Raw genomic sequence first — 57,671 nt, 5'->3', positions numbered from 1 at the left:
TGTATAACCATTTATTAAGTCAGCCCGTTAAATATGAAGTGGATCAGCATCAGACTTTACATCTTAGCCTACCTGATGAAGTAAGTGATTTTGCGATATTACCGGCATTGAGCCAGCCTATTGCTGAGGTCATAGTAAAAGAGCTGAAGTTTAATAATGCGAATGTTCTGCAAGGTGCGACTATCATTTTAACTTGTCAGCCACTTTTTAAGGTGTCTGTTCAAGAGCAAGTCAATACGATTGTAGATAATGATCACAATCTCATTAGCCAGCTAAAACGTGGCGTAGGCCAAGGCTTTCGTTTGTATACTCGCTCAGGTGTCGCACCGAAAAAATCCGCGACCATGTTAAGGCAGGGAACCACATTAGTCTTTTCATTTGCTGAAGCTCTACAAATTAAGGTAAAAGGGCAGCTTGGTGATGCCATTAAACTTGAAGATGATTTTAGACTTAATCAAGAACCTAAAGCATTAATGCATGCAAGGGCGATATTAGCCCGCAGCTTTAACTATGAAGACGCGCCGGCAACCATTGCGATAAATATGAGTGAGATCGAACAAGTGCGAGCTGAAATAACCGCTTATTTGTCATCAGAGCATAATAAGGTTAACGCAGTGATTGCCGCTCAGCTGATAAAGTTAGATAATCTACTCAGTCATAAACACCGCTGGTTACTCAGAACTTATAGTCAATCGCAGCAGCGCACTAATTTTGCTACTGCAGCCAATGAGTTATCAAAAAATGTTGAAGATCTTCAGCGTAAACTTGAATGCTTTAGCTTGCTTGCTCCGGCGGATGTTAGCCAAATGGTTGATAAATTAACTGAAGAACATGAGTAGTTATTTGCTACAGCGGATCAATCGACACTATTTGTAAGTAACTGCATTGTAAGTAACTGCATTATAAGTAACCGAGACTATTTTTGAGTTTTCGGTGCTATTTATATTAGTTGTAGTCTTAACTAATCTCTAAATATAACTTAAATCACAAGCTAGAATTCAACTTAATCACCTTTTTCATTTCTATAGAGTTATGTCATGCAATATATTTGTCCAATCTGCCAAACAGAGTTATCACTGCACCAAAAATCATGGCATTGTCAAAATCGTCATCAATTTGATTGCGCTAAAGAGGGCTATGTGAACCTGCTTCCAGTGCAGAAGAAAAACTCCAAAGACCCCGGTGATAATAAAGACATGATGCTAGCGCGCCGAGAATTTCTGAACCAAGGCTATTATGAAAAGCTCAGTGAGAAAGTGAATCAGCTCGCGGTTAAGTATGCTGCTAATGCACAATGCGTGCTTGATATCGGTTGTGGTGAGGGGTATTACAGTAACAGGCTTCATAGCGCTTTAAATGAAAATAGCGCCTTAAATGCAAGCAATAATTCGCTTGATACCGCCCCAAAAGCCAATGTTGAACAAACATGTCACTTACAAGGGTTAGATATCTCAAAGTCTGCGATACGTTACGCCTCTAAACGTTATCCACAAATGGACTTTTGTGTTGCTAGCGCTTATGAGATGCCGTTTTCAGCGTCAGCGTTTGATTTGGCTATTCGTATTTATGCACCGTCAAAAGTAGAAGAGTTGCAACGGGTACTTAAAAAAGGGGCTATTTTAATTACCGTAGCACCTGGGCCAATGCACCATTTTGCAATGAAAAAAATTATTTACAGTGAGCCCAAACCCCATGATGAAGCCAAAGCGCAGATTGAGGGCTTTAGCTGCTTACATCAGGAGCGATTACAGTATCGGCTTGAGTTATCTAAAGTCGTTGATATTGAAAACTTTTTGAATATGACTCCCTATGCATGGAAATTAACAGCTGAGCAAAAGGCTGAAATTTCAAATCAAGGGCTTAGCTGCGAGTTAGACTTTAGTATCGAAATTCACATCCGTAATTGATTTGTCATATAGAACTGGTATTTTACTATTTGAATCTGATATTTAGTTGTGAATTTTGTTAGTCCGAGCACTGAATATTGTTGTTGTAGCATCTATATCAAATTATATAGCGATTTAGTTGACATACCCGCAAAAAGGTTCATAATCTATCGGGCTTGAAGGTTGGGCTTAGTTTATGTGTTTCAATACGACCAGTTTCGTCCTGTGAACATAAGTAAAACCGGCATTTTCAGCTCTACTGCCGTTAAGGCTTTAATTTATATATACAGGATTTATATCATGTCTCAAGTTACTGGTGTTGTTAAGTGGTTCAACTCTGATAAAGGTTTCGGATTTATCGAGCAAGAGTCTGGTCCAGACGTATTCGTTCACTTCCGTGCTATCAACTCAGACGGTTTCAAAACTCTTGACGAAGGTCAAAAAGTACAGTTCACTGTTACTCAAGGACAAAAAGGTCCTCAAGCTGAGAACGTTACTGTAGTTTAATTATTTCTAGCTTCGGCTAGTATAATTAATAAAGCTGTAGTCTTTGACTACAGTTTTTTTTTGCTTTTTTTAACTATCCTTTGTTTAAATACCTTTATTTCAATAACTTAGGTTGATAAGTTGTTTTAACCCTTGTTGTTGCAGTATGCTCTGCTAGTTTAGATGTTGATTTGGTGACTCTCTCTTTAGTTGCATTCCATCAGCTTAGAAGCATCAATCCACTCCATTTTTTGCCTCGCTTTTATCTGCATCTGAAATACTTTTACTATTTATTTACTGTGATTGCTATTTCGTTACTGCCGATTTCTTAGTGTTTTCCCAGTCTGTTTCTCACTCTATTTTCGTTATTTGAACCTTGGATTTTGGGCGTTATAGCCACCTATGGAAATCTACAATTTGCTGATTTGTCCTAGTCAGCCAGTTTCAGCTGTATGTTTTCTTATGTTGATTTGATTTAGCTAATTGCAAAATGTATACGCTTCTATCAGGTTTACTAAGCAGATAAAGTCATCGTTCAATGTTGTTTTTACAGTTAAAAAATCGACATTTTTATTTTGGGAGCAAGTGCAGATTAAGAGCGATTTGAAATTATTGAGGGTGCTAGGTGTGACGGGGGTCACGTTTTTGTTAATTGCTTTTAAAAATTAAAACCCAGCAATAATTGCTGGGTTTGTTAGATTTAATCAACTTAATGCTGCTTAATTTGAAAACAGTGTTTCTTCTAAGCTTCGTCCTTTCATCATTGCTTTATATTGCCATCCTTGCTCGGTAAATAATGTTAGTAATGACAACTCTAAGCTAAAGCTTACATCTATACGGTGCTCAATAATTATTTGCTCATCGTTGTTAATTTTCACATTGAGGATATTAGGCAGTAAACGCACCTTATCACTTAGTGCACTAATGTCTGCTTGCTGCATCGTCAAGGTTAAAAAGGCGGTTTCAGCATCAGCTTTCATTGACACCGATTGTTGTAGCTGACCGTTCTCTAAATAGACAACTTGATCGCACAGTTTTTCAAGCTCTTCTAAATTATGGGAGCTAATAACAAAAGTCGTTTCTACTGATAAGTCTTTTACTATTTGACGGATTTTTTTTGCGTTAACAGGATCAAGCCCTGCAGTGGGTTCATCAAGTAACACCAGTTTAGGCGAACCTATCAGCGCTTGAGCGATCGAAACTCGTTTACTCATTCCATGACTGAGGCTTTTAGGTAACATTTGCGCTGAGCTAGTTAAGTCAACTAATTCAAGCACTCTAAGTGCTTCTTGCTTAGCTTTCTTACCTGACATACCTTGTAATTTACCAAAAAAAGTAAGTTGCGACACTATACTAAAGTTGGGGTCTAACGCAGCGTCTTGTGGTAAAGCTGAGACAATATTTTGTAATTTAGCACTGCCTGGCTTTTCCCCAAAAATGCTTATTTCACCATTACTGGGATGAATAAAACCACAAAGTAAGCTAAAAAGGGTAGTTTTGCCGGCGCCATTAGGGCCTACAAGCGCGATAGGCGCACCAGCATCAAGTGACAGATTGATATTAGATAGCGCCACTTTATTGCCATATTGCTTAGAAATATTAGTACAGGTAATTAACTTCATAGTGCACTCCTTTGCATGTAAATTCGGCCAAGTGCAAGGATAACTATGGCTTGAATGATTGGGATCGGGGCGTAAATAAGCGAGCCAAGACCCTGAGTATTAATCATTAAAGATAACTGTGAACCCGGCAATACCCAGCTAATGAACGAAACTGCAGGTAGCTGACTATTAATAATGGCTATGACGATACCGCTGAGTGCCCAAAGGATTACCGCATAAATGCTGGCCATTCTGGCAGAGTTGGCGTACCAAGATAACACTGCCATCACTGCGGTATAGGGTAAAAGGACGATAGTGATACTCAAGAATACCGCAAAGCCGCTAATTACTGCATCGCCAAGTAAACTGGCATCACGACTTATTACCATCACAAGAGTGGCGATAATGGTCAGTAGTAATAGGCTTGATTGAATAAGCATTTGCCCTAAAAAACGGCCAAAGAAAATACTGTCTCTACTGACTCTGAGGCTTAAAAATCGGAATGATCCTCTTTGTTTATCAGAACTAAATTGATCTGCAGTAATGAAAATACTGAAAAAAGGAAACAGATATAAAGCAATACACCAAAACACTGCAAATTCAGCCACAGACCAATTAAATAATTGATCTAAGGTGCCAGGGCCGTATAGACCTTGGACCAAGTCTTTGGTTGCGGGTTCTAGTAGGTAGCTAGAGGCACTATTAACTGGGTATAAAAGGATAATCGCCCAGATCAAGGAAAAGGCGATTAATGCTGCAATGCCTTTGGTATTGGTAAAACGTTTACTGACCTCATAGGAGGCAATGAGCCATAATTGGCGTATTGCTGAAGGTCTTTGAGTTGAATCCATTTAGTATCAATCCTTGCAAATACAATAATATTTTAGTCATCATACTTTATCGCTACTATTTATCAGATTAATTTTTGTTAAATTACCGGCAAGCTGTGCTCAACAGTGTTGTTTGCTGAGCACGCAGTATAAAAAGTGGCTTGAGTGTAGATGCTTATTTATTAACAGTGTTAGTTTAATAATTGCTCGAGTTCTTGAAGGCGCTGAGTTAACTCACTGACTTGGGTTTCAAGTTGCTCCACTCTAGCGGCTAAGGCTTGTTTATCTGCTGCTGATGATGATGGCGTTCTTGCAACACTGGCATCGAATGATGTTGTGCCTTGTTCAAGGTATTGCTTATCAGAAAATAATTGTGCGTAACGATTATCACGACGGCCAGCTTCGCGGGGCAATTGGACGATTAACGGCTCTTCACGGCTGGCTAGCGCTTGTAATGTGGATTCGACTTGCTGAGGCGTTTCAAAAGCATGTAGTCGATTACAGCGGGTTTTGAGCTCACCGGGCGTTTGTGGCCCACGTAGCAGCATCACAATTATCACTGCAAGTTGATCACTACTAAGCTGTAAGTCACTGAACTCGGTATTACAAAAACGATGCTTGTATTTTACCACTCGACTGCCAAAACCTGACTGCTCACTGATAAGTCGCTTCTTGGCTAAATCATCAATAATGGTTTGTACTTCAGTCTCGCTTAATGCCATGACGGGTTCACGACTACTTTTTTGGTTACAGGCAAGGGTAATTGAATTGATTGAAAGCGGGTATTGCTCAGGGGTAGTAATTTCTTTTTCTAATAAACAGCCAATAATGCGGGCTTCCAGATTGCTAAGTTCCATAAATTACTCCAAATAAAAAAGCATGGTTTGTTATAACAGAACCATGCTTTTTATCAAATAATTTGGCTATTTAGGCTGCTATTTAAGTAATCTAATGCCGTCAGCTTCAATGCTAATTTGTTTCGCTTTGAATAAACCGCCAATGCTGCGTTTGAAGGCTTTTTTGCTCATGGCGAGTTGCTCGTAAATAATCGCAGAATCAGTTTTGTCATTTAATGGTAAAAAACCACCTGCGCGGTGCAGTTTATTAATAATGGTTTCAGCATTTTTATCAAAGCTTTGTTGGCTGCCTTTTTGTAAAATTAAATCCACTTTGCCATCTTCACGAACTAGCTTGATATAGCCTTTGATTGATTGACCAAAGCTTAGGCGTTGGAATACTTCATTTTGATAAAGCACGCCCCAATGGGCATTATTAATAATGGCTTTGAAACCTAAATCAGTGGTGCCACCAATGATTAAGTCAACTTCTTCACCCACTTGATATTCAGCAGGTGTCTTGTCTAAAAACTTATCGACTTTTGCTGATGCCATAATGCGTTCATCGGCTCTATTGGCATGAACATAAACTAGGTATGACTTACCTTCTTCAATGTGTCGATGCTGCTCACCAAAAGGCAGTAATAAATCTTTATCTAAGCCCCAATCTAAAAATGCGCCAAAAGGACCAGTAGCAATGGCCTCTAAATAAGCAAATTCACCCACTTGTGCATAAGGTGTTTGGGTGGTCGCAATAACAATATCTTCAGAATCGAGATAAAGAAAAACATCTACCATATCGCCGACTTGACAGCCTTTAGGGGCAAATTTATTGGGTAACAGCACTTGCCCAAGTTCTTCAGCATTTAGGTAAACGCCAAAATTAACTTGTTTAACGACCTCTAGGGAGTATTTCTTTCCGATCTGTATCATTCGCGACTCTGGTTAACTTAGGTTATGAAAAAACAGTTTGATTATATACGCAATCAGCTTGCTTGTAACTTGGGTTTCTAAACAAACTCATTGAAGTTAATTTTAGGTGATGACGATCATCTATACTGTCAGATAACATGCTATTGCTATTGGTTAGTAAGTTTTTGTTATTTAACAAAAAAAACATCATCAATTTGCAGTGGCTAAATATTAAGATATTTTTATATTAAAATGGATTTTTCTTGCTTGCATTTAACCGGTTAGCAGGGTTTAATTGCGCCGCTTTTTTATTTGCACTTTTCAAGTTTCTGTTGTGTCATAACCGTGAGACTGTTTGCTATGTTTATGGCTAGCGCACAGCAGGTATTGAGGCTTGATTGTTTGCTATTAACTGAGTCGTTCATGACCACATCGTTTTGGTCGCTTTGTATGACTCTTTTTGCTCACTTATTTCTACGTGGTGTTATTACAAAAATAACCACGTTGGACTTTTATAACATGATAAACAAATCAGATATTTATTACGAAACATTGCACGCTGGCTATGGTCAGTATTTTGAGGTTGAGCAGGTTTTGTTTGAACAAAAAACACAGCAGTGGCATTTAAGTATTTTTGAAAATAAAACATTTGGCCGTGTTATGGCGTTAAATGGTGCGATTCAAACCACTGAAAAAGATGAATTTGTTTATCATGAAATGATGACTCATGTACCTATTATTGCCCATGGTAAAGCCAAACGAGTACTCATTATTGGTGGCGGCGATGGCGGTATGCTAAGGCAAGTGCTTAAACATAGCGCGATTGAGCAGGTTACTATGGTTGAGATCGATGCTAATGTGGTTGAGATGTGTAAAACCTATTTCCCGCAGCATTCTCAAGGTGCGTTTGAAGACCCAAGAGTAAACTTGGTCATTGATGATGGCATGCATTTTATTGCCCAGTGCCAAGACAAGTTTGATGTGATTATCTCTGATTGCACTGATCCGGTGGGGCCTGGTGAAGTACTGTTTAGTTCACCATTTTATGAAAATTGTAAACGCTGCTTAACTGAGCAGGGGATTTTTGTGGCCCAAAACGGTGTGGCTTTTTTACAGCCTGAAGAAATACAAGATACGGTTCGTAGAATGAGCCCTTATGTAAAAGACTGCTGGTTTTACACTGCAGCAGTACCGACTTATATTGGTGGCACCATGGCATTTGCGTGGGCTACCGATAATGTGTGTGCCAGACAGCAAGATTTAGCAACATTAACCCAACGGTTCGAGACGGCAAACATTAATACTCGTTATTATACGCCTGCTCTTCATATGGCAAGTTTTGCATTGCCAGCTTTTGTAGAAAATGCAGTCAAAAGTGCGCAAGTAACCACTGCATAATTTGCTTGATATAGACGGAATAAAAAATATGAAAGATTGGTCTATCGAAAATGCACGTGCAAGCTATAACGTGACTCATTGGAGCCAGCAGTATTTTGGTATTGCAGATGATGGCGAAGTGACTGTTACTCCAGATCCATCCAAACAAAACTGTACCATTGGCTTAAATGAACTCGCCAAAGATATGGTTAAAGCTGGGGTGTCGTTACCTGTATTAGTGCGTTTTCCGCAAATTTTGCATCGCCGAGTTGAAAATTTATGTGATGCGTTTAATGCCGCTATACAAAAATACGAGTATCAGAATGACTATTTATTAGTTTATCCGATCAAAGTGAATCAACAGCAAACCGTAGTTGAAGAAATTCTTGCCAGTCAAAAGTCTAAAGAAGTGCCACAACTTGGCCTTGAAGCAGGTAGTAAACCTGAATTAATGGCGGTACTGGCGATGGCGCAAAAAGCCAGCTCAGTTATTGTTTGTAACGGCTATAAAGATAAAGAGTATGTTCGCTTAGCCTTAATTGGTGAAAAGCTAGGTCATAAAGTTTATATCGTCATTGAGAAGTATTCAGAGCTTAAACTAATTCTCGAAGAGTCAGCAAAACTTGGAGTGACACCACGTTTAGGTTTACGTACCCGTTTAGCTTTCCAAGGTAAAGGCAAGTGGCAAGCCAGTGGCGGCGAAAAATCCAAATTTGGTTTATCTGCAGCTCAAGTACTAAAAGTGCTCAATGAGTTAAAGCGCGTCGATAAGATGGAATCATTGCAACTTATCCATTTCCACTTAGGTTCGCAAATTGCCAATATTCGCGATATTCGCCAAGGTGTGAGTGAAGCCGCACGTTTTTATTGTGAATTACGTGAAATGGGCGCCTTGATTGATACTTTCGATGTCGGTGGTGGTTTAGCCGTAGATTATGATGGTACCCGAAGCCAAAGTAATAACTCGATGAATTACGGCTTAGCTGAGTACGCTAACAATATCGTTAATGTGTTAACCGATATTTGTAATGAATACGACCAACCTATGCCACGAATTATTTCAGAATCAGGTCGCCATTTAACCGCGCATCATGCCGTGTTAATTACTGATGTGATTGGCACCGAGTCATACTATCCTGAAGAGATCCATCCGCCTGAAGAGAGTGCGCCGCAATTACTGCACAACATGTGGATGTCATGGACGGATATGAGTGAGCGCCCAGATAGCCGCGCCATTATCGAAATTTATCATGATACGCAAAGTGATATTGCTGAAGCGCATTCATTATTCTCAATGGGTCAATTGACCTTAATGCAGCGCGCTTGGGCTGAGCAAACCAATTTACGTGTTTGTCATGCACTTAAAAGCTTATTAAGTAATAATAACCGTTTCCATCGCCCTATTATTGATGAGTTGAATGAAAAATTAGCAGATAAGTTCTTTGTTAACTTTTCATTATTTCAATCAATTCCAGATGCTTGGGGGATTGATCAGGTGTTCCCAATATTGCCGTTAAGCGGTTTAGATAAGCCACCTGAAAGACGCGCGGTCATGCTTGATATTACCTGTGATTCAGACGGTATTGTTGATCAATATGTTGATGGCCAAGGCATTGAAACGACGTTACCTGTGCCTGCATGGTCAGCTGAAAGTCCATATTTGATTGGCTTTTTCATGGTCGGTGCTTATCAAGAAATTTTAGGTGATATGCATAACTTATTTGGTGATACCAATTCTGCGGTTGTGCGTGTAGAAGACAATGGCTTACCTAATATTGAGTCTGTGTTGGCTGGCGATACCGTTGCTGATGTGCTGCGTTATGTCAATCTTGATGCAGTTGCATTTATGCGTACCTATGAAGAGCTTGTGAATCAGCATATTGCTGAAGATGAAAGAACATCAATTTTGGAAGAGTTACAGTTAGGTCTAAAAGGTTATACCTATTTAGAAGATTTCTCGTAAAAGTGTTTTTGCGGCGCGGATAATGCGCGCCGCTGTTTTAGGTTTAATTTATGTTTTTTGAAGGTTCAGAAAAGAAAATTGAAGTCATCATTGCTGACTCCAATGTTAGATTACGGCATTTGGGCCAGCCTTTTTGGGCTGGTATCGTTGCTTGTGCCAATGCTGAAATTTTATCTTCAGTGAGTAATGATTATTGCGACGCCTACTTGCTTAGCGAGTCGAGCTTATTTGTTTGGGATGATCGCTTTGTGATGCTAACGTGCGGCACGACAACCCTTGCTGATGCGGTTATGTCATTTATCGACCACGTTGGGGAGCAAGCAATTGCTTTTGCCAGTTACCAGCGTAAAAACGAGTATTTGTCGCATTTACAATCAAGTTCATTTAAAGAAGATTTGACTAAAATTCGTCAAACAGTAACCGGAAATGCCTATCGCATTGGTCACTTAGACTCGCATCATCATTATTTGTTCAGTACTAAAAAGCCATTTATTGCGCCAACAACTGACGTCACTAATGAACTATTGATGTATCACATTAATGGCGCTGCAGCGAATTATTTACGTGGCGTAGATCAGTCTGCACAGGGTATTCGTGACTTGCTTGAATTGTCGGTGCTATTTCCTGATTTTATTATTGATGACTTTTTATTTGAGCCTTTTGGTTATTCCATCAATGGCATCAAAGATGAGTCCTATTTCACCATTCATATCACCCCGCAAGAAAAAAGCTCCTATGTGAGCTTTGAAACGAATCTCAATCTTGCAGATTATCCTGTTGATGTTTATGGCAAGTTATTGGGCATTCTCAACCCTGGTAGCTGGGATGTGATTGGCTTTAACTCCCCGAGAAATACTCAGGGGTTCCCTGAACATCTATGTTTAGGAAGTTGCTCATTAGCTACTGAGCAAGGCTATACCATTGATTTCAGTCATTATCAGCAGCTTTGTCATGAAGTGTTGATCCCAGAATATTTGTAGTTATTGGCTTAAGCCATTACGGAGATTTTTATGAGCACTTTTGCTGAAAAAGCAGATTACTCTTTGTATTCAAATGCATTTGGCTACTTACGTCAGCCATTAGATTTTAAACCCACTGAAACCGATGCCGATGTGGTGGTTATTGGTTTGCCTTTCGATATGGCCACCACGGGTCGCTCTGGTGGCCGCATGGGCCCTGAAGCCATTCGCCGTGCATCAGTCAACCTTGCGTGGGAAGAAACTCGTTGGCCATGGGATTTCAGCTTAAGCGAAACCATCAATATTGTTGATGCTGGCGACTTAGTGTTTGATTGTGGCGATCAAGAAGATTTCACCAGCCGTTTAGAAGCGTTTGCCACCCGTATTCTTGATGCAGATAAAGCACTACTCAGTTTTGGTGGCGATCACTTTGTGACTTTACCACTGCTGCGTGCTCATCATAAAAAGTACGGCAAAATGGCTTTGCTGCATTTTGATGCACATACCGATACATATAGCCAAGGCAGTAAATACGACCATGGCACTATGTTTTATCATGCGCCTAATGAAGGTTTAATTGCGCCTGAAAATTCAATTCAGATTGGTATTCGTACTGAATTTAATGCCGCCGATCATCTATTTAAAGTGATTGATGCTGCACAGGCCAATGATTTAACTGCTGAACAAATTGTCGAACAAATTAAAGCGAGAGTGGGCGATATGCCGCTTTATGTGACCTTTGATATTGATTGTTTAGATCCTGCTTACGCGCCAGGTACTGGTACGCCAGTTTGTGGTGGCTTAACCAGTGATAAAGCGATGAAGATCATCCGCGGCTTACGTGGCATGAACATAGTTGGTATGGACGTAGTTGAAGTAGCACCAGCCTATGATTCTGCTGATATTACCGCTTTAGCTGGGGCAACCTTAGGGCTGGAAATGCTCCACGTTTGGGCTGCAGGCAAAGGTTTAGTAAAAAAATAGTCGCAAATTAGTCTTAAATTAACGACTAAACACTTAAAATGCTCCTTTATAAAACCAACGTTCATCGTTGGTTTTTTTTATCGGAAATGAATTGTTTTTCAATGCTGATAATATTTGTCAATATTGTCATGATCATATATCAGTGTTCGTGAGTATAATGGCAACATATACAAAGACAGTTGCATCTAACGAGGTTTAGCAAAGATATGAATGATTTAACAGATATCCGCCGTGAATATACTCAAGGTGGTTTAAGGCGCAATGATCTCCCTGCTAATCCAATGACGTTATTTGAAACTTGGATTGAGCAAGCCAAAGACGCGCAATTAACCGATCCAACCGCTATGTGCGTAGCCACTGTTGATGAGCATGGGCAACCTTTCCAACGAATTGTGCTATTAAAAAAGTTTGATGATGATGGCTTTGTTTTCTTCACCAATCTAGAAAGCCGTAAAGCCACTCAATTGGCTCACAATGCCAAAATCAGTTTGTTGTTCCCATGGCATCCATTAGAGCGCCAAGTCGCCGTCACTGGCGTGGCAGAGCCGTTATCCATGCTTGAAGTGACTAAGTACTTTATGAGCCGCCCTAAAGACAGTCAAATAGCTGCATGGGTGTCAAAACAGTCCAGTAAAATTAGCGCAAGACAAGCCCTTGAAGGTAAATTTAATGAGATGAAGAATAAATTTGCCAAAGGTGAAGTGCCGTTGCCAAAGTTTTGGGGCGGTTACCGCGTAAAAGCTGACAGTATTGAGTTTTGGCAAGGTGGCGAGCGCCGCTTGCATGACCGTTTTATTTATCAAAAACAAGATAGCGATTGGCTTATCGATAGACTTGCGCCTTGATAAACGGCTTAAATTGCGTGAAAGTTTGATGTGTACTGATAAAAATTGACGAGAAAATGAATGAGTAAAACAATTTGGGTTGATGCCGACGCCTGTCCTAATCCGGTTAAAGAAATGCTATTTCGCGCCGCCGACCGCAAAAAAGTGCCATTAATATTAGTGGCCAATCAACTGATCCGCGTGCCAGCATCGGCTAATATTTCTGTGGTCAGAGTCAGCTCAGGTTTTGATGAAGCTGATAATTACATTGTTAAGCAATTAAATAGTGGTGATTTAGTTATTACCGGTGATATTCCGTTAGCGGCAGATGCCATTGAAAAAGGCGCCGTGGTGTTTAATCCCCGCGGTGATATCTATACCGTTGATAACATAAAACAACGTTTGACCATGAGAGATTTTATGGAAGAGCTAAGAAGCAGCGGCGTGCATACTGCAGGGCCCAATAGTTTTTCACAAGCCGATAAACACGCTTTTGGGCAAGCATTAGATAAATGGTTGAGTCGCTTGTAAAAATTTCTTGAGTCGTTGTATAGAGCAAGGTTTCACCCTTACCGGAATCATGGTGATAATAATAGCGTTCCAGCCAGTTAAGAAAATTTAATCTATAATTTAACTGTTTTTATTCACAAAAAGGATTAATGATGAAAAAATGGATCGCAGTATTACCATTAGTATTACTCAGCACCTCAGTGTTGGCCGCAGATTGGCAAGTGAAACAAGCGCATTCAAAAGTGAGCTTCATTTCAATTAAACAAGCCGATGTTGCTGAAGTACATGATTTTAAACAAGTCAGTGGTAATTTGACCTCAGCAGGGGCCTTTAACTTAACGATTGATTTGGTCAGTGTTGATACCGGTATTGAAATACGTGATGAACGCATGCAGGCCATGTTATTTGAAGTGGCTAAATATCCGCAACTACAGTTAAGTTCGATGGTTAATCCACAACTCGTGGCTGATTTGAGTGTTGGCTCAACGTTAGTGACCCAAATTGATGGCACAATTGAGTTACATGGTAAAACCAAGAAACAATCATTTGATGTGTTGATCGCTAAATTATCAGACACAAAAATGGTAGTGACCAGTATGTCTCCTGTCATTGTGCAAGCGGCAGATTTTGGTTTAACTGACGGGGTGAATAAGTTGCGCGAAATCGCTGGCCTTGGCAGTATAAGCTTAGCGGTACCCGTGTCGTTTGTATTAACGTTATCGCAATAAAACGAATTGTGGCTTTTGTGTGAATCACATACAAAAGCCACCTCATTAAGGTAAGTAATGGTCACAGATAAAGACGGTTATATTCATCTAATTCAATATTTAACTGAACATTTAGGCCTATTTGAAAAGTCTGAAGCCAGCAGCATTAACAATCAAACGGTTTTAGAATTATTTGAAGATCAGTTATCAGCCCAAATCATCATGGTATGTGGTCAAAACCCCAAGCTTTCATTTGAACAAAGAAATGACATCATTCGAGAAATTGATGCCATTGTTTATGATCTTGAAGAAATTCTCGCCAGTGTCGCTAAGCATAATGCTACGGCGGAGCAGAGTATTTTTATCACTGAGTTCTCAGGGCTTATTAAGAACTTATTCGATAAAGAAATCGAGCAACTTCTCAGATAAACCTATTTTTAACGTCATTATTTTAATTATTTATATTCATTATTAGGAACCTGCATGTTTAAATCTCTTGTTGGTGCAATGCTATTCATTTGTATGTCTTTTTCATCAGTGGCGGCTGAAAAACAAGTGTTGGGGCAAACTGAAATGATGTCAGTGAGCCAAGGCGGCATTGTATTTGAGGCTCGTATGGATACTGGAGCGGTAAACTCTTCATTGCATGCACTTAATATAAAGGTGTTAGGCGGCAGTGCAAAGAAAATGAAGGATAATGTTGGTAAAACCGTTTCGTTTACCACAGAAAACGAAAAGGGTCAGCAGCAGCAAGTTAGTGCCAAAATTGTTGGTACTTCGACCGTCAGTAACTCCCAAGGCACTGAAACCCGCTACGCGGTTAAGTTACCTATAACATTCGGTGACAGCACCCGTACGGTAAAGGTTAATCTTCGTAATCGTGCCTCCATGGATTATAAATTACTCATAGGTCGCAATTGGTTAAAAGGTAAATATGTGGTTGATGTTTCAGAGCAAAAACTAATTGGCCCTACTGCAGACATTAGCATTGTAGAGTCAGGGTTAATATTTGATACCCGCATTGATACCGGTGCCGTTGAGAATTCATTACACGCTACTAACCTGCATATTATTGGTGAAGACAAAAGCAACATGGAGAACAATGTCGGTAAAGATGTCACTTTTACCACCATGAACGAGAAGGGTGAAAAAGCACAGGTCACAGCTCGAATTCATAGCACTTCCTTAATCCGTAATGCACAAGGCAGTGAAATCCGTTATATGGTGACCTTGACGCTAGGTGAACCTGGCCAAGAGTTCAAAGTTGATGTTAATTTACGTGATCGCAGTAAAATGACCTATAAATTGCTTATTGGACGTAATTGGCTGCAAGGCCACTATATTGTCGATGTGGACATGTAAGCCTGTTTACAGATTCAATACCGTTCAGTTGAGCGGTTTTTTTTTGTCGATATTATTTAAACGATTAGCGTTAAGTTGTTATTTTTACATCAGCATTTAGTGTAACGCTTGTATCTATCATAAACTTCAAACTTAACCCTTGCCCCCCCAAAAAAAAGGCCAGCATGTCTGAATTTATTGCACCGCCGTGTTCAGAACACATCACTATTTTGTATCAAGATGAGCATTTATTACTGATAAATAAGCCTAGCGGTTTACTGAGTTTATCGGGTAAGAACCCGCTTAATAAAGACTCTGTTCATTACCGTTTAGTGCAGGACTTTCCCACTGCGACATTAGTCCATCGACTCGATTTTGGTACCTCAGGGATCATGCTGGTGGCGTTAAATAAAACCATTAATGGCTTACTGACCAAACAATTTCAAAATAAAACTGTGAGTAAAACCTACAGTGCGATTTTGTTCGGCCATGTTTTTGGGCTGCAGCAACATGATAAAGAAATTGGCTATATTGATGCGCCAATTGCTAAAGATGTTGATAATTTTCCGTTTATGAAGATTTGCCATGAAAAGGGCAAACCATCACAGAGTCAATTTGAAGTGATAGAGCGGTTAGAGATAGAGTCAGTTCATTTACAAGAAGCGATACCAATAACTAAAGTGAAATTTGTGCCTATTACCGGTAGAACACATCAGTTACGGCTGCACAGTCACTATGTTAAGCATCCTATTTTGGGCTGTGATTTATATAAAAATGCCACTTCAGAGGCGCTTGCAGAAGAAGTCTTTGGCCCACGACTATTATTACATGCCCAAAGGCTGCGTTTTCAGCACCCAGTAACTCATGAAATGATTGATATGGTGTGTGAAGCACCGTTTTAGCATTCCAGTAAAATTCAGATATGAAAAAGCCAGCAGTTAAGCTGGCTTTGTTTACAAATTAAAACTGCTGAACAGGCTTTAAAGCACACCGCGTTTCATTTGATCACGCTCAATTGATTCAAATAGCGCTTTAAAGTTACCTTCACCAAAGCCTAGGTTGTTCTTACGCTGAATAATTTCAATGAAGATTGGCCCAAACAGGTTTTTAGTGAAAATTTGTAATAGGTAACCATCGTCATCACCATCAACTAAAATTTGGTGATGCTTGATGCGATCTCTATCTTCAGTGACTTGTGGTAGCTTGTCAAAAATAGTGTCGTAATACTCAGGAATAATATCCAGCGTTTTAATTGCGGTACCTTCCATTGCATCTAAAGAGCCAACAATATCACGGCTTCTAAAGGCTAAATGCTGAACCCCTGGGCCATTATATTCACCTAAATATTCATCAATTTGGTTCTTGTCATTGCCTTTACCTTCATTAATCGGAATACAGAAGCTGCCATCAGGTGAACGCAGGGCGTAAGATACAAGCGCAGTTTGTGAACCACTAATATCAAAATAACGCACTTCAGTGAAACCAAAAATATCTTTATAAAAGTTGGCCCATTTTTCCATGGTGCCTTTATAAACATTGTTGGTCAGGTGATCGACTTCCATAAAGCCTTTTTCTTCTACAATAATAGGTTCAGCTAAATCTTCAAAATCATTAGCATAAATATTATTGTCAGTGCCAAATACATCGATGAAGTAAATTAAGCTATCACCAATACCGTAAATAGCAGGGTAAGGCATATCTTTAGCCGTATCATCAGCCGGTTTTGCGCCGCGCGCTACAGCTTCAGTGTAAGCAAATTGTGCATCTTCAACACGCCAGCCCATAGAACAAATAGCGGGGCCATGAGACTTAGCAAATTCAGCTGAGAAGCCTTGCTTAGATTTGTTCAATAAGAAGTTGATATCGTTTTGTTGGTAGTAAACGATATCGCTATGTTTAGCTTGTTTAAGCATTGAAAAACCAAAGTCGACAAACACTTGATGCATAAAATCAGTATCAGGACTGGCAAATTCAGTAAATTCAATACCTAGTAGTCCAAGTGGGTTTGTTTCGCTAGCCATGGTGTTTTCCTTAATAATTATCTTTATTTTTCATCACTCTGTGGTGATGTGTAATAGGGATGCTGTTGGTGATTAATCTTCAATCCAAGAGCGGTTGTAATCATCACTCATGCAGTTTTTGACATGGGTGGTTAAATTAAGTGGCGCAAAGGTATCAACCATTACGGCATATTCGTAAGTTTCGGTTTTGCCGATAGAGGCTTCGGTGCGCCCAGGTTGTGGCCCATGTGGCACGCCTTTTTGATGCAAGGTCATGTAACCAGCTTCAATACCTGTGCGGCTCATAAAGTCACCGTCAACGTAATACAGCACTTCGTCGCTATCGATGTTGTTGTGGTAATAAGGCGCTGGAATTGATTCTGGGTGGAAGTCATAAGGACGCGGTACAAAGTTACATATCACAAAATTGTTAGCCGTAAACACGATATGGTCAGAAGGCGGTAAATGAATTTTTCCTACTTTAGGTGCATATTCGGTGATATTAAATGCCCAAGGATAGACGCAGCCATCCCAGCCCACTAAATCAAATGGATGCCACTCTAAGGTGGTGAGTTGATACTTATCGCCAAACTTGCTGACTAAAGGAAACTCACCTTTTTCAACGGTAGCATCAGTAAGTTCAGGGGTGCGAATATCACGTTCACAATATGGCGCTGACTCCAGCATTTGCCCATAGTCATTTCTAAAATGTTTGGGTACTTCAACCATTGAGTTTGATTCAATAACGAATAAGCGTACATTACTGTAATCATTAAACTTGAGCTGGTAAGTCGTGCCTCTCGGAATGATTAAGTAATCCCATTGCTTAATTTGAAGTTGACCATATTCACTTAACAGCGTTCCTTCACCTTGGTGGACAAAGACCACTTCATCAGCATAGGCATTACGGTAAAACTCAGCCGTATCTTCAGTGACTTTGGCTGTGTACATGGCCACATCACTGTTATAAAAAATCTTGTTACGGGCACTGAAAAAGTTGCCGCTGCAATCAGCTTGGCGCGAATCGAGTTTGTAGTTTTGGATTAACGAGTCTTGCCACTCGTCGCCGTGCTCAAGAGCATAGGGAGCCACCGCTAATGCCTTAGTCGGCATATTATGGTGATATTTATTGGAGTAAATATTGGCAAAGCCGTGAGTAGAAAACAGTTCTTCACGGTAAAGCTCGCCAGAGTCTTTTTTAAAAGCGATATGGCGTTTAGAAGGTATTTGTCCTTGTTGAACATAAACCGGCATCGTAACTCCTCAACTCTTATTCGTTTGGTTGTCGTTATTCAGCTTCATTAATCTGCTTTGTTAATGTTTTTCTAGCGCAGCGTTAATAAAATATTTGTGATCTAGTTAACAATTTAGTTGCTAGGATGGACAAAAAAAAGAATAATAAACCACTTAACTTAATCTAATTTTTAGATGGTTAATAAAAGTTTACATAAGTGTCACGACTGCAGAACACTTAAAGGCAGAATAGGGACATGGAGGCTTAAATGAAAATCGATGTAGAAGCATTTAATGTGCTACAAGTACTTGTTGAAGAAGGAAGTTTTGCTAAAGCCTCTGAGCGGCTACACAAAGCGCAATCAGCAGTAAGTTATCAAGTAAAAAAACTCGAGCAACACCTAGGGGTGACTTTATTTAATCGGTCTCAATATCGGGCTGAATTAACCCCAGAAGGCAAAGTGATTTTGGCTGAAGGCCAACGGTTACTGCAACATTTAGCCAATATTGAACATTTAGCCAGTCGTTTTAGCGAAGGTTGGGAGCCAAAGCTTGAATTGGTGATTGACGGCGCGCTGCCAATGGAGCCTATCATGACAGCGTTAAAGCGCATGTCTGAGCATAATATTCCTACCAAGATACAACTTAACATGGAATTTTTAGGCGGCGTTCAACATCGTTTTGAGCGAGATAAAGCCGATTTAATGCTGGTTAAGGATTACCTTGCAGGGCCTTATTTTTCTGCCCAACAACTGCCACCAGTGACCAGTTTATTGGTTTGCTCATCGCAGCATCCTCTTGCTGAGTTATCCGGTGTTACCCTGACTGATCTGCAGCAACATGTAGAATTAACCATTGAAGACTCATCGCCGCAAAAACTACACCGAGACGAGTTACAGTTTGGCGGCGACAAAGTGTTTTACTTATCAGGCTTTATTATGAAGAAAAATGCCTTACTAAAAGGGCTAGGTTTTGGCTGGATGCCGGAGTTTCTTATTAATGATGAGCTTACGGGCAAGAATTTAGCCATAGTAGATTTTGTTGGTGGCCATAGATTTAGATTTACCCCGCAGTTAGTATCTACCCTAGAAAGGCCACTTGGGCGGGCGGGTCGATTATTTACTGAGTTAATTTCAGAAGAATTTGCAACTTTTAATCAATCAACTAATGATCAAAAAATTAGTCATTCGGCCATTGGTTAGTTATGGATTGCATAAGTATTATCGTTTTACTGTTAAGGATTTAAATGAAGTATTGGTTAATGAAATCGGAACCTGATGAGTTCAGCATTGACGATTTAGCAGCATGTTTACCACAGTCAGAACCCTGGCAAGGGATACGTAATTATCAGGCGCGAAACTTTTTACGGGATGAGGTAAAAACAGGGGATTTAGTGCTGTTTTACCATTCCAGCTGTAAAGTTCCCGCTGTTGTGGGGATTGCTGAAGTGACGTCAGATGCTTATAACGATTTAAGTGCTTTTGATAGTCAAAGTGCTTATTTTGACCCTAAGTCAGATAAACAAAAACCGAGATGGGTTGCAGTAGATATTCGTTTTAATCAAAAGTTAACCCGCATTATTACCTTGGCGCAGTTAAAAGCAGATCCAAAACTTGCTGACATGGTATTAGTAAGTAAAGGCGCTAGGTTGAGTGTTCAACCAGTGACAGAAGAAGAGTTCAACTATATCGTTGCCTTATAAATGCTTTATAAATGCTTTATAAATGCCTTAAACATAAAAAAGGAGTGCTAATAAATTAGCGCTCCTTTTTTAACATTCAATAGTAACAGCAATTAAAATTGGTTTAGATTAATAGCTTTCTTTTGCCACTATGGTTTGTCCAATCGGCGTGAGGCTCAATAAAGCCAGCTTCACATGTTGTATAGCAAACGGAATACCAATGATAGTGATAAAACAAGCTAGAGCATGGGTGAGGTGACCGATGGCCAACCAAATACCGAAAAATAAAAACCAGATTACATTACCTATCATCCCTAATGGACCGGTACCAAAGTCTTCTGTGCCTGATAGGTGTTTACGATTTACATTTTCTTGGCCGAATGGCCAAAATGCCATTTCACCAATGACGAAACAGGCTCGGCCAAAGGGGATACCGATAATACTAATAAAACATAAGAGCCCAGCTAGCCACCAAGCTAAGCCCATTATAAAGCCGCCCATGATGAACCAAGCGATATTAAAAACTAATCTTAATACTGACATCTAAAATCCCTTACTTGTTGTAATAACTTACTATTTTTAATCGTGCTTTGTACAGTTTGTTAGTCGAACTATGCACTATTGAAGCGAAATCTGTGCCACATTATATATATTTTTTATCTTGCTGAATTTAAACTATAATTCTATAAGGTATACTGTCTCTTAAACTCTCAGCATAAATAGGTTAGTTAAAAACAACATTTTTTAGTTAAAATAATAACTCTACTCATTGATGTTGAGATAAACATGTTTGCCACCACACCAGTACAAACCATTCGATTTGCAGAGCAGGCAATATTTGTAAAACGCGATGATTTACTCCACCCGGATTTCAGTGGTAACAAAGCGCGAAAATTTCAATATTTTCTCGAGCAAGATTTCCCTCTAGTAAAAAAACTGGTTGGCTATGGCTCAGCGCAAGCAAATTCGCTGCACTCTTTAGCTGCCTTAACCAAAATGCGCGGCTGGCAACTTGATTATTATGTTGACCATATAGCTGGCTATCTTAAGCAAAACCCCCAAGGAAACTATAAAGCGGCCTTAGACAACGGCGCCAACATCATTGAAAAGCCAGCGGGTATTGAGCTGAACCTAGAGACTTATGTACAACAAGATATTCAAGCGCCGTATGAATCGAACAAACAGCTTGTCGTTAAGAGTACGGTGTTTGTTCCCGAAGGCGGGCGTTGTGAATATGCTCAGCTAGGGCTTGATCAACTAGGGCGAGAGATTATTGAATGGCTTAAACAAAATAATATGAAAAAGTTAGAGCTATTTCTTCCTTCAGGTACAGGTACCACGGCACTTTACTTACAACGTTTTTTTGTAACAGCCAGCAGCTCAGACCTCTCGCTGCCCAGTGTAACGGTATTAACCTGCAGCTGTGTTGGCGGTGATGAATATCTCACTAAGCAGTTTTATCAATTAACCGATAATACTGACTATCATCCAAGGATCATCTCTAATGGTAAAAAGTATCATTTTGGTAAGTTGAACCGTCAGTGTTATGACATGTGGCAACACGTCAATAAGCAAGGTATTGAATTTGAATTGTTGTATGACCCAGTTGGTTTCATCATGCTGGAGCATTATCTAAATACTGCAAACCTAAGCGGCGATGACTTAAACAAAGGTGCTGCTGTTCCTGTGATGTATTTACATCAAGGGGGCTTGCTGGGTAATCCAAGCATGTTAGCGCGCTACAAAAGGAAATATCAACAGCAAGGATGATAGCGGGTTTATATCTAGGCTAGATAAGCATTCATTAGAGACAATATTGAAAATTGATTTGAATTATGACGTTGGAGAGTTGCTTAGAGAAGGATTTGAAAAGTGCTCTTGGGTGAGGGTAACTTCATGTTGCTCAGTTCTAATAAACGTCCGGTAAGGTGTGAGAGGAAATACCGAGAAGCGATGTCTATTGAGTAACTGAGCAAATGAATAACGCAAGCGTTAAAAGTCTTACTTGTTAGCCGTAAGTAACCATTTCATAAATGTTAACGCTTCAGTGCGCTTAGAAAAAGTTGTTTTAGTTTTACCTTGGCTATCGGTAAAAGCTATTGAGTTTTTATTTGATGATATTGAATTAACAGGGAAATTAACTGTAATTTCATGACCATTTATGTTGTATGACATGTGCCACACTCCTTTTTAATTTTCACCTTTTTGGTGAGTAAGTAATAACAATATTTATCCTTAAGCAGTTGTGTTGCGTAAGTTTAGATTTATGTGCTTAAGTTCACTGTGCTTATTACACTTACAAGTAGGCTGGTTTGATCAATTTTATTTTTAATCGCCAATTTACTTGCTGTAGTTAGTTGAACATAGGCATATGACAAACAAATGACAGAGAACAACTTAGCAAATGACTTGTAGTGTGGGTTTACTGCATGTAGTGAGTGACTAACAGAAGGGTAAACAAATAATTACAAGAAAACTTAAATACACAGAGGATATTAGTCATATATTTTTTATATAGCAATACATTTTTTACAATTCAGGACAATTAATGGATAAAAGGTGAACTTAATCGCCCTTTATTTGAATATTTATCCAACAAAAGCAGCAACACACTGTACTTTGTGGCGACTTATCCTCAGTTAGGGTAAATAATCTAGCTAAGTCGACGATAAGCATAACTGTTATAAAAACCGCAAAAAAAGAGTGCTTTGTGTCATTAAAGCACTCTTTTATCTTTAAAATCAGAGTCAGTGTTAAACCGTTGATTAATAAATCAGTTCGCCTATTGGGTTGAGTAGCTTACTGATCCCTTTAGTAAAATATAAAGGCGCATCAACAACGGTATAACATAAACACCCCTCAACTGTTTTAGGGCTGTGCTCATGGTCACTATTAAGTAACATAAAGTCACCTGCGCTGTAGGTGTTGTATTCATCGCTGAATTCGCCTGCTAACAACAAGGTCAACTCTTGGCCTTTATGGGTGTGCTGTGGGATTTCGCCGTTTTTATCAATATGCAGTAAACTCGCTCTTGCTTGTTTCTCGCCGGTGTCGAGTCTTAACCGACTGACTTTACCTATACCTTGCCAATGGTTTTCTACTTGCTGGCGAAATGCAGCCGGTAAATTGTATTGCTGACCTTTGACCTTGACTGCGACCTTGGTTTGCTTTGGCGATACATCAACGGCATCATCCATTTGCATCATAGTGTTAAGCATGGCTTCAAGCTCTGCATCCATAGCTTCATTTATGCTTGAATCTAGTGATGCTGTGGGTTGCGCATTTAAGCTGTTTTCAGCAGCAACCAAAGTTAGTTGCTCAATTTTATCGGCGCAATGACGACACAGTTCACAATGGGCTGACACGGCCAATGATAGAGACAAAGGCAGTTCTCCTTTGGCATGGAGAGAAAGTAATTGCTCATCGGGGTGATAATTAATCATAATGTTTCTCCATGAAGCCTTTTAACTTCTCTAATCCTAATCTGAGTCTTGATTTAACCGTGCCAATGGGCACTTTCAATTTATCTGCCAGTTCTTGCTGAGTGAGCTCTTGCATGTAAATGCCTTGCACCACCTGTTTTTGCAGCGGCGGTAGTGACTCAACGTGTTTAAGCAAGGAGGCAGACAATTTGAAGTCATTTTCAGTTTCATCGCTGCCATCAGAATCGAATAGAGACCAAATATCGTCACCAAACGCATCTTCACGGTTATGTTGCACTTTACGCAACATGTCAAAGCACTGATTACGCATGACTGTGAACACCCAAGTGCTTACTGCAGCTTTATCAACATTATAAAGATGGGCTTTAGTCCATACTCGGGTCATGGTTTCTTGAACTAAGTCCATGGCTAAGCCTTGTTGGCTCAAACGTTGGATCCCAAAAGAACGTATTTTGGGCGAAAAATGAGCAAACAGCTTAGCAAAAGCAGCTTTATCTCTATGATTTGCAACACGTAGCATTAAGCCTGCAAGCATCTGGGCTTCGACATCATTTTTATCGGTTGATTTCATGGCAGTATCTATTGCTTTTGTATTTTTAGATAACATACCTTTATCATAACGACTTTGAACCGTTTGTGATTGAAAATTTTGCATTTATTTTCACTCGCATCGTCAGTGTTAAGAGAGCTTTAGTCACATATATTGCATTAATCTGTTTTATATAGCAGGTTAAAAGCTGACTAAATCCGAAAGTTACTTGTTGATACGCAAAAGGATGAAAGATGGTTCAAAAAAGGCTTAAAAATGTGCAACTTTTTTATCATTTATTACTAAGAGTTAAAAATTTGAGTGGTTTGCTTTGAGTTAAAGTCGCTAACCACCTGATTTTGAATGCGTTAAGATTACTTAATAATGCTGGTGATCAAGGCTTGGGTCATTTCGTGATTATGACTATTAATGCACTGGTACTTTTCCTCTGGGCTAATGGGCATTATCTCTAACCAGCGCTGACAGACCCATGACAAATTATTAAAGTCGTCATCTTTATAGTGAGATAATTGTTGTGGGTACTGCTGTAAAATCTCTTGTAAGGTTTTCTTTAAAAAATGTTGTTTGGGCTTTATATCTGTTTGCGGCCAATCGGGGATTAAACTGACATCACCTCTTTTTAAACCATCAGCTTCAGTATCGAACTGATTGATTTTAAACCGCTGTTTACCTTCGATACTAATACCTAATAGTCCATCGTCTAGCGTTTCAAAATCGATAATATGAACCCAAGTTCCTAAAGGCATGAGTTGGTTGTCACTGGTTAGCATGCATAAGCCAAAACCTTCACCTGATTTAAGTGATTCAGTCACTAAACGTTTATATCTTGGTTCAAAAATGCGCAATTGCGTGAAGCCTTGAGGTAACAAGCAAATGGATAATGGGAACAGAGGCAATTTCATAACAGCACCTTTATTACTAACTTAATGATGAATGTAGTATTCATGTTTTCAATAGTTTATACGGTGATATTGAGGGTAATGATCACTATTGTTTTACCCAAATTAATTGCTGAGTATCAATGCCTAATGCGGTCATTTTTTCTGTGAATCTGAGTTTATGCTCGGCAGAGATGTTAGGTGTGCGCGATAAAATCCACGCATAATCATTGTTTGGACCTATCACTAACGAACTTATATAGTTTCCGTTTTTATCTTCCATCAAATCATGGATTTGATAGGCACCATAAAACGGCCCAAAAAAAGAGACTTTTAAACGGCCAATATTGTCCGTTTCAATGAAGTAGGCTTTACCCTCTGCTTCACTCCAACGTGCTTTTTCGTCTGAATAACCTCGATTGATGACCACAACTTTATCGCCATCAACAGAATAGTTGGCTGTGACTTTTGAAAGGCCTCTTTCAAATGAATGGTCAAGTCTGGCGATTTCATACCAGCTACCGAGGTAATTGTTGAGTTTAAAGTTTTCAACCACAGTCACTTTTTTATCGAGCATAGTGCAAGCGCTTGTTCCGCTAACTAGCAAGGCACACAAGGCGATGCTTTTTATGTTGTTATAAACCTTGGTCGATGTCATTTGTTGTGATCCCTATAGTTTTATCTTGAGTTGAATTTGCACTAATTACTCATGTTACGTACGATGCTGCCGATAAGATCTATATTAAAATTTATTAGGTTAATATCTGTTCTAAATGATGTTTTACAGCCAACCTTATTTAGTCAATGTCGCTGTTGTATCCGCTAAAAATTTTTTAATGGCTAGTAGAACCAAGGTCGAGTTAACGAGAAATAATAATGAAAAAAATGCTGGATTCAGTCGATCAACGTACTAAATTAGTCGGTGAGAACCGTTTAGAGTTACTGTTGTTCAAAATTAGTGCCACCCAATTATTTGCTATTAACGTGTTCAAAGTCAAAGAGGTCGTTAAGCTTCCGCCTTTAAGCGCATTACCTGGCAGTAACCCAAACATTAGTGGTGTTGCCAACATTCGTGGTATGTCTATTCCAGTGATTAATTTGCGCGGTGCTATTGGCTTTAGCCCTATGCCAGTCTCAGATGACTGTAATTTGATTATTACTGAGTATAACCGCAGTGTGCAGGGCTTTTTAGTTGGCAAGGTAGAGCATATTGTCAATATGACCTGGGGCGATATTATGCCGCCGCCAAAGTCTGCTGGGGCTAATAACTATTTAACGGCTATCACTAAACTGCAAGATAATGATGTACAAAGATTGGTCTCTATTATTGATGTCGAAAAGGTGCTAGCTGAGATCATTGATTACGACATTACCTTATCAGAAGGCGTACTTGATCAACAATTAGTGGCGCACATGCCGGGCCGAAAAGTATTAATTGTTGATGACTCCGCCACGGCTAGAAAACAAGTACGCGACACCCTCAGTCAACTGGGGATTAAAATCATAGAGGCCTCTGATGGTTTGCAAGCATTGAATATGCTTAAAGGTTGGGCAGCAGAAGGTAAAAGCGTTGCCGATGAGTTATTGATGATGATTACCGATGCAGAAATGCCTGAAATGGACGGCTATAAACTCACAGCTGAAGTGCGCGCCGATGAGCGCATGGCGTCACTGTATATCACCCTTAATACCTCGTTAAGTGGCAGCTTTAATAATGCTATGGTTGAAAAAGTGGGCTGTGACAAGTTTATTTCTAAATTCCAGCCAGACTTATTGGTTGATGCGGTGCAGCAGCGCTTAAAGATGATCCTTGACTAAGTGTATCTTCAGAGCGATGCGGTTGTTAGCGCTCGCTCTGTTGTGGCTTACTGTTTTAGTCGCTCAAATTTAAGTAAACTCTTCTTGAACCTGTTCGATAAGCAGCTTTTGATGCTCTTTGGTAATGCCAATGTTCATTCGACATAACCTTACCGCATAAGAAAACTTGTCTTTGCCGACAATATTGAGTATTTCACATAACAGCGATTTGTTGAGCGCTAAGGTGTCACAATAGTGATTAATTGCCTTATTTAGGCTATTAAACTGTAAACCATCAAACTCAAATACCGCGCTATAACCTTGTTCAATATCAATGCCATTGAGCACCAAGGGCCAACCTTTTGCATTAATGCGGCCTTTGGCAATGTTGTACATCATCCATGCACTTTCTTTAAAGCCAGATAATATTCGACAATCAAAACCTGACTCAGCCAACTCTTCTTCGGTCCAATTAATGCCAATGGCGAGATCTTTATGATAAATCTGCATTAAGTCATCTTTTACTGCGTCTCTGCAATCCCAAATAGAAGTCAGTAAATTCTTTTTAGCTAACCTTGCACACTCACTGCATGCTGGCAGTGTTAATGAAGGGTGCGGGGTTGATGCTTTAGCATAATAACTGAACACATCGTTACTAGGCTCGGCGCAAAACCAGCATTGATGGCGAAGATCGAAAGGGATATCAATTAGGGGAGGTAAATGATTCAAAACAGGCCTTTAAGTTATAACTGGCAAGTAAATTTTTCTTATAAAAAAGCTGCTTTAGTTCGTAACGAACTGCAGCAGCTTAATTTAGCCAAGAATGTAATTATTCGGCTTCAATATCAACTAGCTCTTTAGCTAATTCAATTGGATCTACTTCTAAACATTCTTCGTTTGCAACCCAATCAAGACCGATTAATACACCGTCTTCATTTAAATCGCCAACCCAAAATTCTAAAAAGTCATTCACACTGATCTCAACAGCGACATAGTCTGCCCACTCTTCAGTACAATGGCTTGCCGCCGCAGCTTGTGTTGACCATAAAGGCATCACATCAGTTTGTTCAAATTCAGAAGAGTCACAGACAACCCAACCTTCACCAGTCTCATCCGCTAAGCCCCAAAGGACTTGATGCTTTTTCACATTTTCAATAAAGCTTACAACTGCAGGGGTTAGTTCAATCATGATTAGTCTCTTAGAAATTTCAATTAACTGATGCATTATACGTTAACGCTAAACAATACAAAACACTATTAATCTTCTATCGCAAAATGAAATAAACAAATACAAATTATCACAGTTTTAGCGGGTTTTGATCTTGTTTCCTTTTGCTTGATAAGTCAGGATGTGGCTATTCATTGATTAGTCGAAGTATTCTTTTTATGGTGAGTTTCAAATTTCCGGCGTTACTAAAATCGGCTGTAGTGGTTTCTAGCTGCTTTGTTAGTCTTCAAGCAATTGCAGCGTCCGATGATTTTTCCCAGTGTGTGGATAAGCTTAAAGTTACAGCCCGCAGTGAAGGCTTATCCGAGCAAACGATAAATACCAGTGTCGCTAATCTAAAGTACATTCCTAGAGTGATTGAGCTTGATAATCAGCAGCCAGAGTTTAGCACCACCTTTGGTAATTACTTCAATAAGCGTGTGACTGATTGGCGTGTTAAAGAGGGGCGGCGTTTATTAGCCGAGCATCGAGAATTATTAAATAAGCTTACCCTTGAGTATGGGGTACCAGGCCAATATATCATTGCTTTTTGGGGGCTGGAAACCAACTTTGGTGGCTATAAGGGCAAAATGTCAGTGTTAAATTCGTTAGCGACATTAGCCTGCGATCCTCGTCGTAGTAGCTATTTTACCAATGAATTGATGCAAGCTTTAAAGCTTAAAGAAAAGTATCAATTTGATGATGCGACTATGGTGGGCTCTTGGGCTGGCGCGATGGGGCATACTCAATTTATGCCAACCAATTACGCTAAATATGCCGTTGATGGTGATGGTGACGGTAAAGTCGATTTGTGGAATAGCACTGCCGATGCCCTAACGTCTGCGGCAAACTTTTTGCAGCAACTGGGCTGGAAAGCGAATGAACGCTGGGGCAGAGAAGTATTATTGCCTGAAAATTATGATTACCAATACCTTGGCCGCAAGCACCCTAAACCGTTAACCGATTGGGCTGCATTAAACCTCAAGCAAGCCAATGGCACACCGTTGACGACTCCAGAGATGGAAGCCTCATTGTATGTCCCGTCTGGTCATACCGGGCCAGCATTCTTAGGTTACGATAACTTTGATGTCATTATGCGCTGGAATCGCTCTGAATTTTACGCCATTGCCGTGGGCCATTTAGCCGATAGGGTGAATGGTGCAGCGCCGCTGAGAGTAAGCGCGCCGGATCATGGTCTATTTAATCGCAGCGACATTAAGCTTATGCAAGCAAAATTAAATGAACTGGGTTTTGATGTTGGTAAGCCAGATGGTGTACTCGGGCGAAACTCGATTGCAGGAGTGCAGGCATTTCAGCGCAGTAAAAACTTGATTGCTGATGGCTTTCCCGATCAAAAAACCTTCGCCGCGTTAGGTATTAAGATCAGTTTATAATCCGTAGCTTCAATTAAAAAATAATGATTGCATCGCTGAGAGTTTATTCTCTGCCAGTTCGCAGGCTTAGTGCTTAAACTCAGTTCATAAGCTTAAAGAATAAGCTAAAAGCATAAGCTAAAAGCATAGCAATCGATTATCTCGGCTTTTACTGGCAGCTTAATCGGGTATTTGTTAAGCTGCGGAAACTATTGATATCGAAGTAAACTAAGGACATTCGATGAGCGCTCAAGACAATATGGTAGTTCGATTCAACTACACCCTTCGTGACGAACAAGGTGAAGTGATTGAAAGTAACGAAGGTGGTTCTCCAATCGCCTATTTACATGGCCATGACAACATGATGCCAGGTGTAGAAAATGCCATTGCTGGCAAAGATGCGGGTGAAAAGTTCACCGTTACATTACCAGCTGCTGAGACCTATGGTGAGCGTATGGAAGGTGCTGAGCAACGTGTTTCAGTAAAACACCTACAAGGCGCTAAAGTATGGAAAGTGGGCATGTCTGCTATTGTCAATACTGAAGAAGGCCAACGCCAAGTGACTATCGTTAAAATGGGTAAATTCATGGCAACGATTGACACTAATCACCCATTGGCTGGTCGTGAGTTAACCTTTGATATCGAAGTGGTTGATTTTCGTGAAGCAACAGATGAAGAAATTGCCCACGGTCATTCACACGGTGAGGGTGGTCATCAGCACTAATTTATTGCTGCATTACCCCAAATGTAATCCCAAGTGTAGTTAATATACTTGGGATTTTTGTTTGAAATAAAAGAAGCATCCGAATGATAATTGAATTTTCCCAAGGTAAATTAGTGGTCACGCCATTTGAAATCCAGTGTCGATTAAATACCAATAACATCGTCTTGACCGCAATGGTCGATGACATGAAATGTCTTAGTGACAGTTTAATGTTAATCGCAGATGCTGGCGCTGTGCGCTGGAGTTTAAAATTGGATAATGCCCAGCAATTTTATGAAGCCATCGAAATAATGGGCATTGCAGCCGAATAATCTGATTCGGCTGCGACAAGCTTCACTACAGGAACACCTAGGCTAGTGAATCTCGGTTATGGGGACTGCTATAGTCAATCTCTGGGCCAACTGGCACGATTTGGGTTGGATTAATTTGTTGGTGGCTAAAGTAGTAATGCTGCTTGATGTGCTCAAAGTTTACCGTGTCAGCAATGCCAGGCTGTTGGTATAAGTCCCTGAGGTAACCAGAAAGGCAAGGGTAGGACTCAATGGTTCTAATATTGGTTTTAAAGTGGCCTACATAAACACAATCAAAGCGAATTAAAGTGGTAAATAAACGCCAATCTGCTTCAGTTATCACATCTCCCATTAAGTAGCGTTTTGTTGCTAAGCGTTGTTCTAATTGCGCTAAGCTGGCAAACAGTGGCGTTATTGCTGCTTCATATGCTTGTTGAGTAGTAGCAAAACCACTGCGATATACACCATTATTAATGTTGTCGTAAATCATGGCATTCAGTTCATCAATATCTTGACGTAGTGCTGCTGGATAATAGTCGTCATGGTTAGCCGTAAGATGATTAAACGCCCGATTAAACATACGAATAATGTCAGATGATTCATTACTGACTATGGTATTAGTGTGTTTATCCCATAATACGGGCACAGTGACACGACCGTTATAATCAGCTTTGGCCATTTGGTAAATTTGATACAGGTAATCTTTATTAAACAAAGGATCGGTATTAGCGCCTTCAATGGCATTAGCAGCTGCAGACTGATTAGATCCTGCAAACTCCCAGCCGTTACTGAGCATGTGCGGCTCAACCACAGTGACATCAATCATTTGGGTTAACTGTTTAAGTTGTAGAAAAATTAAGGTTCTATGAGCCCAAGGACAAGCCAATGAAACGTATAAATGGTAACGTCCAGCTTCAGCTTTAAAGCCTGCATCACCACTTACTTCAGCACTGCCGTCTGGTGTGATCCAATGCCTAAATTGTGCATCTTCTCGGTGAAAATTGCCGCCATTTTCCTTCGTTGGGTACCATTGATCGACCCAGTGTCCATTTTGTAATAACCCCATCATTGCCACCTGATAATTTCAACTTCTATGACTGAGTTTAAGTGATAAATTTTAGCAAAAAAAGCGGATTAAATGGGCTATAACGTTCGATTAATTCGAAGCTGCTTGAGCCTAAATGTATTTACTGTTACTGAAAATATTGAATTGGAATAGCGAGTATTGGTTGCTTTAATCGCGGTGCTTTTAACAAAAAACTCACATCAATAGAGAAATATGGCTATATGGGTTCAAATATCAACCAGATACAATTTGTGTTGTTACAGCTTGAAATGTCTGACTTGTTTTGTTTTTTTTGTGTGAGTGTTTTGTTTTTGATTTTAATGTTTATCAAGATGCATCTTGTTGTTGTGGTTGGGTAAATTGTGGTTTTTTGTAATCAAACTGACATGAGATTTATGCAATGTTTGCTAGCATTCAGCAATGGGCTGGATAGCTCGTACATTATAAAAATTAAATTGATTAAGGGTTAGATCATGAAAAACATCTTGTGCAAATGCTTAGTGGCCTCTGCTGTACTCGCGGCTTTATCAGGTTGTAGTAATGACGATGATAAAAACCTAACAGCTTGTGAAGCTGCTGGTGATGCATGTACTAGCTTTACTGTTATTCATACCAATGATAATCATGGCCGTTTTTGGGAAAACAGCAATGGCGAATATGGTATGGCTGCGCGTAAAACTGTGATTGATCAAATTCGACATGAAGTAGAGCGTGCTGGCGGTGAAACCATTCTTTTATCTGGTGGTGATATTAACACTGGTGTACCTGAGTCAGACATGCAGCAAGCCATTCCTGACTTCATGGGGATGAACCTATTAGGTTATGACGCTATGGCAGTGGGTAACCATGAGTTTGACAATCCTCTAAGCACACTTGATATGCAGTCAACATTGGCTAATTTTCCAATGCTTGCAGCTAACATCTATGACAAAAATGCAGACGCGCGCTATTTTGAACCTTACCGAGTGTTTGATATTAATGGCGTAAAAATTGCGATTATCGGTTTTACCACTGTTGATACCCCCAAAATTGTTAATCCAGAAAATGTCGACAGACTGACATTTACCGATCCTCAAGACGAGCTGCCTATTGTTCTTGCTGAAATCGAAGCCAATGAAGACGTTGATATGGTGTTTGCTGTAACCCATATGGGTCATTATGCTGACGGTAATCATGGTACAGAAGCCGCTGGTGATGTGATGCTAGCTCGCTCTGTTGAGCAAGGTCAACTGCACGCGATTATAGGTGGTCATTCACAAAACCCTGTGTGTATGGAAGGGGATGAGTACGCAGATTTTGCTCCAGGTGATGACTGTAAACCTGATCAGCAAAATGGGACTTATATCATGCAAGCCCATGAATGGGGCAAGTACGTTGGACGTGCTGATTTTGAATACATGGATGGAGAGCTAACGCTGGCAGAATACTCACTCATCCCAATTAACTTAAAGCAAGAAGATGAAAGTGGCGAGTTAGTTTTCATTACTGAAGAAATTGAAAAAGACCAAACAGTATATGACACCTTATTGCCATATCAACAGCGCGGTCAAGAATTGTTAGATGTGGTGATTTCCTATACTGATGGTAAGTTTGAAGGCGATCGTGAAGTGGTACGTGTTGAGCAAACAAACCTAGGTAACCTGCTCACTACAGCTTATTCAGAATTTGTTAGCAATAACTTCAATGTCACTGCAGACTTTGGCGTAATGAATTCAGGTGGTGTCCGCGCTTCTATCGCTGAAGGTGATATTTCATATCGTGATGTGCTAACAGTGCAGCCATTTGGTAATTTTGTGTCTTATGTCACTATGACAGGTGCGGAAGTTGAAGACTATTTAGCTGCTGTGGCAGTTAAAACCGGTGGTGGTTTCCCACAATTTAACCATGTAGCTATGGATGTGAATTGTGATGCTGAAACCGTCGATATTGCTTCTCTTGGTGGCCGTAGTTTCGATTTAGAAGATGATTATACCTTCTCGTTAATCCATTTCAGTGCTGCTGGTGGTGACGATTATCCAGTTATTAATCAACATAAAAACTACATTGATACCCAATTAACCGATGCTGCTGTTTTCCGTGAGTACTTTGTGGCAAACCCTGTATTATCAGCTGCCGATTATGCACCTGTAGAAGGCCAATTAAACTTCTACCGTAATGGCGCGTTAGTGAAAAGTTGTGCTCAATAATTTCTTTTGATTAACTAATGAGTAAGTTAAAAACGGTGTAAATTGAAAAAGGTAGCTACGGCTACCTTTTTTGTTTCAAGCTTAACGGTGCTTATGGATTGGTATAAGATAGCCGCAATTCATCATAAAGGATTTAATTATGTCGTCGGTGACAACCCTACTAGAACGTATAACAGTTGAACCAGCTACACCTGCGAAGTCATGTGTCATTTGGTTACATGGCTTAGGAGACTCAGGAGCCGGGTTTGCGCCCGTCGTGCCTGTTTTAGGTTTACCAAGTGATCATAGTATTCGATTTGTTTTTCCCCATGCACCAGAACAAGCGGTGACCATAAATGGCGGCTATATCATGCGATCTTGGTATGATATTAAAAGCATGGATTTACATGATCGAGCCGATATCAATGGGGTGTTAACCTCTGAAATCGCAGTAAAAGCGCTGATCAATGAACAAATTGAATCGGGTATTAGCGCTCAAAACATTGTGCTGGCAGGTTTTAGCCAAGGTGGCGTCATGAGTTTATTTACTGGGTTGAGGTTTGAGCAAAAACTTGCAGGCATTATGGCATTGTCATGTTATTTACCCGCAGGAGAGGCTTTACCTGAGGGCTTAAGCGAAGCTAACAGTGATACGCCGATATTACAAAACCATGGTGAGCAAGATGAAGTGGTGCCATTATTTGCTGGAAAAATGGCCCATGATGCCTTAATTAAAGCAGGCTATTCGAGCAAGTGGCTTACTTACCCTATGGCACATAGTGTTATACCTGCGCAGTTGTCCCACATTGGTCAATGGCTAACCGATAAACTCGGGAAAGCATAACTGGCACTTTAGTGTGGCTGTTTCAAATTAAGTACAATGTCACTATTAACTTGTGATAGTTAAATGCTATAAAAAACAAGAGGCTTAGCGCTCTTATGGCGCTGAGCCTTTTTTATATTCGAACAGCTCAATCATTTGGCTAAACCCCTTTTTATTATATTGGACAATCTGCGTGTATTAATAAAAACTAAATCATTGTTATTTAAAGTGATAACTTAAAAATAAATCACAATATTTAGTAAACTTTTGTTAAAATACAGCTCGTTTTATGTAGTGAAACTAGTTGCAAACAAATTGCAGGCAACTTGTATTAAATTGAAGGTTTACGGATAACATAATGATAAGAAAAATTCCGAGTCTACTGGTCGTCATCGGTGTATTAACCAGTTTAACTGCGTGTGATCGAAAACCTGACTGCGAAGATAATAATTGCACTAAATTTACTGTGGTGCATACCAATGATAATCATGGTCGTTTTTGGCATAACAAAGCGGGTGAGTATGGCATGGCAGCGCGGTTTACTGTCATTGATGGTATTCGTAAAGAGGTCGCCGCAAATGGTGGGCATACCTTAGTGTTATCAGGTGGCGACATCAATACGGGTGTACCAGAATCCGACTTACAAAACGCCATCCCCGATTTTATTGGCATGAATATGATTGGTTATGATGCCATGGCGGTGGGCAATCATGAATTTGATAACCCATTGTCAGTATTGGCAGAGCAAGCAGAGTTAGCGACATTTCCAATGTTGGCTGCCAATATCTATGATAAAGAATCTAATCAACGTTATTTTGAACCTTATAAAGTGTTCAAAGTGGGTGATATTGACATTGCTGTAGTGGGGTTGACCACTAACGACACACCAAAGCTAACTAATCCATTGCATACAGAATCGTTGATTTTTACCGATCCTATCGCGGAAATGAAGCAGTTGTTACCGCAAATAAAAGCCAATGAAACTGTAGACTTAGTGTTTGCAGCTACCCATATGGGCCATTATCAGGATGCAGATTTTGGCAGTAATGCCCCTGGTGATGTCACGATGGCTAGAGCGTTAGAGGAAGGGCAGTTAGACGCCATTATCGGCGGGCACTCGCAAAATCCAGTGTGTATGGCTGGTCGCAACAGTGAATATGATAAAACCTTCACCGCGGGTGACTCTTGTCGTCCAGACAAACAAAATGGCACTTGGATTATGCAAGCCCATGAGTGGGGACGCTTTGTTGGCCGCGCTGATTTTGAATACATTAACGGTAAATTGTATTTAGTGGACTACCGATTAATTCCAATTAACTTAAAGCGAATGGCTTTTGGTAAAAAGCTTGCTTGGCCAGTAGGTGAGCATGTTGAGCGTAACCCTGAGGTTGAAGCGGCGTTATTACCTTATCAGCAAAAAGGCAGCGCAGAGCTTGATGTGATCATAGGTAAAGTAGATGGGCTATTACAAGGCGATCGCAAGGTGGTGCGTGCCCAGCAAACCAATTTAGGTAGGTTAATTGCGAAAGTACACAGTAATAAAGTGCGCGCTGACTTTGGTATCATGAACTCTGGTGGCGTCAGAGCCTCTATTCCGGCAGGAAATATTGCTTATCGTGATGTGCTCACGGTGCAACCATTTTCAAATACTATTGGTTTAGCAGAAATGTCAGGTGACAAATTAATTAGCTATTTATCAAAAGTGGCTACCAATACCCGAACTAGCGGTGCTTATGCGCAATTTTACGGTATTGATATGACTGTAAAATGTCGTGATCAAGACGTTGAAATTCATAGTATTAATGGTCAGCCTTTTGATATATCGGCAACCTATCAGTTCTCTATTCCAAGTTTTAGCGCAGCAGGTGGTGACAATTACCCTAAGATTAATATTCTTGAAGCGGGTTATGTAGATGCCATTGAGCTTTATGAATACGTTAAGAAAGAGAAAAATATTCAAATTGAGGATTATAATCCGAAAAATGAAGTGAAATTTACCCAATCTAAAAGTTCATTAGGCTGCAGTATTTATTAGTATCCATGAGTTAATGTTAGCTTCTGTTAGCATTTAAACCTAAAGGCAACCACTTGGTTGTCTTTTTATTTGAAAATTTTTATCTTTTTAAGATATTGATTATTAATGGTTATATTTAAATTAATTGGCTGAAGGAAAAATTATTTTTGCTAATTTACTTGAAAAATAAAATATCGTTCTCATATCTAGTTGTAAGTTAGGCACGCTCAATAGAGGTACTAACTAGCATTACGCCGCAAGGGTAATGACAAACAGCCAATAATGGCATTTTATTTTTCACATATTGCTTTAGACAAGGATATGACAATGCGTAAATTTAATTTAACTCCAGATTTAACTCCTCTTTATCGTAGTGCGATTGGTTTTGATCGTTTAGCTAAAATGGCTGAACACGCCGCAGTACAAAATGGTAACACCGGTTACCCTCCATACAACATCGAATTACTTGGCGAAAATCGCTACCGTATCACTATGGCGGTTGCTGGATTTAGTATGCAAGAACTTGATATCACTAGCGAAGGTGACAAGTTACTTATCAAAGGCAGTAAAGTGGCTGCAGTAAACGATGAACGTAAATACTTACATCAAGGTATCGCAGAGCGTGGATTTGAGCGCACTTTCCAGTTAGCAGACCATGTCAAGGTTGTTGGTGCTGAATTAGAAAATGGTTTATTAAATGTTGATTTAGTAAGAGAAATCCCTGAAGCGTTAAAAGCACGTAAAATTCAAATCAATTCTGCGCGCAGCGCTACCAGTAATACGATTGAAAGTTAATGCGTTACCGCCCTTTAGGTAAATAATAAAGGGCACTAGTTTCATCTCTTCCCTGATTTTTGCCCAACTAGATTCATTTTCCTAGTTGGGCTTTTTGCCTTATGACTGTTTATAAAGCCCCTCACAACAAATTGACGCCACATTATTGATCCCACATTAAAGTCACTCTCAACAAAAGCACTTCGCGATAACGTCGCTTTCAATAAAAGCACTGCTCGTAAAAGTCACAAGCCCCTATTTAAGCGCTCTATCTAAAATGACCGCACCAGCATCATTGTTACCCAGTTCATCATTAGGATTGTATATGGGGCAGTTTTTCATTGATAAACATCCACAACCAATACAGCCATCTAGAGAGTCACGTAAATTAGTCAAATAATTGATTTTTCTAGTTAACTGATTTTGCCACTTGGTCGATAGCAACGCCCAGTCTTCAGGGGTTGGGGTGCGTTCATTGGGAAGGTGGCTAAATGCCTGCTTGATATCCTGCAAGCTTATTCCCATGGTTTGGGCGGCTTTTATCACGGATATCCGCCTGATCACATCTCGGCGATAGCGGCGCTGATTGCCTTGATTGCGCAAACTGGTGATCAAGCCTTTTGATTCATAAAAATGCAGGCTTGAGACTTTTATGCCGCAACGCTTGGCCACTTGCCCGACTGTTAAATCCATTTCATCAAGCATCAAAATATTCCTATTACAGTAAAAATAATACTTTACCTCAACCAAGGTTGAGGTTTTATAGTGGCACTATATTACAACAAGTTGATTTAAAAATCGTTGCTATGCAGGAGGCAAAATGACGTATTTAATTTTTAAAACTGAACAAGTGAATACATTCAGTCATCGAACAACAACTCCGGTTACCACAGTAATCAAACCCTCTAAGGAAGTGGTCACTGAGCAAGCTTATGATGCTTCAGATGACCCAAGCCGCTCCCCAAGTGGCGCTAAGAATCATGATTTGTCAGCAGAAAACGCAATCACAGCGGTTATTGAACTAAGCCGAACCCTATTCAATCAAGTGATGATTAATAAGTAATGTCAGCTTTTTAAAACAAGGAATATGATTATGCGATTAGAGCATTTAAATTTAGTAGTACAAAATTTAGACGCTAGCTTAGCGTTTTATCGGGCAGCTTTTCCCCATTGGCAAGTTCGCGGCGGTGGTGAAGGTGAGTGGCATGGGGTGCAGCGTAAATGGCTGCACTTTGGTGATGAATATAATTACTTATCGCTTAACGATGGCGGTAAAGGAAAAATGCGTCCCAATGAAGGTTATGATTTAGGCTTAGCCCATTTTGCTTATGTGGTGTCAGATGTTAAAAGTTTAATGGCAAGAATGGAGCAAGCTGGTTTTGAAATAGCGATTAAAGGCCGTGAAGATACTTACTCTGACAGTGTTTATTATCTTGACCCTGATGGCATTGAGGTAGAGTTTGTCCAGTATTTAACGGATATTCCCAGTGAACGAAATCGTTATGTTTAAGTTTCATTGGCGCTTATAAATAGTATAAGCAACAGTAAAAACGAACAGTATTAGTTGGAGATTTATCTTAAGTCGGAGTCAGTATGCATCTTAATCAAGTTACCTTAACGGTTAATAATATGACTAAAGCCTGTGAGTTTTATTTAACTCTCGGTTTTACTCAAATAGTTAATACTGCCCATTACGCTCGTTTTATGTGTCCTGATGGTGAGGCCAGTTTTTCATTAACCTTAGATGAGCTGCAATTGAATATGAGTGATAACCGAACCGTTATCTATTTTGAACATGAGCAACTAGATGAATGGGTTAATCAGCTGATTAAAAAAGGCATCGAATTTGAAACTTTGCCCACAGATCAAGACTATTTATGGCGTGAAGCAAGGCTGTTTGATCCTGCAGGTAATAAGATAAAGCTGTATTGGGCAGGAGAGAATCGATTAAATCCACCGTGGCGAGTGACTATTCGTGATAAATAACCATTCACAATTAACCATTAACCATTAACCATTAACCATTAACCATTAACCATTAACTACAGATACTCATACTGAGGTAATCAGCATTAAAAAAGCGCCGCTATTAAATTAGCGGCGCTTTAAACAATATTGACCCAGTGTGGCTTTTAACCTAGCGGCTATAAAAATATCAGCCTATTTACCCCAAGGGTTTACAGCGCCAGTGCCATTGGGCACTGATCTGCTGGTGTTATTTTTACTAGGCTTGCGAGAGTCTGAGCTTCTATTCTCGCCGCGGTCACTAGTTTTATATGGGCTTTTAGCTGCGCTTTCTTTGTTAAAGCGTTTGGCTTTATTTTTATCGTAATGATTATTCTTTGGCTTATCTGACTTGCCACGAGAAAGCGTTGGCTTGTCATCAGTTTTCGCTTTTGGCACTTTGGCATTCTTAGGGACAAAATCTAAGATTGAAATCGGTACTTCTTTACGCGTAGTAAAGCCTTCAACTTCTTTACGGACAATTAAGTGACCCAAACGGCGCTCAATTGCGCAGAGATTTTTAAAGTCATCTTTTGACACCAATGACACTGCAATACCAGACGCCCCAGCACGGCCAGTACGACCAATGCGATGCACATAATCATCAGCAGGGTATGGTAAGTCGTAGTTAATGACGATAGGTAAGTCATCAATATCAATACCACGAGAAGCAACACCAGTGGCAATAAGATAGGTGATTTTTCCATCTTTAAAATCTTTAAGTAATTGCTCACGTATCGGCTGGCTACGACCACTATGAAAAGACTCTGCAATAATGCCGCGCTTTTCTAATTGAGTCACCAGCTTTGCTGCACCGTGTTTAGTTTCGATAAAGATCAGCGCTTGTTTCCAATCGTTGTCTTTAATTAACTGGCTTAGTAATGCTGACTTCTTTTCTTTATCAACGGTAACTAACCATTGATCAATTTTTGGCGCTGCGTCAGCATCTTCAACCACTGAAATTTGCACTGGGTTACGCATAGCTGATTTAGCCAGAGCGCGAACTTGGTTAGACAAAGTGGCTGAAAACAACATGTTTTGACGTTCATCAGGCAACAATTCGATGATGCGGTTAATGTCTTCAATAAAGCCCATATCCAGCATTCTATCGGCTTCATCAAGCACTAACACTTCAAGCTCGTCAAAGTTAACGGCACGTTGAGTATACATATCCAGCAAACGGCCAGGCGTTGCCACCAGGATATCAATGCCTTCAATGAGCTTTTGCTTTTGGGCATTACTGTCAACGCCGCCATACATGACCATTGAATTTATTGATAAGTTCTGGCTGTATTTTTTGATGTTTTGCTCAACCTGAATCACCAGTTCACGGGTAGGTGCTAATACCAGTGCTTTGACGCGTTTGCCACGTACCTTATGGGGGGCTTTAAAGCGTTCGATAATAGGCAGTACAAAGCTGGCTGTTTTACCGGTGCCGGTTTGCGCCGCGGCAATGATATTTTTACCCGATAAAGCAACAGGTATAGCCTTAGATTGAATGGGAGTCGGCTTGGTATAACCTAAAGAACTAAGTGCACTGATTATTGGATCGCTTAATCCCAGCTTCGAAAATGGCATGTGTAATCTCGGGTAAAGTAAAATGATAATTAACAACACTGTCAGCAATGATTAATGTTTGGTTTAGCGTTAATCATGGCGCAGTGGTAAAGAATAGCTGGTTAGTATAACAGAGTGAGCAAAATATAGGGTAGGGCTGTTTTCGCTTTAAGCGTAAAGCTAACAAGGTGAATCAATATGATCTGTCGGCAGTCAATAAAGTTTTGACGCAGCAGTTCTTGCCTGTATGGCCTATGTTGATTTGAATCCAATTCGCGCGCAAATGGCTGCAACACCTGAAACTTCAGATTACACTAGTATTCAACGATGCATAAATTCAGCGATTAAAGGTGAGCAACCCAAAGAGTTACTGGCATTTGTAGGAAATGAACGTTTAGTGTAGTGACAAGGTGAATTTGGCCACTCATTTGTAGTTGAACTCACTTAGCATAGAAATTTTAATCCTAAATTCACCAATTAGATTTAGAGATCTAACTCGGAAATGTCCAGAGGTGAGTTACAAAATGATCAAACGATATTGTTTTCAATTGACAATAACTTCACTTCAGCTAGTGAAAACGATCAAACTTCATCAAGTCGAAGTTCAATAAATAAGCAAGCCCCTGCCATTTCTGATCAAACATTATTGCTCTCAAACATGAACAGTGAATCAATTAGGTCAAATTTATAAGTTAACAATAATAAGCATAAAAAAGGGAGCTAATCAGCTCCCTTTATTGTGACACTTTTTTATACATAGACTTGTTACTAGCCATGTAAAAAGTAAACACTATGCTTTCATGACTTTCTCGCCACGGGCAAGACCTACAACGCCTGAGCGAGAAACTTCAATTACCTTTGTGACTTCAGCAAGCGCGCTGATGAAGGCATCTATTTTTTCGCTGGTACCGGCCATTTGAATGGTATACAAGCTGGCGGTGACATCCACTATTTGACCTCGGAAGATATCAGCAGTGCGTTTGACTTCTTCACGCATCTCTCCTTGGGCTTTAACTTTGACCAATGCCAGTTCTCGCTCAATATGGGCATTTTCAGTTATGTTAGAGACTTTTAAAATATCAATTAACTTATGAAGTTGCTTTTCAATTTGTTCGTGAACATCAGCTTCAGCATTCACCGTAATATTAAGGCGTGACAGGGTGGTGTCTTCTGTTGGCGCAACGGTTAAGCTTTCGATGTTGTAGCCACGCTGAGAAAACAGTCCAACCACACGAGACAATGCCCCTGGTTGGTTTTCTAATAATACAGAAATAATACGACGCATTAGCTTCTCTCCGTTTTACTTAACCACATATCTTTCATTGCTTCTCCACGGATCAACATTGGATAAACATGCTCTGTTTCATCAACGCTAATATCAACAAAGACTAACTTGTCTTTCATTGCCAATGCTTCAGCTAACTTTGACTCTAATTCGTTAGGATCACTAATCGTCATGCCAACATGGCCATAAGCTTCAGCGATTTTGGCAAAATTAGGCACTGAGTCCATATAAGAGTGTGAATGACGACCTGAATAAATCATGTCTTGCCATTGCTTAACCATACCTAAGAAACGGTTATTCAAATTAATGATTTTTACTGGGGTGTCATATTGCAGCGCAGTTGAAAGTTCTTGAATATTCATTTGGATTGAACCATCACCCGTAACACACACTACGGTTTCATCTGGCATCGCCATTTTTACGCCCATGGCTGCAGGTAAACCAAAGCCCATGGTGCCAAGCCCGCCTGAGTTAATCCAACGGCGTGGCTTATCAAATGGATAGTAAAGCGCGGCAAACATTTGGTGCTGACCCACATCAGAGGTGACGTAGGCATCGCCATTGGTTAATTTATGCAGTGTTTCGATCACTTGCTGTGGCTTTATGCGATTACTTGATTTGTCATAGGCTAAACAATTTTTTTCGCGCCATTGATTAATCTCAACCCACCAAGCATCAAGCGCTTCGCTGTCGTTGGTTTTTTCGGTGTCATCAAGTAAAGCTAACATGCTATCGAGGATATTTTCAGCAGAGCCAACAATCGGTATATCCACTCGTATGGTTTTAGAAATAGATGCCGGATCAATATCGATATGCAAAATGGTGGCATTAGGGCAATATTTTTCTACATTATTGGTGGTACGGTCATCAAAACGCACCCCAATACCAAAAATTAAGTCACAGTTGTGCATCGCCATATTAGCTTCATACAAACCGTGCATGCCTAACATACCTAAGCATTGTGGGTGAGTGCCAGGGAATGCGCCTAAGCCCATTAAGGTATTAATGACTGGAATATTGAGCTTTTCAGCTAGGCGAATAATTTGTTGGTCGCAACCTGAAATAATAGCGCCGCCGCCCACATATAACACAGGTTTTTTAGCCGATAACAGCGCTTGTAATCCACGGCGTATCTGACCTTTGTGGCCTGCGGTTGTCGGATTGTAAGAGCGCATATTAACGCTTTCAGGGTAAATGTATTCGTGCAGGACTTCAGGGTTTAAGCAATCTTTTGGTAAATCAACTACGACAGGGCCAGGTCTACCGGTTGCTGCAATATAAAAAGCTTTTTTGATGATTTCGGGGATTTCACGGGGATCTTTAACTAAAAAGCTATGTTTGACAATAGGGCGTGAGATCCCAATCATGTCACATTCTTGGAAAGCATCATTACCAATCAAATTACTCGGAACTTGGCCTGATAAAACCACTAAAGGAATAGAGTCCATGTAGGCGGTAGCAATACCTGTAATGGCGTTAGTAGCACCAGGACCAGAGGTTACCAGTACGACACCCACATCACCGGTGGCGCGGGCATAACCATCAGCCATATGCACAGCTGCTTGTTCATGTCTTACTAGGATATGTTCTACGCCAGAATCTTTGTGCAGCGCATCGTAGATGTCGAGTACTGAGCCACCTGGGTAGCCGAAAATGTGTTTTACGCCTTCATCGATTAACGAGCGCACTATCATGCTGGCGCCGGATAATTTTTCCATTGCTAAATCCTCTTAAGTTACCGTTATGGTAAACAGTATCTTGCTACAACGACGGTAATCGTTCTAAAAATAAGCCCGAACGGTAATTCGAACTCGCTTATCTACGCAGTAGAAAACCGCCTCAGATAATTTGACTAAATATGTATCTTGCTGATTTCCAAGATACCTTCATCATATTTATTTTTGAGCACGATACAAGTGTCTTGTTGAAATAAAGTAATTTAGGTGAAAGTATTTCATGATTGTTTAAGATAAATGACAATTAGGCGTCTTAAATTAATTAAAAAGCGTGAAAACTGCAGAAACTTGAATTAAACCGAGTATATTACGCTTGCTTGTATCGTGTTGTTTTTCGGACAGGTATTTGCTGAGTTTAAGGTGATTTGATTAAAAATGTTTAAATAGGAAATGTATGGACCCATCTGTTGTCATGTTGATGCTATCGGCCGCACTATTTTGCGCTACCATGACGGGTACGCCAGGGCCTAATAATGTGCTATTGGCTAACTCTGGAGCTAATTTTGGTGTTAAACAAACCGTACCGCATATGATTGGATCCGTTTAGGCCAAACCAGTTTGCATGTGGCTATGTTATTGGGGTTAGGGTCTTTATTTGAGTCATGGCCGCTACTGCATCAGATGTTAAAATATGCATCCATTGGCTACTTGATCTATCTCGCGGTCAAAATAGCCACGCAACATGGACGCAATCAAGCCAGCGAAAGGGCTAAGCCGATAACCTTAGTTGAAGCCGCCTTTTTTCAATGGATAAACCCTAAAACATGGATGGCTTCAATTAGCTTATTAAGCGCATTTACTATTAGTGGTGACTTATATTGGACAACGGCAATTGGTGGGGTGCTGGTATTCAATATTGTGGGGCTACCAATGTCATTGCTTTGGGTACTGATAGGCTCTTCTATCAGTCAGAAGTTAAACACACCTATTCGTCAGCGAAATTTTAATTGGTTGATGGCGGCGATGTTACTAAGCACATTACCTATGGTGTTAGTGTGAATTTAAACGGCTCTTTATGAGCCGTTTTATTACAAGTTCAAGCCGCTAGATGATTAGTTTCTTGGCTGGGTACGTTGAAACAATAAACAACCCATTACCAGCATTACTGATAACAACATCATCGCCGAAAATGGCACCGCGGTGCCAGTATAAAAGAAAGCCAATAAAGGGCCAGCTAATGAGCCAAAGCCAAATCTCAGAGTGCCAATTACAGCCGTTGCAGTACCGGTTTCTTGTTTAAATTTCATCAACACAATGGCATCGGCATTAACAGACATCACTCCTAAACAGCCCATTAATGGGATCAGCATGGCGACAGTAAAGTGGTAACTCAAGCCTAAAAGATTCACCAGCAACAAACCTGCGGCTGCTAAGGTGGCAAACACGGTTGCAGCAAACAGCATTCTGTTTGAGCCAAAACGCCCGACAATTCGAGAGTTTAAAATGTTCGCCAACATCAGAGCGCCGACATTAGTACTGAATAATATTGAAAATAAGGTTTTATCTAAATCAAAGACTTCCATATAAATGAAAGGCGAAGCTGTTAAATAACAGAAAAACGCAAAGGAAGTCAGTACTCCGCAACTAATATTGAGTTTCACACCTTGGCGGCTCAGCACGGTTTTATAGGCGTTTAAAAAGGATTTATTACTGCGGGCATCTTTTGCTTTGTCGCTGGGCATTTTTAATTTAAAAATAACCAACAAAAGCAAAAATATAGCATAACAACTTTGGCTTAAAAAGATTAACGGCCATTCACCCACTTCTAAAATTAAACTGCCTACACTGGGCGCAAGTAACGGCGCTAACATCATTATTAAGCTGACGTAAGACATTCCTTTGGCAGTATTGTCACCATAAACTTCCTTAATATAACCAGGTACCACAACCGTGGCAGCTGCGCCAATAAATGCTTGGGAAAAACGCAGCGCTAAAAATAACTCAATATTAGCGGTGATAGAAATAAAGAAACTGATTAAGGTAAACCCACTTAAGCCAAAAATGACCAAGGGCCTACGGCCAAAGCGATCAGCAAGCGGGCCAAAAGTGAGCATCCCTAGCGCGTAGCCCGCAAGGTAAATACTTAACGATTGCTGCACTGTGGTGACATGGGTTGAATAGCTGTCAGCAATGGCAGACATTGCTGGTAAATACATATCGATGGCTAATGGGGTGATGGCCACAATCGCAGCCAGCATCGGAATAAGCATGGCAAGGTTTGGGGAGTTCTGCGCCGAGGTCACAGAAGGAGAGTTAGAAGACATGCTGACAAAAACCTCATTGGATAGACATAAAATAGGATCACATCGAAGAATTTTATAGGAAAGAGAGTACGAAATTCTGGCAAAATTTTACCATGAAAAAGGTGATCAGCATCGAAAAATATCAGGAATTAAGTGTATTTTAATCTTTACTAAATCAGACTGTTGAGGCTTAACATTAAAGTAACATTGTTGTCGTTTTAGTGTCATCGAACTTGAGTAGCTTAGCGCCCAACTTTGCAACAATTACTTAATAGAGACTAAAGCATGAAAACGAAAATTTTTCCGTTAACCACACTTTTGCCGTTAACCACAGTAATGTCAATGATGCTGCTAGCAGGCTGTAATGGTGATGATGGTCTTAATGGCGTTCAAGGTGTTGATGGTACGAATGGTTTAAGCTCGTTAATCTCAATCACTGAATTAACTGCTGGCAATAGCCAGTGTCCATTTGGTGGTCAACAGATCGACACGGGGATTGATGTAAACATAAATGGTGTTTTAGACACAGATGAAGTGCTTACTGGCCAAACTCAAATACTATGTGCTGAAGCTCAAGGTCAATTGCAGTTAGGGCTAATCGGTCGTTATGAATCAGGAATTTATGGCCAAAGCGCAGCAGAAATTGTTGACTTTCATCAGGTTAGCAACAGCGTATATGTAGTTAATGCACAAAGTGGCATGTTAGATGTCCTTGACTTATCTTCGTTAGCAAGGGTTAATTCAGATGACATAACGGCGATAACATTAAACAACCTCACTAAAACCTTAAGTGTAAACGTTGCTGAAGATGCTGAAATTAATGATTTAGGCAGCGTCAACAGTGTCAGTATTTATGGCGACTTATTAGCCGCCGCCGTTGAGAGAGCTGATAGTGCCGGCAATGCGACCCAAGGCAAGGGTATCGTTGCATTTTATCAATTATCAGCCACTGCAGAGCCTGAATTTATTAAGGCCGTAGAAGTAGGGGCATTACCGGATAATGTGGTTTTTACCCATGATGGTGCCAAACTGGTTATAGCAAATGAAGGTGAGCCAAACTCTGATTATAGCGTTGATCCAGAAGGTACTATTGCGTTGATAGAGATTACCGATGGTCTGCCAGCAGATACTGCTACTTTGATTGATTTTAATGAATTTAATCTAGGTGAAGCTCGCCATAATGAGCTTAGTAATATGATTAAGATTAATGGACCAAACGCTTCAGTTTCACAGGATCTTGAGCCTGAGTATATTGCAGTGTCCAAAGATAATCAGTTTGCTTATGTCAGCTTACAAGAAAACAATGCTATCGCAGTGATTAACTTAGAGAATAATACCGTCGAAGCCATTAATGCTTTAGGCCTTAAAGATTACGGTAAAGCAGGTAATGAGCTTGATGCCAGCGACAAAGATGATGCCATTAATATCGTTAATTATGCTGGTGTCTATGGGATGTATCAGCCTGACACTATCGCCAGTTATCAATGGCATGGACAAGACTTTATTGTCACAGCCAATGAAGGTGATGCTCGTGATTATGATGGTTTTTCTGAAGAAGCCCGCGCCGATGATTTGATTTTAGACTCAAGCCACCCGCAAATATTAGCCGCCCAAGATAAAACTCAATTAGGCCGATTAAAGGTTACCACTAGCATGGGTGATGATGATAATGACGGCGATTTTGATAAAATTGTATCTTATGGTGGCCGCTCATTTTCTATCTGGAGTCATGCTGGTCAATTAGTCTTTGATAGTGGTAATGACTTTGAGAGGATTACCGCAGCAGTGCTAGGTGAAAACTTCAACAATCATAATGAAGAAAGCAAAGGCGATAGTCGCAGTGATGATAAAGGTCCTGAGCCTGAAGCGCTAGCGATAGGTAGAATCGGTGATAAAAATTATGCTTTCATCGGCTTAGAGCGTACATCTGGGATAATGATTTACGATATTACTAATCCTTTTGACGTCAGTTTTATTGACTATGTGGTGAACCGTGATTTTGATATCGACTTTGAAATAGACGGCGAAACCATGAGTGGGCAACCTGAGCTTGTGGGTGATTTAGGCCCAGAAGGGATGAAATTTATTCTAGCTGAGGATAGCCCTACAGGTTTGCCATTATTAATTATTGGCAATGAAGTAAGCGGCAGCACCAGTGTTTATCAAATAAGTTTTAATTAGCACAAAAATAAGCTAAATCCATCGTTACACTCGAGCAGCAATCTTGACTCAGAACACTTACTCCAAAGACCAATATCAATTGATATTGGTCTTTTTGGTTTTTTGGTTCGTATGAGACAAGACATTATTGTTGTTTTTAATAGCAAAAAGGTGATTTTATTCTGATCTAGATCATGTATTCTGTCATTGTTTGATCAAGTTAATTATTTATCTAGGAGTACTCAATGGCATACGCAGACAGTCATACTTTTTTAATGGGTGAACATGTCATTTTAGAGCCGTTAACACTCGAGCATGTGCCAGCGCTAAGTCTTGCAGCTGCTGATGGCAACTTATGGGAGCTTTGGTATACCTCGGTTCCCCATGCCAATGATATGAAAGCTTATGTTGAAAAAGCCATAGCCCAAGAACAACTTGGCGAAGCATTGGCTTTTGCCGTGCGGGACAAAACCTCAGGTGAGGTGATCGGTAGCACCCGTATCTGCCAATGGGATCAACCTAATCGTCGCTTAGAAATTGGCTACACTTGGTATGCAAAACGTGCCCAGCGCACCGGTGTTAACACCGAAACCAAATTGTTATTACTCGATTATGCGTTTTCAACCTTGGATGTCATGGCGGTGGAATTTCGCACCCATTGGCACAATCAAGCATCAAGGCAGGCAATTACGCGTCTTGGGGCTAAGCAAGATGGGGTGTTAAGAAACCATAAACTTTTGAAAGATGGCACAGTCAGAGACACAGTTGTTTACTCCATTATTGATTCAGAATGGCCAACGGTTAAGCAGCATTTAAAGCATCGTTTAGCTCATTACCAACAACAATTTAGCAATAGCATTGCGCACTCAGAAATTAATTACTAAGAAAGGATACAGTATGTTTAAAAAAGGATATCAGTTCGCCGCTGCGATCACGTTAGTTGCCACTAGCTTAAGCGTACAGGCGCAAGATAAAGCTGAAGCCGCATTTACTAATGAATTAGTCCAATGTGCCGCATATTATCAAATTAGCTCTAGCATGATTATGGGTATGAATGCGCCGCAGATGAAACCGGTTGGTGAAAGATTGAAAACATCAGCAGTTGAAGCTGAAAAATTAGCCGCGGGCTACTTAAGTGCCGAAAAGGCGGCTAAAGCGGTCACAGAAGCGAAAAACCAGCAGCTTGCCAGTTTACAAGGCCAAAGCGGCTTAGGTCCGTTAATGAATAAATACAAAGAAGTGTGTAAAAAAGCGGTGTTAGACCCTAAGGCGCGTCTCGATTACTGGGCAATGGTGACTATGTAATTTTAAGTTTGCGGCGCGCCAAGGTATTTTAAACCAAGGCGCGTTAGTTTTGTTAAAGTCTGAGCTAGTACATATAATGCAATTATCCCTCATGCAGTTAATTCTCATACCAAGCTCCAAGCCATAATCGATCGACTGAAATCGGTATTTAGTCATTTATTTTTGAGTCCATTTCCCTTTAGCTGTTTGGATAAAATGACTTTTTCTGGCTGCGGCAATGGCTTTTTGCGCGGCTCTTGCAGCGACATCTTCAGTGGATAATTTATTCTTTTTGGCAATTTTTTGATAATGTAGCTTTCGCTTACTATTTACCTCAGTTATTAATGTTTTTGCGTCGTTATCATTGACCACCAAACCAAGATAACCATTAGTTTGCTCACCAACTAATCCTTGGTCTTTAGCTTGTTGCAATGTCAACGCAGCTACATTTGAACTCAGTGTTAACCCTAGAAGTAACGTTAAAACTAAAGCCATGATTTTTGTGTTCATTATTGCCTCCTTATTGATTAAAACAGCTCATCATCTTCTAAAAGAATATCGAGCTCTTTATCGATTTTTATAATGATTTCATGCTCAATTTTTACATTAAGATTAATGACAATAGGCTTATCTGGTGGCTCAATTTTAACGGTTGGGGTACAGGCGCCTATCAGCAGTACTGATGCGGCAATAAGAAATATTCGGTAAATCGACTGAGTGTTCACAAAGGTGTCCTTTTACTTCACGGAACGTTCAATATCATTTTGCAGTTGGTTACCAATCTGCGTGCTTTTGTATAATTGAAATAGGTTCTCTTCATGAGAGTAGTTCAAATGAATAGGTCGTTCAATATCTTTGCTTTGTCCTTTTACTTGAACGGCTAATTGGGCATCGCCATTTTGTTGCATATCAAGTGTGCTTATTAGCTCGGAATACTGCAAGTGTTCTAATGCTTGCGCCACTATCTCTAAATGAGGTTGGCTTGCTTTCACTTGCTCAAGTGCTGGGTTATTAGAGACTTTGATTAAGCCGCCAGGGGCTCGGGCGGCTAAATGGCCTCCGGCAATATTAATTTTTCCATCAACTAAAGTCGCGGGTAAGACTCCGTCAAAGATCCCATCGGCATATACGCCTACTTGAGGCTGTGCTGCCAGTAAGGTTTGTAAACTAATGCCGTTAAGCATCAAATAGCCTTCTGACTTATCGTGTAATTTTAAAAAAAACTCAGGTATTAAAAACTCGCCATCCAGTAAATTGCCCCGTGCTGTTAAGTTGACGTCTGTATCACTTAAACCTGTGATTTCTTGTAACCAGTTTTTGGCAGGTATTTGCTCATTTTTACCTAATGAAATATCGGCTTTGAGATTGAGTTCATCTAAGTTTATGCCGACATAGGCGTTAGCAATGTTTAGCTCAGTTTGTTGACACAATAATCGACTTTGGCTGTAGGTTTTTGTTAATAATTGTGAGCTATGGGCTTGTTGCCAGTTAAATTGGCATTGGGCATTGATACTGCCATTATCAAAAAACATTTCGTTGTACTGCGCCTCAACATCAGAGAGTGACTGAGTAAATTTCATTTCAAATAAGGATACCCCTTGGCTTTCAACAAGGGCAAAACCAGCATCCAATTTATTATGGCCTGCAATGGATAAATCACTCGGCAGCATTTGAGTTTGCGCTAACACTCCAAGCAGAGGGGCTAAATCAGAGTCAGTGTGCCACTGACCGGCTAATGATAAAGGGTTATTATTTTTAGGTAGTTGCAGTAGGTGGTAACTCGATAGTGCTAGCTCATCAAGTTGCCAAAGCTCTTTACCTGTGAGCAGCTGGCTGTGTAACTGCAGGTTTTGTTCAAGGGTTAAGCTGTCTAATCGCAGTAGTGGATAGCGGCGCAGTTTTGATTTAGTCGGGATCAATTTATCGATGCGGATATCGTTTAATTGCCAGATTAAATCACTGCTATTGCGCTGATTTAATAATGACGTAAGTAAGCTTGGTTGGCTTTTGATGTCATTAGTTGAATTGTTACTAGCTAGATTCTTAGGCTGGTTCATACTTGAAGGTAAGAGCTTTGAGGTTAATTCATCCACGGGTAACGTCGCTGGCATAAATAACTCAATTGCTTGTTTAGCATCAACAGCAAATTGGCCTAAATATATTTCAAGCGATTCTTTGGCGTTAATCGTATCAGTTGCCGTGCTTAGATCTTGAAGATGAAACTTATCAAATCCGAATGAGAAGTCATTGAGCTTTATTTGGCTGCCGTCAATGGTTGAACTAAGCTCGCTAGCCCCTTGTTGTTGCCAGTTAAGTCCCTCAAAGGCGATAAGTTTGTTGGCAGATATTAAGCTTAAATCACTAAGCTGTAATTGAGCGTTTTGTTTGAGGCTAACTTTGGTTGTGGGGTGATTTTGACTTAGCTGATGCTCAACAGCTAATTGGCCTGTTAAGCTTGCGCCATCAATAATTAAAGTACTGTCGACATTATCTAAGTGACTTAAATCAATTGGTTTAACTTGGTTGATATCAACATTTATTGCGCTTTTTACTTGGTAGTTTTCATTAGCAATAGCGGCGCTGTTATCAGTAAAAATGAGCTGAGTAGTAAGCAGTGGATGGGCTATTTGTGCATTGAATGAAGCTATATGTAAATCATAATGGCTATTTGAGTTTGGGCTATCGTTAGCCAGTGTGATATCCATGTAAGTCGGTGAGTTAAACGCCAAAGACCAGTCAATAGTGGCGTCACCCTTAGGTAATCCTGTATTTGTCTCGGCGCTAAGCTTAGCAACTTGAGTCAGTAATGACTGTATATTGTTCTCACTTTGGTTTTTTTCGAGATTTTGGCGATCTTCGACTTTTTGATTTACGTTGGCAACGCTATCTGCACGATTACCTTGAATATCATTTAAGTAACCGCTGAGTTTTATAAGCGCCTTTGGGCTGGTGGATTGCTGCCACGAAAACGGCGCTAAAGAAATTGATACCCGCTGATTAGCATTATGTGTATCTTGTGGCTGATAATTAACCTCGAGGCTGATGGGCATTTCAGGTTTAAAGCTAATAGTACTATTAACGTTATTGTCAGCAGTTGGCGCGATTTCAATATTGCTAATTTCGTGATGACTGCTGATTGACCCACTTGGTAAATCTAATCGTGTTTGCCCTAACCAGTTGCCATTAAATTGATAATTTGCCGCTGAAATAGGCGTTATTACAGGGGCTAAAGCTTGGGATAATAGTTGTAATCCCTGCTGTTCATCTGTATTCGTGGTGGCCGTTATTCTCTGAGTCACTGACTGTTCCAGCAATTGCAGGCTTTGGAGCACTTTATTGATATCGACATCGGAATTAAGCTGCCACTCACGTGGATTTAGGCTTAGCGCAATATCAATAAACTCTTGCTGCATAAGCAACAGCTTACCTGTCAGTATTGTTGAAGTTGAAGTTGAAGTTGAAGTAGCAAAAGATGTAGCAGCGCTTTTTTTACGACTTGTTTGATTAACTGCTATGTTTTGATTTTGACCACTGGCAGCAAGGCTTAAATTATGCGCCTCGATTAACGGCTGAGTTAAGTCTTTATCATCAGCCCAGTAAATATTTATCTTAGCCAGCTCAATGAACGGCAAATGATTGATACTCAGGCCGACATCAGCGTCAGTTGTTGCTTGGTTATCTTTACCCACAAAACGGCGCTTAAGAAATGAATAACCTAAGTTAACATCAATTCTTTCTACTGTAACAGCCTCAAAATCTTGTATTGTCAGAGCCATGTTTTTTAATGCGCCATAGCCATCGACTAATCTTAGCTCGGCATTGTGTAAGCTAATTACACTATCTTCATACTCAAGGGAGATAAATTTAAAATTGAGTTTATTAACAGTATCAAAGCTAACCGCGAGATCTTTAACCTGAATATCATAAGCCGAGGTGAGGGTGTTAAGTACTTTTAAGGCGATAGGGCGAAAATTTTGTTGCAGCACAAGCAAGCCTAATGCAATGGTAAAAAAGCATAGGATAAAGAATCGTTTAACAGTAAAAAGGCGAACTGTCATTTGGGCTGAGTAGTCTTTTAAGATATTGATTGTAAGCTAGTTTATCACAGCAGTTTACTCGCTGATATCACCCTGTTAACAACAGCAGGTTAAGCTGTGCTATTAACAGGGAAATAACTGATGCAAATTATGCTTATCGCCAGCGAATGTGGGTTGTGAGGGTATGACTTTCACCTGCTTGCAAGTGAACTTCATCTTCTAATACGTTAGCCGCTTCAAGGCAAACCATAGTGAGATAGTCATTATCATTAAAGCGAGATAAACGCTGGGACTTATCAATCCACGGATTCCATAACACCGCAGACTGGCTGTTTTCACGGCTGACTTCAATATCACCAGCTGCAGTATGCAGTACCTGGGTTTGTGCTAAACCTGTATAAACTCGGTCAGTTTCACGGTCAAATAACACGTCGTCAGACTCTTGGGCAAAAGGGCCTTTGGCAAATTCTATGTATTTGGAATCTTTAAAGCCTGAGGCTTTAAGTTGATGAATATCCTCAATAGGAAAATAACTGTGCAATGCTTGGGTAAAGTTAATTGGGTAATCAGCATTGTTTTTATTCACTATGCTGACAGTTAACGTTTCAGACAGTGAAAATAATACACTTACCTCAGTATCATGTGGCCAATACTGTTGCTGCTCGGCTGAAACTTTCAAGGTAAACACTAAATCAACAATTTGATTGCGCATTTTAACGGATGCTAAAGACCATAAACTGGTGCGGGCAAAACCATGCTGCGGGAAACCTTCAATGTCACTGGCACCAAACCATGGCCAACATATTGGAATGCCGCCGCGAATACCGTTACCCGGCTGATAATCATCAGCATCAGAGACCCATAACAAAGGCGCTTTATCTTTGGGCTGGAAAAAATCTATTTGAGCCCCTTGATGAAATATACGTGCCTGACAAAGTGGGGTATTAACTTCGACAAATTCCAAACCGTTTGGGTGTTTTTTAGTGGTAACCGAACCCATAATGCGTGTTCCTTGTTGTAGATATCGTTAGAGAAATAACTAAGCTCTAGCTTACAAAGTTTTGCGACATAACTTAAGCTATTTGGGCTTTGATTTTATGGTTTTAGTGTTCGGCAAAAGCGATAAGCAATAATGCTAATGTTGCCGAGATTAAGTATTAAGTGATGCGCTTTAATATAATCCTTTAATTTAGCTGCGGCTGAAATGTAATAAGCGATTATTGGCCGGCATTGAGGTGTCGGCTTGTAAGCTTAGGCCTTGATCGCTTGCAAGTGATGTTATCCACTCTATATCTCTAATACCGCTTTGAGGGTTATTTTGCTTAAGCCACATATCAAATTGCGCATTACTGTCGCTACTAAATTGACCTTGATAATTAAACGGCCCATAAATTGCGACATTAGCATGTAAATTAAGATATTGCCCTAAGCCTTCAAAAAAGGCGACTACCATAGATTCGCTCATAATGTGAAGAGTATTGGCGCTAAATAAACCATCAATGTTTGTCGCAATTTGTGCACTTGGCCAAGCCTTGGTGACATCAAGTTCGATTGCGGCTAGTAGGTTTTCAGGACCTTCAATGTGGATGCGGCTATTAAGCTGGGCTAAGTAATCACTTTGATCGCTAGCTTGCCAGATTAAGTGAGGTAAATGTTTAGCAAAATAAACACAATGCTGACCAGTACCACTGCCGATTTCTAATACTTGTGTTGAACTTGAAAAAACCGACTTTAACTCAGTTAAAATCGGTTTTTTATTATTTTCACAAGCTTGGGAAAACGGCAGTTGAGAGAGTTCGCTTAAGATAGGTCGACCTTTTCCATTTCTAATTGCTGCAATGCGATAACTGCTTGGGTGCGGTTTCTCACCCCGAGTTTACGAAATATTGCTGTGGCATGGGCCTTAATTGTTGCTTCAGATACACCAAAGTCATAGGCGATTTGCTTATTGAGTAAGCCTTCTGCAAACATTTGCAATACCCGATATTGCTGCGGGGTTAAGTCTGAAAGCTTACTGGCCATTTGGCTTGAAGGATCATCAGAAACGGGGAGTACTTCAGTTCCTTTAGGCAGCCAAATATCTCCTTGAAGAACGCCATCAAGGGCTTCTTTAAGGGTATCCATAGATGCCGACTTAGGAATAAAGCCTGAGCTACCGTAATGAATAGCACGACTGATGGTTTGGATATCTTCGTGAGCTGAAATCACCACCACAGGAATGTCAGGGTAATGGCCACGTAAATGTATTAGCGTAGAGTACCCATGGGATCCCGGCATTTGAAGATCAAGTAAAATGAGGTCAAGCTCACTGGCTTTATCATCAAGTATATGTTGCAGCGCTTCAGCACTGTCTGCTTCAAACCAATTGGTACCTTGAAAGGCATTACTTAACGCTTGTCTTAATGCATTTCGAAATAATGGATGGTCATCGGCAATAATTATATTTAAGTTATGTAGCTTCATGGCTTTTTAATAGTCTTGTTTGCACGTGAAGAAGATTTAATGTAACAGATAAGTAAGATAAAATTCTAGGGTTTATCAAATACAAAGCGGCAAACGAACAATTTAACTCATTATTTTAGACTTTTGTCTAATAAGCTTATGGGTTAAAGGCATGATTGTACGTAAAAACAGAAAGTAACGGAGCGAAAGAGTCATTCCGTTACTTAAACCTGCTTTTTGATAAGCAACTCGCCATTGAATAGGGTCAATCACGATTTATGATGGGCAGTTTTTTATAGCAATTTGAGTTTATGGCCACACTTGAGTTGGAGCGCGCTGCTCATCAACGGCGACGAATGTAAATACCCCGCGTATGGCATGCTCACGCTTGTCTTGATACATATCTTCAAGGAATATATTCACTTCAACTTTAATTGATGTGTTACCGACGTGGATAACGCGGGCAATTAACTCAGCTAAGCTACCTGCCGGTATCGCTTTTTTAAAATCAATGCGATCAGAACTAACAGTAACTAAAGACTTACGGCAAAAACGGGTGGCCGCAATAAAGGCGGTTTCATCCATCCACGCCAATGCATCGCCACCAAAAAGGGTGTTGTGATGGTTGGTATTGGAAGGGAAAATTGCTTTAATCACTCGCGACTCTGATTGTTCGATTCGCTTAGCGACATCTTCATGAAAACTAAGCTGTGATGTGATTTCTGTTTGACTAGTGGAGGGCATATAACGACCTAATATTATGCTTTTATGTGGCGGCTTCGCCAAGGTGGCGCGATTATACGTTTAAGCGGGAATAAAGGGTAGCTGTGCGAGGGAGTAGTAGCCTTAGATTAGCAAAGTTTAATTAATAATATGCACAAGTTTCATGAGCCTCTAACTTGTTTTAGGTTAAATCAACAAGGCCAATAACACAGGTCTTTAGTAGGCTAATACTTTAGCAATGTGGTACTAACCTGCGCTGCTGGTTTTTCTGAACTGCTTGGGGCAAATATCGTTACTATATATAAACGGTCAAATTCAGATTTTTCATTAATCTCAGTGCCGGGTTCGCCGCCCAGTAAATTCACCAGTTTAGGGGTGGTATTGCTGTGTCCAACCACTAATACCTTAGCGCCACTATTAAGCTGTAATTGGCTGGCAAATTCAGCTAACTCTCTGGGATTATAGTAACTGATTTTGAGGTATTGTGAGTTAGCTGTTGGCAGCGCTGTTTGCTCTGTGCGCTGGTATTGAGTGCTATAAACGGCATCAAGCTTAATTGCTGATAAGGTATTCGCTAAAGCAAGGGCGCGATTTTTACCTTGTTCTGTTAATTGTGGATCTTCACCAGTTTGTTTTTCACCATGGCGAACCAAAAAAATGGTGCTGGTTTTATGGGACGTTGATGCGCTAGCGTTAGACATAGCAGGAGTATTATGGCTATTTACTGCGGCGTTTTTTTCATTGGCTGTGGCGAGAATTGGCGAACTTAATCCAATGAAAATTATCGATATGATGCTTAACTGAAATATAATTTTTACTGAAGGGTAGCTCATCATTTTATTATCGCTTTTCGGGGGGAGTTGTTGATTAAGTAATTAACGAGAGTCGCTTAATATTAGTCACTTAACCTTAGTCAAGTAACATGAGTCACCTTACATTAGTCAAATAACATGAGTCACTTAACTT

At 40.2% G+C, this 57,671-nt stretch carries 58 protein-coding genes and 2 pseudogenes (1 of these 60 running past the window's edge); 32 read left to right on the top strand and 28 right to left on the bottom strand.

Going from position 1 to position 57,671, the window contains the following annotated elements; translation table 11 throughout:
* The 3 genes from AB4140_RS10715 to AB4140_RS10705 form a co-directional block, all read left to right on the top strand.
* On the top strand, positions 1-839 hold the 3' portion of the coding sequence (locus tag AB4140_RS10715; protein ID WP_102438273.1) for a hypothetical protein. Its footprint begins 1 nt before the window's first position; only the last 839 of its 840 coding nucleotides appear in the window; the start codon is cut by the window's left edge — 2 of its three bases fall inside, at positions 1-2; its stop codon occupies positions 837-839.
* 198 nt (positions 840-1,037) lie between these two features.
* Positions 1,038-1,907, top strand: coding sequence for a 23S rRNA (guanine(745)-N(1))-methyltransferase (gene rlmA, locus AB4140_RS10710; protein ID WP_102519661.1), 870 nt, complete (start codon positions 1,038-1,040; stop codon positions 1,905-1,907).
* Positions 1,908-2,186: 279 nt separating this feature from the next.
* Positions 2,187-2,393, top strand: a complete 207-nt coding sequence (locus tag AB4140_RS10705; RefSeq protein WP_012155714.1) for a cold-shock protein — start codon at positions 2,187-2,189, stop codon at positions 2,391-2,393.
* Between the two features lie 698 nt (positions 2,394-3,091).
* Here AB4140_RS10705 and AB4140_RS10700 read toward each other — a convergent pair.
* From AB4140_RS10700 to AB4140_RS10685, 4 genes are all read right to left on the bottom strand, one after another.
* The gene (locus AB4140_RS10700) at positions 3,092-3,994 is read right to left on the bottom strand and encodes an ABC transporter ATP-binding protein (protein ID WP_102438269.1); all 903 of its coding nucleotides are present in this window, start codon (positions 3,992-3,994) and stop codon (positions 3,092-3,094) included.
* The gene (locus tag AB4140_RS10695; RefSeq protein ID WP_102476226.1) at positions 3,991-4,824 is read right to left on the bottom strand and encodes an ABC transporter permease subunit; all 834 of its coding nucleotides are present in this window, start codon (positions 4,822-4,824) and stop codon (positions 3,991-3,993) included. The genes AB4140_RS10700 and AB4140_RS10695 overlap by 4 nt, the downstream gene beginning before the upstream one ends.
* A 170-nt stretch (positions 4,825-4,994) precedes the next feature.
* Positions 4,995-5,660 (bottom strand): YceH family protein, encoded by a 666-nt coding sequence (locus AB4140_RS10690; RefSeq protein WP_372000889.1) that lies wholly within the window; start codon positions 5,658-5,660, stop codon positions 4,995-4,997.
* A 78-nt stretch (positions 5,661-5,738) separates the two neighbouring features.
* Entirely contained in the window at positions 5,739-6,572 is an 834-nt protein-coding gene (locus tag AB4140_RS10685) for a S1 RNA-binding domain-containing protein (protein WP_372000887.1), read from the bottom strand.
* A 498-nt stretch (positions 6,573-7,070) separates the two neighbouring features.
* On the opposite strand from AB4140_RS10685, the gene speE reads away from it, so the two are divergent.
* The 10 genes from speE to AB4140_RS10635 all read left to right on the top strand — a co-directional run bounded on the left by speE (position 7,071) and on the right by AB4140_RS10635 (position 16,118).
* Positions 7,071-7,949, top strand: a complete 879-nt coding sequence (gene speE / locus AB4140_RS10680; protein WP_198589280.1) for a polyamine aminopropyltransferase — start codon at positions 7,071-7,073, stop codon at positions 7,947-7,949.
* Positions 7,950-7,977: 28 nt separating this feature from the next.
* On the top strand, positions 7,978-9,891 hold the full coding sequence (speA, locus tag AB4140_RS10675; RefSeq protein ID WP_102519664.1) for a biosynthetic arginine decarboxylase: 1,914 nt from the start codon (positions 7,978-7,980) through the stop codon (positions 9,889-9,891).
* 50 nt (positions 9,892-9,941) lie between these two features.
* Positions 9,942-10,871, top strand: coding sequence for an adenosylmethionine decarboxylase (locus AB4140_RS10670; RefSeq protein WP_102438261.1), 930 nt, complete (start codon positions 9,942-9,944; stop codon positions 10,869-10,871).
* 30 nt (positions 10,872-10,901) lie between these two features.
* Complete coding sequence (gene speB, locus AB4140_RS10665; RefSeq protein ID WP_102519666.1) at positions 10,902-11,834, top strand: agmatinase; 933 nt, start codon at positions 10,902-10,904, stop codon at positions 11,832-11,834.
* Positions 11,835-12,040: 206 nt separating this feature from the next.
* Entirely contained in the window at positions 12,041-12,679 is a 639-nt protein-coding gene (gene pdxH, locus AB4140_RS10660) for a pyridoxamine 5'-phosphate oxidase (protein ID WP_102438257.1), read from the top strand.
* Positions 12,680-12,739: 60 nt separating this feature from the next.
* A complete protein-coding gene (locus tag AB4140_RS10655) occupies positions 12,740-13,189 on the top strand; it encodes a YaiI/YqxD family protein (RefSeq protein ID WP_102438255.1) in 450 nt (149 codons plus the stop codon).
* 131 nt (positions 13,190-13,320) lie between these two features.
* Positions 13,321-13,896, top strand: a complete 576-nt coding sequence (locus tag AB4140_RS10650) for a YceI family protein (RefSeq protein WP_076537515.1) — start codon at positions 13,321-13,323, stop codon at positions 13,894-13,896.
* Positions 13,897-13,953: 57 nt separating this feature from the next.
* Positions 13,954-14,304 carry a DUF3802 family protein gene (locus tag AB4140_RS10645; RefSeq protein ID WP_102438251.1) on the top strand — a complete coding sequence of 117 codons (351 nt, stop codon included), beginning with the start codon at positions 13,954-13,956 and terminating at the stop codon, positions 14,302-14,304.
* 54 nt (positions 14,305-14,358) lie between these two features.
* Positions 14,359-15,237 carry a RimK/LysX family protein gene (locus AB4140_RS10640; RefSeq protein WP_102438249.1) on the top strand — a complete coding sequence of 293 codons (879 nt, stop codon included), beginning with the start codon at positions 14,359-14,361 and terminating at the stop codon, positions 15,235-15,237.
* 164 nt (positions 15,238-15,401) lie between these two features.
* Positions 15,402-16,118 (top strand): RluA family pseudouridine synthase, encoded by a 717-nt coding sequence (locus tag AB4140_RS10635; RefSeq protein ID WP_102438247.1) that lies wholly within the window; start codon positions 15,402-15,404, stop codon positions 16,116-16,118.
* Between the two features lie 78 nt (positions 16,119-16,196).
* Here the strand turns inward: AB4140_RS10635 and hppD are convergent, their stop codons facing one another.
* Positions 16,197-17,237, bottom strand: a complete 1,041-nt coding sequence (gene hppD, locus AB4140_RS10630) for a 4-hydroxyphenylpyruvate dioxygenase (RefSeq protein ID WP_102438245.1) — start codon at positions 17,235-17,237, stop codon at positions 16,197-16,199.
* 72 nt (positions 17,238-17,309) lie between these two features.
* Complete coding sequence (locus AB4140_RS10625) at positions 17,310-18,470, bottom strand: homogentisate 1,2-dioxygenase (protein ID WP_372000883.1); 1,161 nt, start codon at positions 18,468-18,470, stop codon at positions 17,310-17,312.
* Between the two features lie 248 nt (positions 18,471-18,718).
* Here AB4140_RS10625 and AB4140_RS10620 point away from each other — a divergent pair, with 248 nt between their 5' ends.
* Together AB4140_RS10620 and AB4140_RS10615 are read left to right on the top strand one after the other, a co-directional pair.
* Positions 18,719-19,651 (top strand): LysR family transcriptional regulator, encoded by a 933-nt coding sequence (locus AB4140_RS10620; protein WP_102476231.1) that lies wholly within the window; start codon positions 18,719-18,721, stop codon positions 19,649-19,651.
* A gap of 44 nt (positions 19,652-19,695) precedes the next feature.
* On the top strand, positions 19,696-20,151 hold the full coding sequence (locus tag AB4140_RS10615) for an EVE domain-containing protein (protein ID WP_102438239.1): 456 nt from the start codon (positions 19,696-19,698) through the stop codon (positions 20,149-20,151).
* Between the two features lie 108 nt (positions 20,152-20,259).
* Here the strand turns inward: AB4140_RS10615 and AB4140_RS10610 are convergent, their stop codons facing one another.
* On the bottom strand, positions 20,260-20,673 hold the full coding sequence (locus AB4140_RS10610; RefSeq protein ID WP_076537536.1) for a YccF domain-containing protein: 414 nt from the start codon (positions 20,671-20,673) through the stop codon (positions 20,260-20,262).
* A gap of 243 nt (positions 20,674-20,916) precedes the next feature.
* Between AB4140_RS10610 and AB4140_RS10605 the strand changes: the two genes are divergently transcribed.
* Entirely contained in the window at positions 20,917-21,900 is a 984-nt protein-coding gene (locus AB4140_RS10605; RefSeq protein ID WP_372000880.1) for a 1-aminocyclopropane-1-carboxylate deaminase/D-cysteine desulfhydrase, read from the top strand.
* A gap of 231 nt (positions 21,901-22,131) precedes the next feature.
* Here the strand turns inward: AB4140_RS10605 and AB4140_RS10600 are convergent, their stop codons facing one another.
* The 5 genes from AB4140_RS10600 to AB4140_RS10580 form a co-directional block, all read right to left on the bottom strand.
* Positions 22,132-22,305 (bottom strand): hypothetical protein, encoded by a 174-nt coding sequence (locus tag AB4140_RS10600; protein WP_102438235.1) that lies wholly within the window; start codon positions 22,303-22,305, stop codon positions 22,132-22,134.
* 590 nt (positions 22,306-22,895) lie between these two features.
* Entirely contained in the window at positions 22,896-23,573 is a 678-nt protein-coding gene (locus tag AB4140_RS10595) for a ChrR family anti-sigma-E factor (protein WP_102476233.1), read from the bottom strand.
* The gene (locus AB4140_RS10590) at positions 23,566-24,228 is read right to left on the bottom strand and encodes a sigma-70 family RNA polymerase sigma factor (protein ID WP_372000878.1); all 663 of its coding nucleotides are present in this window, start codon (positions 24,226-24,228) and stop codon (positions 23,566-23,568) included. The genes AB4140_RS10595 and AB4140_RS10590 overlap by 8 nt, the downstream gene beginning before the upstream one ends.
* 248 nt (positions 24,229-24,476) lie before the next feature.
* Positions 24,477-25,025 carry an LON peptidase substrate-binding domain-containing protein gene (locus AB4140_RS10585; protein WP_102438229.1) on the bottom strand — a complete coding sequence of 183 codons (549 nt, stop codon included), beginning with the start codon at positions 25,023-25,025 and terminating at the stop codon, positions 24,477-24,479.
* 85 nt (positions 25,026-25,110) lie between these two features.
* The gene (locus tag AB4140_RS10580) at positions 25,111-25,659 is read right to left on the bottom strand and encodes a lipocalin family protein (protein ID WP_198589928.1); all 549 of its coding nucleotides are present in this window, start codon (positions 25,657-25,659) and stop codon (positions 25,111-25,113) included.
* Between the two features lie 218 nt (positions 25,660-25,877).
* Between AB4140_RS10580 and AB4140_RS10575 the strand changes: the two genes are divergently transcribed.
* The gene (locus AB4140_RS10575; RefSeq protein WP_102438227.1) at positions 25,878-26,819 is read left to right on the top strand and encodes a chemotaxis protein CheV; all 942 of its coding nucleotides are present in this window, start codon (positions 25,878-25,880) and stop codon (positions 26,817-26,819) included.
* A 69-nt stretch (positions 26,820-26,888) separates the two neighbouring features.
* Here the strand turns inward: AB4140_RS10575 and AB4140_RS10570 are convergent, their stop codons facing one another.
* Together AB4140_RS10570 and AB4140_RS10565 are read right to left on the bottom strand one after the other, a co-directional pair.
* Positions 26,889-27,527, bottom strand: coding sequence for a hypothetical protein (locus tag AB4140_RS10570; protein WP_102476236.1), 639 nt, complete (start codon positions 27,525-27,527; stop codon positions 26,889-26,891).
* A 100-nt stretch (positions 27,528-27,627) separates the two neighbouring features.
* Entirely contained in the window at positions 27,628-27,987 is a 360-nt protein-coding gene (locus AB4140_RS10565) for a DUF2750 domain-containing protein (protein WP_076537554.1), read from the bottom strand.
* A gap of 197 nt (positions 27,988-28,184) precedes the next feature.
* On the opposite strand from AB4140_RS10565, the gene AB4140_RS10560 reads away from it, so the two are divergent.
* The 3 genes from AB4140_RS10560 to AB4140_RS10550 all read left to right on the top strand — a co-directional run bounded on the left by AB4140_RS10560 (position 28,185) and on the right by AB4140_RS10550 (position 30,413).
* Positions 28,185-29,399 (top strand): lytic murein transglycosylase, encoded by a 1,215-nt coding sequence (locus AB4140_RS10560; protein ID WP_102438224.1) that lies wholly within the window; start codon positions 28,185-28,187, stop codon positions 29,397-29,399.
* 220 nt (positions 29,400-29,619) lie between these two features.
* Positions 29,620-30,102 (top strand): peptidylprolyl isomerase, encoded by a 483-nt coding sequence (locus AB4140_RS10555; protein ID WP_102438222.1) that lies wholly within the window; start codon positions 29,620-29,622, stop codon positions 30,100-30,102.
* Positions 30,103-30,185: 83 nt separating this feature from the next.
* A complete protein-coding gene (locus tag AB4140_RS10550; RefSeq protein WP_102438220.1) occupies positions 30,186-30,413 on the top strand; it encodes a DUF3389 family protein in 228 nt (75 codons plus the stop codon).
* A 37-nt stretch (positions 30,414-30,450) separates the two neighbouring features.
* On the opposite strand, the gene AB4140_RS10545 is transcribed toward AB4140_RS10550, so the two are convergent.
* On the bottom strand, positions 30,451-31,458 hold the full coding sequence (locus AB4140_RS10545) for a glutathione S-transferase family protein (protein ID WP_102476238.1): 1,008 nt from the start codon (positions 31,456-31,458) through the stop codon (positions 30,451-30,453).
* Between the two features lie 473 nt (positions 31,459-31,931).
* Here AB4140_RS10545 and ushA (AB4140_RS10540) point away from each other — a divergent pair, with 473 nt between their 5' ends.
* The 4 genes from ushA (AB4140_RS10540) to AB4140_RS10525 all read left to right on the top strand — a co-directional run bounded on the left by ushA (AB4140_RS10540) (position 31,932) and on the right by AB4140_RS10525 (position 37,255).
* Positions 31,932-33,644, top strand: coding sequence for a bifunctional UDP-sugar hydrolase/5'-nucleotidase UshA (gene ushA / locus AB4140_RS10540; protein WP_102530759.1), 1,713 nt, complete (start codon positions 31,932-31,934; stop codon positions 33,642-33,644).
* 148 nt (positions 33,645-33,792) lie between these two features.
* Positions 33,793-34,467: an alpha/beta hydrolase gene (locus AB4140_RS10535; RefSeq protein ID WP_102519695.1), complete on the top strand. Its 675-nt coding sequence runs from the start codon at positions 33,793-33,795 to the stop codon at positions 34,465-34,467.
* Positions 34,468-34,804: 337 nt separating this feature from the next.
* Positions 34,805-36,481, top strand: coding sequence for a bifunctional UDP-sugar hydrolase/5'-nucleotidase UshA (gene ushA / locus AB4140_RS10530; RefSeq protein ID WP_102519677.1), 1,677 nt, complete (start codon positions 34,805-34,807; stop codon positions 36,479-36,481).
* Positions 36,482-36,787: 306 nt separating this feature from the next.
* A complete protein-coding gene (locus AB4140_RS10525) occupies positions 36,788-37,255 on the top strand; it encodes an Hsp20 family protein (protein WP_102438204.1) in 468 nt (155 codons plus the stop codon).
* A 234-nt stretch (positions 37,256-37,489) separates the two neighbouring features.
* Here the strand turns inward: AB4140_RS10525 and soxR are convergent, their stop codons facing one another.
* Entirely contained in the window at positions 37,490-37,939 is a 450-nt protein-coding gene (gene soxR / locus AB4140_RS10520; RefSeq protein ID WP_102438202.1) for a redox-sensitive transcriptional activator SoxR, read from the bottom strand.
* Between the two features lie 115 nt (positions 37,940-38,054).
* Between soxR and AB4140_RS10515 the strand changes: the two genes are divergently transcribed.
* The 3 genes from AB4140_RS10515 (at position 38,055) to AB4140_RS10505 (ending at position 39,220) form a co-directional block, all read left to right on the top strand.
* Complete coding sequence (locus tag AB4140_RS10515) at positions 38,055-38,297, top strand: hypothetical protein (protein WP_102476241.1); 243 nt, start codon at positions 38,055-38,057, stop codon at positions 38,295-38,297.
* A 27-nt stretch (positions 38,298-38,324) separates the two neighbouring features.
* Positions 38,325-38,744, top strand: a complete 420-nt coding sequence (locus AB4140_RS10510) for a VOC family protein (RefSeq protein WP_372000918.1) — start codon at positions 38,325-38,327, stop codon at positions 38,742-38,744.
* Positions 38,745-38,827: 83 nt separating this feature from the next.
* Positions 38,828-39,220: a VOC family protein gene (locus tag AB4140_RS10505; protein ID WP_102476242.1), complete on the top strand. Its 393-nt coding sequence runs from the start codon at positions 38,828-38,830 to the stop codon at positions 39,218-39,220.
* A 174-nt stretch (positions 39,221-39,394) separates the two neighbouring features.
* On the opposite strand, the gene AB4140_RS10500 is transcribed toward AB4140_RS10505, so the two are convergent.
* Positions 39,395-40,816 carry a DEAD/DEAH box helicase gene (locus tag AB4140_RS10500; protein WP_102476243.1) on the bottom strand — a complete coding sequence of 474 codons (1,422 nt, stop codon included), beginning with the start codon at positions 40,814-40,816 and terminating at the stop codon, positions 39,395-39,397.
* Between the two features lie 205 nt (positions 40,817-41,021).
* Here AB4140_RS10500 and AB4140_RS10495 point away from each other — a divergent pair.
* Positions 41,022-41,189, top strand: a pseudogene (locus AB4140_RS10495) (transposase); the annotation flags it as partial.
* Positions 41,190-41,585: 396 nt separating this feature from the next.
* Here AB4140_RS10495 and ilvN read toward each other — a convergent pair.
* Complete coding sequence (gene ilvN / locus AB4140_RS10490; protein WP_076537586.1) at positions 41,586-42,080, bottom strand: acetolactate synthase small subunit; 495 nt, start codon at positions 42,078-42,080, stop codon at positions 41,586-41,588.
* Positions 42,080-43,798 carry an acetolactate synthase 3 large subunit gene (locus tag AB4140_RS10485; RefSeq protein ID WP_102438190.1) on the bottom strand — a complete coding sequence of 573 codons (1,719 nt, stop codon included), beginning with the start codon at positions 43,796-43,798 and terminating at the stop codon, positions 42,080-42,082. The genes ilvN and AB4140_RS10485 overlap by 1 nt, the downstream gene beginning before the upstream one ends.
* Before the next feature lie 412 nt (positions 43,799-44,210).
* Between AB4140_RS10485 and AB4140_RS10480 the strand changes: the two are divergent.
* Positions 44,211-44,815: pseudogene (locus AB4140_RS10480) on the top strand (LysE family translocator).
* A 53-nt stretch (positions 44,816-44,868) separates the two neighbouring features.
* On the opposite strand, the gene AB4140_RS10475 reads toward AB4140_RS10480, so the two are convergent.
* Positions 44,869-46,080, bottom strand: a complete 1,212-nt coding sequence (locus AB4140_RS10475; protein WP_102438187.1) for a multidrug effflux MFS transporter — start codon at positions 46,078-46,080, stop codon at positions 44,869-44,871.
* Between the two features lie 264 nt (positions 46,081-46,344).
* Between AB4140_RS10475 and AB4140_RS10470 the strand changes: the two genes are divergently transcribed.
* The 3 genes from AB4140_RS10470 (at position 46,345) to AB4140_RS10460 (ending at position 49,524) form a co-directional block, all read left to right on the top strand.
* Positions 46,345-48,240 carry a choice-of-anchor I family protein gene (locus AB4140_RS10470; RefSeq protein WP_372000872.1) on the top strand — a complete coding sequence of 632 codons (1,896 nt, stop codon included), beginning with the start codon at positions 46,345-46,347 and terminating at the stop codon, positions 48,238-48,240.
* Between the two features lie 224 nt (positions 48,241-48,464).
* Entirely contained in the window at positions 48,465-49,103 is a 639-nt protein-coding gene (locus tag AB4140_RS10465) for a GNAT family N-acetyltransferase (protein WP_102438183.1), read from the top strand.
* A 13-nt stretch (positions 49,104-49,116) separates the two neighbouring features.
* A complete protein-coding gene (locus AB4140_RS10460) occupies positions 49,117-49,524 on the top strand; it encodes a hypothetical protein (protein WP_102438181.1) in 408 nt (135 codons plus the stop codon).
* 156 nt (positions 49,525-49,680) lie between these two features.
* Here the strand turns inward: AB4140_RS10460 and AB4140_RS10455 are convergent, their stop codons facing one another.
* The 8 genes from AB4140_RS10455 to AB4140_RS10420 form a co-directional block, all read right to left on the bottom strand.
* The gene (locus AB4140_RS10455) at positions 49,681-50,013 is read right to left on the bottom strand and encodes a YdbL family protein (protein ID WP_102476248.1); all 333 of its coding nucleotides are present in this window, start codon (positions 50,011-50,013) and stop codon (positions 49,681-49,683) included.
* 17 nt (positions 50,014-50,030) lie between these two features.
* A complete protein-coding gene (locus AB4140_RS10450; protein ID WP_241901002.1) occupies positions 50,031-50,213 on the bottom strand; it encodes a YnbE family lipoprotein in 183 nt (60 codons plus the stop codon).
* A gap of 27 nt (positions 50,214-50,240) precedes the next feature.
* A complete protein-coding gene (locus AB4140_RS10445) occupies positions 50,241-53,489 on the bottom strand; it encodes a YdbH domain-containing protein (RefSeq protein WP_372000870.1) in 3,249 nt (1,082 codons plus the stop codon).
* A 205-nt stretch (positions 53,490-53,694) separates the two neighbouring features.
* Complete coding sequence (locus tag AB4140_RS10440; protein ID WP_102438173.1) at positions 53,695-54,540, bottom strand: D-hexose-6-phosphate mutarotase; 846 nt, start codon at positions 54,538-54,540, stop codon at positions 53,695-53,697.
* 189 nt (positions 54,541-54,729) lie between these two features.
* Entirely contained in the window at positions 54,730-55,371 is a 642-nt protein-coding gene (locus AB4140_RS10435) for a DUF938 domain-containing protein (RefSeq protein ID WP_102438171.1), read from the bottom strand.
* Positions 55,341-56,003, bottom strand: coding sequence for a response regulator transcription factor (locus tag AB4140_RS10430; protein ID WP_076537614.1), 663 nt, complete (start codon positions 56,001-56,003; stop codon positions 55,341-55,343). The genes AB4140_RS10435 and AB4140_RS10430 overlap by 31 nt, the downstream gene beginning before the upstream one ends.
* Before the next feature lie 288 nt (positions 56,004-56,291).
* The gene (locus tag AB4140_RS10425) at positions 56,292-56,726 is read right to left on the bottom strand and encodes an acyl-CoA thioesterase (RefSeq protein ID WP_102438169.1); all 435 of its coding nucleotides are present in this window, start codon (positions 56,724-56,726) and stop codon (positions 56,292-56,294) included.
* Between the two features lie 203 nt (positions 56,727-56,929).
* Entirely contained in the window at positions 56,930-57,541 is a 612-nt protein-coding gene (locus AB4140_RS10420; protein ID WP_198589282.1) for a histidine phosphatase family protein, read from the bottom strand.
* Between the last annotated feature and the right edge of the window lie 130 nt (positions 57,542-57,671).

The sequence above is a fragment of the Shewanella sp. 10N.286.51.B2 genome, assembly GCF_041469265.1.
GTDB lineage: Bacteria > Pseudomonadota > Gammaproteobacteria > Enterobacterales > Shewanellaceae > Shewanella.
Note: the sequence above shows the minus strand (reverse complement) of the source record. Positions and strands in the feature narration are given on the sequence as shown.

Excerpts from the sequence above, each read along its gene's own strand:
- AB4140_RS10460 (WP_102438181.1), top strand. The coding sequence starts at position 49,117 with ATGTTTAAAAAAGGATATCAGTTCGCCGCTGCGATCACGTTAGTTGCC.
- AB4140_RS10430 (WP_076537614.1), bottom strand. The coding sequence starts at position 56,003 with ATGAAGCTACATAACTTAAATATAATTATTGCCGATGACCATCCATTA.
- ilvN (WP_076537586.1), bottom strand. The coding sequence starts at position 42,080 with ATGCGTCGTATTATTTCTGTATTATTAGAAAACCAACCAGGGGCATTG.
- AB4140_RS10565 (WP_076537554.1), bottom strand. The coding sequence starts at position 27,987 with ATGATTGAACTAACCCCTGCAGTTGTAAGCTTTATTGAAAATGTGAAA.
- AB4140_RS10690 (WP_372000889.1), bottom strand. The coding sequence starts at position 5,660 with ATGGAACTTAGCAATCTGGAAGCCCGCATTATTGGCTGTTTATTAGAA.
- AB4140_RS10550 (WP_102438220.1), top strand. The coding sequence starts at position 30,186 with ATGATAATTGAATTTTCCCAAGGTAAATTAGTGGTCACGCCATTTGAA.
- AB4140_RS10595 (WP_102476233.1), bottom strand. The coding sequence starts at position 23,573 with ATGATTAATTATCACCCCGATGAGCAATTACTTTCTCTCCATGCCAAA.
- speE (WP_198589280.1), top strand. The coding sequence starts at position 7,071 with ATGATAAACAAATCAGATATTTATTACGAAACATTGCACGCTGGCTAT.
- AB4140_RS10575 (WP_102438227.1), top strand. The coding sequence starts at position 25,878 with ATGAAAAAAATGCTGGATTCAGTCGATCAACGTACTAAATTAGTCGGT.
- speA (WP_102519664.1), top strand. The coding sequence starts at position 7,978 with ATGAAAGATTGGTCTATCGAAAATGCACGTGCAAGCTATAACGTGACT.
- AB4140_RS10600 (WP_102438235.1), bottom strand. The coding sequence starts at position 22,305 with ATGTCATACAACATAAATGGTCATGAAATTACAGTTAATTTCCCTGTT.
- AB4140_RS10500 (WP_102476243.1), bottom strand. The coding sequence starts at position 40,816 with ATGCCATTTTCGAAGCTGGGATTAAGCGATCCAATAATCAGTGCACTT.
- AB4140_RS10440 (WP_102438173.1), bottom strand. The coding sequence starts at position 54,540 with ATGGGTTCGGTTACCACTAAAAAACACCCAAACGGTTTGGAATTTGTC.
- AB4140_RS10625 (WP_372000883.1), bottom strand. The coding sequence starts at position 18,470 with ATGCCGGTTTATGTTCAACAAGGACAAATACCTTCTAAACGCCATATC.
- AB4140_RS10545 (WP_102476238.1), bottom strand. The coding sequence starts at position 31,458 with ATGGGGTTATTACAAAATGGACACTGGGTCGATCAATGGTACCCAACG.
- ushA (WP_102530759.1), top strand. The coding sequence starts at position 31,932 with ATGAAAAACATCTTGTGCAAATGCTTAGTGGCCTCTGCTGTACTCGCG.
- AB4140_RS10515 (WP_102476241.1), top strand. The coding sequence starts at position 38,055 with ATGACGTATTTAATTTTTAAAACTGAACAAGTGAATACATTCAGTCAT.
- AB4140_RS10705 (WP_012155714.1), top strand. The coding sequence starts at position 2,187 with ATGTCTCAAGTTACTGGTGTTGTTAAGTGGTTCAACTCTGATAAAGGT.
- rlmA (WP_102519661.1), top strand. The coding sequence starts at position 1,038 with ATGCAATATATTTGTCCAATCTGCCAAACAGAGTTATCACTGCACCAA.
- AB4140_RS10470 (WP_372000872.1), top strand. The coding sequence starts at position 46,345 with ATGAAAACGAAAATTTTTCCGTTAACCACACTTTTGCCGTTAACCACA.
- AB4140_RS10655 (WP_102438255.1), top strand. The coding sequence starts at position 12,740 with ATGAGTAAAACAATTTGGGTTGATGCCGACGCCTGTCCTAATCCGGTT.
- AB4140_RS10670 (WP_102438261.1), top strand. The coding sequence starts at position 9,942 with ATGTTTTTTGAAGGTTCAGAAAAGAAAATTGAAGTCATCATTGCTGAC.
- AB4140_RS10420 (WP_198589282.1), bottom strand. The coding sequence starts at position 57,541 with ATGATGAGCTACCCTTCAGTAAAAATTATATTTCAGTTAAGCATCATA.
- AB4140_RS10700 (WP_102438269.1), bottom strand. The coding sequence starts at position 3,994 with ATGAAGTTAATTACCTGTACTAATATTTCTAAGCAATATGGCAATAAA.
- ushA (WP_102519677.1), top strand. The coding sequence starts at position 34,805 with ATGATAAGAAAAATTCCGAGTCTACTGGTCGTCATCGGTGTATTAACC.
- AB4140_RS10455 (WP_102476248.1), bottom strand. The coding sequence starts at position 50,013 with ATGAACACAAAAATCATGGCTTTAGTTTTAACGTTACTTCTAGGGTTA.
- AB4140_RS10620 (WP_102476231.1), top strand. The coding sequence starts at position 18,719 with ATGAAAATCGATGTAGAAGCATTTAATGTGCTACAAGTACTTGTTGAA.
- AB4140_RS10640 (WP_102438249.1), top strand. The coding sequence starts at position 14,359 with ATGTTTAAATCTCTTGTTGGTGCAATGCTATTCATTTGTATGTCTTTT.
- pdxH (WP_102438257.1), top strand. The coding sequence starts at position 12,041 with ATGAATGATTTAACAGATATCCGCCGTGAATATACTCAAGGTGGTTTA.
- AB4140_RS10685 (WP_372000887.1), bottom strand. The coding sequence starts at position 6,572 with ATGATACAGATCGGAAAGAAATACTCCCTAGAGGTCGTTAAACAAGTT.
- hppD (WP_102438245.1), bottom strand. The coding sequence starts at position 17,237 with ATGGCTAGCGAAACAAACCCACTTGGACTACTAGGTATTGAATTTACT.
- AB4140_RS10650 (WP_076537515.1), top strand. The coding sequence starts at position 13,321 with ATGAAAAAATGGATCGCAGTATTACCATTAGTATTACTCAGCACCTCA.
- AB4140_RS10645 (WP_102438251.1), top strand. The coding sequence starts at position 13,954 with ATGGTCACAGATAAAGACGGTTATATTCATCTAATTCAATATTTAACT.
- AB4140_RS10695 (WP_102476226.1), bottom strand. The coding sequence starts at position 4,824 with ATGGATTCAACTCAAAGACCTTCAGCAATACGCCAATTATGGCTCATT.
- AB4140_RS10505 (WP_102476242.1), top strand. The coding sequence starts at position 38,828 with ATGCATCTTAATCAAGTTACCTTAACGGTTAATAATATGACTAAAGCC.
- AB4140_RS10475 (WP_102438187.1), bottom strand. The coding sequence starts at position 46,080 with ATGTCTTCTAACTCTCCTTCTGTGACCTCGGCGCAGAACTCCCCAAAC.
- AB4140_RS10465 (WP_102438183.1), top strand. The coding sequence starts at position 48,465 with ATGGCATACGCAGACAGTCATACTTTTTTAATGGGTGAACATGTCATT.
- AB4140_RS10560 (WP_102438224.1), top strand. The coding sequence starts at position 28,185 with ATGGTGAGTTTCAAATTTCCGGCGTTACTAAAATCGGCTGTAGTGGTT.
- AB4140_RS10615 (WP_102438239.1), top strand. The coding sequence starts at position 19,696 with ATGAAGTATTGGTTAATGAAATCGGAACCTGATGAGTTCAGCATTGAC.
- speB (WP_102519666.1), top strand. The coding sequence starts at position 10,902 with ATGAGCACTTTTGCTGAAAAAGCAGATTACTCTTTGTATTCAAATGCA.
- AB4140_RS10485 (WP_102438190.1), bottom strand. The coding sequence starts at position 43,798 with ATGGAAAAATTATCCGGCGCCAGCATGATAGTGCGCTCGTTAATCGAT.
- AB4140_RS10610 (WP_076537536.1), bottom strand. The coding sequence starts at position 20,673 with ATGTCAGTATTAAGATTAGTTTTTAATATCGCTTGGTTCATCATGGGC.
- soxR (WP_102438202.1), bottom strand. The coding sequence starts at position 37,939 with ATGCTTGATGAAATGGATTTAACAGTCGGGCAAGTGGCCAAGCGTTGC.
- AB4140_RS10605 (WP_372000880.1), top strand. The coding sequence starts at position 20,917 with ATGTTTGCCACCACACCAGTACAAACCATTCGATTTGCAGAGCAGGCA.
- AB4140_RS10585 (WP_102438229.1), bottom strand. The coding sequence starts at position 25,025 with ATGAAATTGCCTCTGTTCCCATTATCCATTTGCTTGTTACCTCAAGGC.
- AB4140_RS10580 (WP_198589928.1), bottom strand. The coding sequence starts at position 25,659 with ATGACATCGACCAAGGTTTATAACAACATAAAAAGCATCGCCTTGTGT.
- AB4140_RS10555 (WP_102438222.1), top strand. The coding sequence starts at position 29,620 with ATGAGCGCTCAAGACAATATGGTAGTTCGATTCAACTACACCCTTCGT.
- AB4140_RS10425 (WP_102438169.1), bottom strand. The coding sequence starts at position 56,726 with ATGCCCTCCACTAGTCAAACAGAAATCACATCACAGCTTAGTTTTCAT.
- AB4140_RS10525 (WP_102438204.1), top strand. The coding sequence starts at position 36,788 with ATGCGTAAATTTAATTTAACTCCAGATTTAACTCCTCTTTATCGTAGT.
- AB4140_RS10590 (WP_372000878.1), bottom strand. The coding sequence starts at position 24,228 with ATGCAAAATTTTCAATCACAAACGGTTCAAAGTCGTTATGATAAAGGT.
- AB4140_RS10635 (WP_102438247.1), top strand. The coding sequence starts at position 15,402 with ATGTCTGAATTTATTGCACCGCCGTGTTCAGAACACATCACTATTTTG.